Annotated in this window: 28 protein-coding genes and 2 tRNA genes (1 of these 30 cut by a window edge); 12 read left to right on the top strand and 18 right to left on the bottom strand. The window is 71.1% G+C overall.

The genetic code is table 11. The features are described 5' to 3' along the window. Window positions 1–100 precede the first annotated feature (100 nt). Entirely contained in the window at window positions 101–1,891 is a 1,791-nt protein-coding gene (locus tag P3T29_RS09045) for a hypothetical protein (RefSeq protein ID WP_280715774.1), read from the top strand. Between the two features lie 271 nt (window positions 1,892–2,162). Then, complete coding sequence (locus P3T29_RS09040; RefSeq protein ID WP_280715773.1) at window positions 2,163–2,417, top strand: hypothetical protein; 255 nt, start codon at window positions 2,163–2,165, stop codon at window positions 2,415–2,417. A gap of 146 nt (window positions 2,418–2,563) precedes the next feature. On the opposite strand, the gene P3T29_RS09035 is transcribed toward P3T29_RS09040, so the two are convergent. Both P3T29_RS09035 and P3T29_RS09030 read right to left on the bottom strand, forming a co-directional pair. Beyond that, window positions 2,564–3,478, bottom strand: coding sequence for a C1 family peptidase (locus P3T29_RS09035; protein ID WP_280715772.1), 915 nt, complete (start codon window positions 3,476–3,478; stop codon window positions 2,564–2,566). A gap of 424 nt (window positions 3,479–3,902) precedes the next feature. Beyond that, complete coding sequence (locus P3T29_RS09030; protein ID WP_280715771.1) at window positions 3,903–4,286, bottom strand: isochorismatase family protein; 384 nt, start codon at window positions 4,284–4,286, stop codon at window positions 3,903–3,905. A 651-nt stretch (window positions 4,287–4,937) separates the two neighbouring features. Here P3T29_RS09030 and P3T29_RS09025 point away from each other — a divergent pair. Then, window positions 4,938–6,443: a cytosine permease gene (locus tag P3T29_RS09025; protein WP_280715770.1), complete on the top strand. Its 1,506-nt coding sequence runs from the start codon at window positions 4,938–4,940 to the stop codon at window positions 6,441–6,443. Window positions 6,444–6,620: 177 nt separating this feature from the next. Continuing rightward, the gene (locus P3T29_RS09020; RefSeq protein ID WP_280715769.1) at window positions 6,621–8,603 is read left to right on the top strand and encodes a potassium transporter Kup; all 1,983 of its coding nucleotides are present in this window, start codon (window positions 6,621–6,623) and stop codon (window positions 8,601–8,603) included. 279 nt (window positions 8,604–8,882) lie between these two features. Here P3T29_RS09020 and P3T29_RS09015 read toward each other — a convergent pair whose 3' ends face one another. Beyond that, on the bottom strand, window positions 8,883–9,698 hold the full coding sequence (locus tag P3T29_RS09015) for a PIG-L family deacetylase (RefSeq protein ID WP_280715768.1): 816 nt from the start codon (window positions 9,696–9,698) through the stop codon (window positions 8,883–8,885). Between the two features lie 236 nt (window positions 9,699–9,934). On the opposite strand from P3T29_RS09015, the gene P3T29_RS09010 reads away from it, so the two are divergent. The 3 genes from P3T29_RS09010 to P3T29_RS09000 all read left to right on the top strand — a co-directional run bounded on the left by P3T29_RS09010 (window position 9,935) and on the right by P3T29_RS09000 (window position 13,344). Next, window positions 9,935–10,189 (top strand): DUF3311 domain-containing protein, encoded by a 255-nt coding sequence (locus P3T29_RS09010; RefSeq protein ID WP_280715767.1) that lies wholly within the window; start codon window positions 9,935–9,937, stop codon window positions 10,187–10,189. Then, window positions 10,186–11,664 carry a sodium:solute symporter gene (locus P3T29_RS09005; RefSeq protein ID WP_280715766.1) on the top strand — a complete coding sequence of 493 codons (1,479 nt, stop codon included), beginning with the start codon at window positions 10,186–10,188 and terminating at the stop codon, window positions 11,662–11,664. The genes P3T29_RS09010 and P3T29_RS09005 overlap by 4 nt, the downstream gene beginning before the upstream one ends. Window positions 11,665–11,841: 177 nt before the next feature. Then, a complete protein-coding gene (locus P3T29_RS09000; protein ID WP_280715765.1) occupies window positions 11,842–13,344 on the top strand; it encodes an FAD-binding oxidoreductase in 1,503 nt (500 codons plus the stop codon). Between the two features lie 61 nt (window positions 13,345–13,405). Here the strand turns inward: P3T29_RS09000 and P3T29_RS08995 are convergent, their stop codons facing one another. The 4 genes from P3T29_RS08995 to P3T29_RS08980 all read right to left on the bottom strand — a co-directional run bounded on the left by P3T29_RS08995 (window position 13,406) and on the right by P3T29_RS08980 (window position 17,193). Beyond that, a complete protein-coding gene (locus P3T29_RS08995; RefSeq protein WP_280715764.1) occupies window positions 13,406–14,053 on the bottom strand; it encodes a GAP family protein in 648 nt (215 codons plus the stop codon). A 148-nt stretch (window positions 14,054–14,201) separates the two neighbouring features. Beyond that, the gene (locus tag P3T29_RS08990; RefSeq protein WP_280715763.1) at window positions 14,202–15,509 is read right to left on the bottom strand and encodes a chloride channel protein; all 1,308 of its coding nucleotides are present in this window, start codon (window positions 15,507–15,509) and stop codon (window positions 14,202–14,204) included. Continuing rightward, window positions 15,506–15,766 carry a LapA family protein gene (locus tag P3T29_RS08985; protein WP_280715762.1) on the bottom strand — a complete coding sequence of 87 codons (261 nt, stop codon included), beginning with the start codon at window positions 15,764–15,766 and terminating at the stop codon, window positions 15,506–15,508. Before P3T29_RS08985 ends, P3T29_RS08990 begins: the two co-directional genes overlap by 4 nt. Before the next feature lie 95 nt (window positions 15,767–15,861). Further along, a complete protein-coding gene (locus tag P3T29_RS08980) occupies window positions 15,862–17,193 on the bottom strand; it encodes an SUKH-4 family immunity protein (protein ID WP_280715761.1) in 1,332 nt (443 codons plus the stop codon). Window positions 17,194–17,262: 69 nt separating this feature from the next. On the opposite strand from P3T29_RS08980, the gene P3T29_RS08975 reads away from it, so the two are divergent. The 3 genes from P3T29_RS08975 (at window position 17,263) to P3T29_RS08965 (ending at window position 18,830) form a co-directional block, all read left to right on the top strand. Further along, window positions 17,263–17,336, top strand: a tRNA-Ala gene (locus P3T29_RS08975). 8 nt (window positions 17,337–17,344) lie between these two features. Next, window positions 17,345–17,417: transfer RNA gene (locus tag P3T29_RS08970), tRNA-Val, on the top strand. A 27-nt stretch (window positions 17,418–17,444) separates the two neighbouring features. Further along, the gene (locus P3T29_RS08965) at window positions 17,445–18,830 is read left to right on the top strand and encodes an SDR family NAD(P)-dependent oxidoreductase (RefSeq protein WP_280715760.1); all 1,386 of its coding nucleotides are present in this window, start codon (window positions 17,445–17,447) and stop codon (window positions 18,828–18,830) included. Window positions 18,831–18,866: 36 nt separating this feature from the next. Here P3T29_RS08965 and P3T29_RS08960 read toward each other — a convergent pair whose 3' ends face one another. From P3T29_RS08960 to P3T29_RS08945, 4 genes are all read right to left on the bottom strand, one after another. Further along, complete coding sequence (locus P3T29_RS08960; RefSeq protein ID WP_280715759.1) at window positions 18,867–19,862, bottom strand: L,D-transpeptidase family protein; 996 nt, start codon at window positions 19,860–19,862, stop codon at window positions 18,867–18,869. Between the two features lie 79 nt (window positions 19,863–19,941). Further along, window positions 19,942–23,109 (bottom strand): efflux RND transporter permease subunit, encoded by a 3,168-nt coding sequence (locus P3T29_RS08955; protein ID WP_280715758.1) that lies wholly within the window; start codon window positions 23,107–23,109, stop codon window positions 19,942–19,944. Between the two features lie 2 nt (window positions 23,110–23,111). After that, window positions 23,112–23,576 (bottom strand): hypothetical protein, encoded by a 465-nt coding sequence (locus P3T29_RS08950; protein ID WP_280715757.1) that lies wholly within the window; start codon window positions 23,574–23,576, stop codon window positions 23,112–23,114. Between the two features lie 41 nt (window positions 23,577–23,617). Further along, window positions 23,618–26,701 (bottom strand): efflux RND transporter permease subunit, encoded by a 3,084-nt coding sequence (locus tag P3T29_RS08945; protein WP_280715756.1) that lies wholly within the window; start codon window positions 26,699–26,701, stop codon window positions 23,618–23,620. Window positions 26,702–27,087: 386 nt separating this feature from the next. On the opposite strand from P3T29_RS08945, the gene P3T29_RS08940 reads away from it, so the two are divergent. Further along, complete coding sequence (locus P3T29_RS08940; RefSeq protein WP_280715755.1) at window positions 27,088–28,380, top strand: hypothetical protein; 1,293 nt, start codon at window positions 27,088–27,090, stop codon at window positions 28,378–28,380. Continuing rightward, on the top strand, window positions 28,377–29,750 hold the full coding sequence (locus P3T29_RS08935; protein WP_280715754.1) for an ABC transporter substrate-binding protein: 1,374 nt from the start codon (window positions 28,377–28,379) through the stop codon (window positions 29,748–29,750). The genes P3T29_RS08940 and P3T29_RS08935 overlap by 4 nt, the downstream gene beginning before the upstream one ends. Window positions 29,751–29,836: 86 nt before the next feature. Here the strand turns inward: P3T29_RS08935 and P3T29_RS08930 are convergent, their stop codons facing one another. The 7 genes from P3T29_RS08930 to P3T29_RS08900 all read right to left on the bottom strand — a co-directional run. Further along, window positions 29,837–30,205 (bottom strand): hypothetical protein, encoded by a 369-nt coding sequence (locus P3T29_RS08930; RefSeq protein ID WP_280715753.1) that lies wholly within the window; start codon window positions 30,203–30,205, stop codon window positions 29,837–29,839. Window positions 30,206–30,397: 192 nt separating this feature from the next. Beyond that, on the bottom strand, window positions 30,398–32,440 hold the full coding sequence (locus P3T29_RS08925; RefSeq protein ID WP_280715752.1) for a glycosyl hydrolase family 18 protein: 2,043 nt from the start codon (window positions 32,438–32,440) through the stop codon (window positions 30,398–30,400). Window positions 32,441–32,706: 266 nt separating this feature from the next. After that, entirely contained in the window at window positions 32,707–33,258 is a 552-nt protein-coding gene (locus P3T29_RS08920) for a hypothetical protein (RefSeq protein WP_280715751.1), read from the bottom strand. A 44-nt stretch (window positions 33,259–33,302) separates the two neighbouring features. Next, a complete protein-coding gene (locus tag P3T29_RS08915; protein WP_280715780.1) occupies window positions 33,303–35,330 on the bottom strand; it encodes a galactose oxidase-like domain-containing protein in 2,028 nt (675 codons plus the stop codon). Window positions 35,331–35,518: 188 nt separating this feature from the next. Then, window positions 35,519–36,721, bottom strand: coding sequence for a hypothetical protein (locus P3T29_RS08910; protein WP_280715750.1), 1,203 nt, complete (start codon window positions 36,719–36,721; stop codon window positions 35,519–35,521). A gap of 103 nt (window positions 36,722–36,824) precedes the next feature. Next, window positions 36,825–38,183: an FAD-dependent monooxygenase gene (locus P3T29_RS08905; protein ID WP_280715749.1), complete on the bottom strand. Its 1,359-nt coding sequence runs from the start codon at window positions 38,181–38,183 to the stop codon at window positions 36,825–36,827. 78 nt (window positions 38,184–38,261) lie between these two features. Continuing rightward, on the bottom strand, window positions 38,262–40,765 hold the 3' portion of the coding sequence (locus tag P3T29_RS08900; protein ID WP_280715748.1) for an SAV_2336 N-terminal domain-related protein. Its footprint extends 1,036 nt past the window's final position; the window shows 2,504 of its 3,540 coding nt (coding positions 1,037–3,540); the start codon falls outside the window, past its right edge; it ends in the stop codon at window positions 38,262–38,264.

Here is a 40,765-nt window from a genome sequence, read left to right as displayed (position 1 = left end):
GGTACCTCACCCCGCTCGAAACCCGAGCCAGGCTGCAGCACGACTTCACCCCCGCAGCGTAAGCAACCGCTGTCCAGGATCAGGGGGGAACTTCAGCGCGATGAGGCTCGAGGACCCGCGGGGTGAGCCGCTCGACGTGCTGGAGCGCGTGATCGACGCGGTCTCGCCCGGATACGCGGAGGCGATGGCCGACCGCACCCGCTGGGGCATGGCGAAGTTCTGGGCGACCACCGCCGCCGAGCAGGGCGTCGACATCTTCGACCAGCGCGCGATGAACCGGTTCACCGAGCGCGCCCAGCGCGGCCAGATCCCGTACGACGAGGCGGCGTTGGAGGCCATCGTCCGCCGTCACCGCCTCACCGGCCCGGCCACAATGGACCGTGCCGAGTCGCAGCTGCCCGTCACGCTTCCGAGCGAGGACGAGTTGCGGGCCGCCGCCGTGGCCGTCCCGCTCACGGGTCAGCTGGCCGCGCTCGCGCAGTGGGCTGGCAAGGACGGGCGGGAGCTGACGAAGCTCGGGCGGCTCAAGCTCGTCGACGCCCGGGAGCTGGCGGGACTGCTCTCCACCGGCGACCGGCCCGGTTCGCCGCGCAGCAGTACTGATCTGCCGCGCCTCAACGTGGTCTTCGAGTGGGCGAAGAAAGCCCGTGTGGTCCGCGCGGCGAAGGGCCGCCTGTTCGCAGTGGCCAAGGCGCAGCCGCTGCTCAAGGACCCGCTAGCGTTGTGGCTGCGGGCCTTCGAGGCGTTCTTCGAGCTGCGCGAGGCGCTGATCGGCGACCGGGACGGCTACCGGCCCACCTCCATGCTGTTCGCGGTGTACGAGGACCTTCTGCCCGACATCCTCAACACCCTCTACAGCATCCCGCACCCCATGCCCTGGCCCCGGCTGCGTGAATCGACGCACCTGGCCTACGACACCCGCTTCCACCTCACCGGCGAGGAACTGGCACAGGAACAGTTCTGGCTGCGGCAGGCCGACGCCGACCTTCGAGACGTCCTCGACACCCTGGAGCAGTTCGGCCTCATCACCCGCGAACAGGGTACGGCCCATCCGGCCTTCCTCGACCTGCCGGCCACACCGCCCGCACCGGACCTGCCACCGGGCATGCCCCCGGAGCTGGCCGCCCTTCTCGGCACCCCGGCACCCAACCCCGACGCACCACGCCGCTCCCAGGAGCTGCGCGACGAACTCACCACCGGCCCGGTCGAACTGATCCGCCTCACCGACCTCGGCACCCACGCCGTACGGCTACGGCTACTCGCCGAGGGCCGCGACGCACCCCTCATCGGCGAACTCACCAGCGCCCCGGCCGCCGGACTGCTCGGCGTCCTCGCCGAGCACTACGACCCCGCATCCGCGCGCCTCGAACTCGCCGCCTGGACCGACGCACGCGGCGGCAGCGACCCCGCCCTGCGCGAGCTCATCCAGGCCGTACGCGACACACCATGGCACACCCGCGCCCAGGTACTGCTCGACATCTTCACCACCTCACTGCCGGACGGCGAAGGGGAACAGCTCCTGCGCACCCTGCGCGACGACCGGCAACTCGCCCCGACCGCACTCAGCGTCCTCACCCACCACGAAATCCTCGACCCCGACGATCTCACCGAGCCCGAACAGCTGCTGATGCTCACCGAGCAACTGCTCCAGCTCCTCGAACTTGGCGGCCCGGACGCCACCGCACAAGCACTGTTCTCCCAAGGAGGCAGCCAGGCCAGCGAGATCATCACCGCCGCACTCGCCTCCGGCCACCCCGACCAAGCCGGACTCGCCGCACTCCGCACCCTCGCCGACGGCCCACTGCGCCAACGCTCCGCCCAGCTCGGCCGCCTGAAAGCCACCCGCACCCGCCAGCGCAGCACTCGTGGCAAGGGCAAACGGCGACGCTGACCACTGGGCCGATGCGCCGCCGATCCCCAGCAACTCACTCTTCCGGGTGAAATCCTCCCCACAGCCTTTCGCGGCAGCCTGCTCGCGACCAAACTGCTAACAGGAACCGGGCATCACACCCGCCGTTCTCCCAAAGAGACGGAGCAGCGTCAACGCGGTCGCCGCAGATCAGGACCTACCCAGGTCCAACACCGCAGACGCCCACTCCAGGGTGGACGGTGGTTCAAGTCCCCCCTCGGACACCGACTGATACCCCACGGGGATCAGGAAAGTGCTGGTTGAGATTCATCTCAACCAGCACATTTTGCTTTCCGGAATGGTAGGTCAGGTCCAGCCCGAGCTGCTGGTACAGCTCGGTGCGGTCGGCAGTTTCGGCATCAGCGAGGACGGCGACAAGGTCGCTGTTGGCCCGAACGCCGCCGCCCGCAACCTCATCCGACTCCACACCTGGTGGAACGGCATGCCCCTCGACCGCGCCAACGCCACTTCGACGGAATCCAACTCGGCCTCACAGCACAGAAGTTGAAATTAGCCACCAAGATCCCGCAGTGCTTCACTTCTCGGTGCAGTCCTCGGTGCACCGAGAGGTGCAGCCGCCGTGGCGATGGGGCCGCCAGGCTTGCGGCGACCGTCCGCCCGGAACCCGGCCGCGGCCGGGTTCCGGGCGGTGCGTCAGGCGAGCTTGCCCATCGCGTGGGCCTCGTCGACCACGCCCGCGTCGAAGAAGCTCCACGGGAGGTTGGCGAAGCCGCCGTTGCCCCAGTTGCTGGTGCCCCAGCTGTTCTCGATCGTCACGCCTTGGTCGTTGTAGGCCACGATGGTGATCTCGTGGCCGCCGACCACCGGGTCGCTGCTGCTGTCGCCGGGCATGTAGCTGTAGTCCGACGCGGTCTGGGAGTTGAGGTCCATGAAGCTCTGCTGGACCGAGAAGCCGATCGGCACCGGCTCGCCCTGGGAGATCGCTTCCTTGATCGCGGTTTGCGCCGCGGTGCCGCTGGTGGGCAGCTGAACGAAGCCCGAGAGCCTGTAGTTGGCCGCGTTAGCGGTCTCGTCGGCGTCCGGCTGAGTGGTGAAGTCGGTGGTGCCCTGCCAGTAGTCGGACTGGGTGTCGATGCCCTGCTGCTGCTCCATCGGCAGCGCGACGCTCGCGTAGGTGCCCTGGTCGTTGCCCTGAGCGATCTGCGAGTAGATGTACATCGGGGCCATCGGCGCGCCGCTGATGCCCTGCTCGTTCATCAGGACGCCGTAGCCGGTGTAGCCGGTGGCCCAGGTGACGCAGGAGCCGACCTGGCCCTGGTCGCCGGGGGAGAGCGCGTACCGGGTCAGGTCCGCGCTGGCCGGCGCCGCGCCGGAGCGGGCGAACGGCGCGATCGCGCTCAGATCCTGGGCGGTGGCCGCAGCGGGGCGCATCGCGTGCTGGTGGGCCTTGAGCGCGGTCAGGTCGAGGCCGGTGGCGAAGTGCTTGTGGTGCACGTGGTGCCCGGCCGGCCGCGCATCGGAGGTTACCGCGGCGGCAGTGCCGGTCATGGCCAGGCAGGACGACAGCGCCAGGGTACCGGCGATGCCGGCGGCTATGCGGGAACGCATGGATGAGCTCCTTGTGGGGGTCAGCGGCCGCTGGGGGCGGCCGGCACACCGGACCGCACCGCGTGTGGGGGCGGCCCGGTACGGAGAGCGAAAAGTGGGGGTTCGCCCTGATTGACGCAACGTCAGCCAGAGAGATGCTCACCGTAGAGGCCCAGAGCTGTACATGTCATGGTCGAAACATGACAATGGCGGGAAGTTGCCAGTATTCTTCCAGGAATTGACAGCAAACTCACAGGAAGTCAGGTTCCGGTTCTGAGCGGCGACGCCACGGTCAGTGACGGACAGACAGCCCACGACGAGCGGGAGCGGCGCGGTCAGCCCCAGCACCGCCTGTTCCGCGCCGGTCGGGGTGCGCCGGCCTATAGGGTTTCAAAAGTCCCGCATATGCGCTGACCTGTGATTTCGTCAGGTGCGCTGATCTTCGTCAAGCGATGTTGCGGTACTCGTGGATGAGCCCGTCAAGGACGTCGTGGCGCTGGATCCGCTGGGCTGGGAACGGGAGGACGCCGGCGACCGGTCGGCCGGTGGGCCGCCATGCGCGGTGGGCCGCAGACATCCGGCCGACCAGGACGGCGAACGGCATGTCGAGGGCGGCGTGGACGTCACCAGCCTCGGGGGCGGCGTTGTCGGCCAGGGCCTCGACCATGAGGGTGGCGTAGTCGCTGACGATGACGCCCGCCTGCTGCATTCGCAGCAGTCCGGCCTCCCGCTTGGCCTGGCTGAAGGTGCCCGAGGCGTCCACGGCGACGTACGCGTCGTACCCGGCGGCCGTCGCGGAGATCGCGGGCGGTGCCGCGCACACCTCCACCTGTCATCGCATCGGAAACACCCGATTCCCCCGGCCAACCGAATGAACCTGTCACCGACGTTAACTGAGTGTGCGTCAGATATTTCGTGGGCCCCCGGGCAAGGTATCGGAAGGTGTCCGCCGGGCCCCTCGGGCGAGAACCAGTTGCAGCACGTCGCGGTGGACTTCGCCGAAGGTGACTTCCTCGTACTGGACCGCCGGCCTGTCCGCCGCCTTTGCATATCCAGCCGTGCCCCTGGCCGGGCCGATACCGTCCCCGTTGAGGGTCGATTGATCACTCACGGCCGCAGGCTGCCGGCCTGCGATGCTCAACATCACCCCGTCCTATGGCGGAGACGGCCGACGTGCCCGCCCAGCTGCTCGCCTACCCGCCCACCGACTTCGACGGCGGCTACCCGTCCCGCGCCGAGAACGCCACCGGGTACATGCTCACCACCAAGAACATCGCCGACATCCAACACCTCTCTACGCCGGCGACGACCCTACGGTCCGCACCTCACCTCTCCCGGTGCCCCCTGGGGACCAATGGCATCAATCCAGTCACATCTGGAGCAAAGTACGATGGTCCAATCCGCGCGCTACGCGCGAAGAGTTCCATAAATGTTTCACATGTCTGATTTATCCCCGCTTCACACGCCCGGAGCCCACCACATGGACAACCTGTCCACCGCCGACACCGACGGCGCGATAGAGACCCGCGGTATCGAACCCGTCCCGGACCACGAACGGCACGGCAGAGTCCGTGAGCTCTTCCCGACCTGGGTCGCGGCGAACATCAGCGTCCTGCTGCTCACCATGGGTGCGGCCCTGGTGGTGTTCAACCAGCTCAACTTCTGGCAGGTCCTGATCGTCGCGGCGTGCGCTGCGGTCGCCTCGTTCGGCATGGTCGGCCTGCTGTCGGTCTCCGGCAAGTGGGGCGGGGCGCCCGGCGCCACGCTCTCGCGGGCCACCTTCGGTGTGCGCGGCAACCTGTTCCCGGGCGCGATCCTCTGGGTCGCCCGGTTCGGCTGGGAGACGATCAACGCCGTCACCGGTGCCTACGCCGTGCTGACCGTTCTCGACCTGGTCTTCGGTGTCAAGAGCAACACCGCACTGATCGTCATCACGCTCTTCCTCTTCGTCGCCTGTACGTTCCTGGTCTCCGGCCTGGGCCGGAAGGCACTGAACGTCTGCAACACCTGGTCGACGTACCTCTTCGGCGTCTTCAGCGTCCTGGTGCTCGGCTACCTGATCGTGCACATGCACTGGAGCGAGGTCTTCTCAAAGCCCGCAGGCACCACCGCGATGATGATCGCCGGGATCGGGACCATCGCCGCCGGTGGCATCAGCTGGGTCCCCACCGGCCCGGACTTCGCCCGCTACCTGCCGCACGCCGCCTCCGGCAGGAAGATCGTCGGCGTGACGGTCTCCGGCGCCGGCCTGGTCATGGTGCCGATGGTGCTGATGGGTGCCGTGATGGCGGTGGCCTCGCCCGGTCTGGCGCAGGCCGCAGACCCGGTCTCCTTCCTCGGCGATCTGCTGCCCACCTGGCTGGTCGTGCCGTACCTGCTGACCGCCATCGTGGGCATGCTGCTGATCAACAGCCTCTCGATGTACTCGGCCGGCTTCACCGCCCAGACCATGGGCGTCAAGCTGCCGCGCGCGATGGCCGTCAGCATCAACGCCGTGATCTCGCTGGTCGGCGGCCTGCTGCTGATGCTGGTCGCCAAGAGCTTCCTGGGCTCCTTCATCACCTTCCTGATCCTGCTCGCCGTCTCCTTCTCGGCCTGGATCGGCGTCTACGCCGTGGACATGTTCCGGCGCCGGTCACGTGCGGTGCGCTACGACGCCGCCGCGCTGATGGACACCGGCCGGAGCAGCCGGTACTGGTACGTGGGCGGCTTCTGCTGGCAGGCGATGGTGTCCTGGGTGCTCGCGCTGCTGATCGGGCTCGCCTTCACCAAGTGCGACTGGTTCGCCGGCCCGTTCTCCAGCACTCCCATCGGCAAGTACGGGCTCGCCTGGGCGGCGACCATCGTGATCTCCGGCGCGATCATGGCCCTGCTCCCCACGCCCCGGGAGAACACCTCCGCCACCACCGAGGAGACCGCCGGTCCCAGGGCCGAGCACGCTGAGCGCGCCGAGAAGGCAGAGCAGGCCGAGCAGGTCACTGTCTGACGCGAGCGCGCGAGCGGACGAGCGCGCGAACACACGGACGCGCGAACGCCTTGGCGCCGCCCTCCGGCCGCCGGCTCACCCGAGCCGGCGGCCGGGCGGGCGACCGAGGCGCGACCGGTTCGGGTACCGGGGGCACCCCGTCGCCTGTTGGCGCCATGCGTATGATCTCCGTCCATCATGAGTATAGAAACCGCTAAGAGCGCGCCCAACCGACCGACCGCCCCTGAATCCGGCGGCGCGCCCGACAGCAGCAGCTCCGCCCGCCACCGCCCCGCCATGGCGGCCCTGACCCTCGGCGCGCTGGGCGTCGTCTTCGGCGACATCGGTACCAGCCCGCTGTACGCGATCCAGACCGTGTTCACCGCCGACAACAACGCGGTCGGGACGACGCCGGACCAGGTGTACGGGGTCATCTCGCTGGTGTTCTGGGCGATCACCCTGATCGTGTCGGTCAAGTACGTGACCTTCATCCTGCGCGCCGACAACGGCGGTGAGGGCGGGATCATGGCGCTCACGGCCCTGGTCCAGAAGCTCAACTTCAAGTCCGTCGGCACCAAGGTGCTCCTGGTGGCGCTCGGGATCTTCGGGGCCTCGCTCTTCTACGGCGACGGCATGATCACGCCGGCGATCTCGGTGCTGTCGGCCGTCGAGGGGCTGAAGGTCTCGGCTCCGGGCCTGAGCAGTTTCGTGATCCCGGTCACGATCGCGGTGCTGGTGCTGCTCTTCGCGATCCAGCGCTACGGCACCAACCTCGTGGGCAACCTGTTCGGCCCGGTCATGACCGTGTGGTTCCTCATCCTGGGCGCCACCGGCGGGGTCGAGGTGCTGAGCCACCCCGCGATCCTCAAGGCGCTGTCGCCGGTGTACGGCCTGCGCTTCATCGTGGACCACGGGATGATCGGGTTCGTGGCGCTGGCCTCGGTCGTGCTGGCCGTGACCGGTGCCGAGGCGCTCTACGCGGACATGGGCCACTTCGGCCGGTCACCGATCCACCGCGCCTGGTTCTTCCTGGTCTTCCCGACGCTGACGCTCAACTACCTCGGCCAGGGCTCGCTCATCCTGCGCTCGCCGTCGGCGATCTCGAACCCGTTCTTCCTGCTGATGCCCGGCTGGGCGCAGTTCCCGATGGTGATCCTGGCGACCATCGCCACCGTCATCGCCTCGCAGGCGGTCATCTCGGGCGCGTTCAGCGTCACGCGCCAGGCGGTGCAGCTCGGTGTTCTTCCCCACATGACCATCCGGCACACCTCGGAGCACGAGGTCGGCCAGGTCTACGCGCCGGTGATCAACTGGGGTCTGTTCGGCGCGGTCGTTGCCCTGGTGGTGGGCTTCGGCTCGTCCGCCGCGCTCGCCTCCGCGTACGGTGTGGCGGTCACCGCGACCTTCGTACTCAACACCGTCCTCTTCCTGGCCGTGGCCCGCGTCATGATGCGCAAGCCGATCTGGATGGTCGCGCTCGGCGCCGTCGTGTTCCTGACGACCGAGATCGCGTTCTTCGCGGCGAACCTGACCAAGGTCGTCCACGGCGGCTGGCTGCCGCTGCTGGTCGCGTTCTCGATCTTCACGCTCCTGATCACCTGGCAGCGGGGTCGACAGATCGTCACCCCGAACCGGACGGCGCTGGAGGGCCCGCTGCGCGCGTTCGTCGACGAGGTCGACGCGATGGACCCGCCCGTGCACCGGGTCGACGGCACCGCGGTGTTCCTCAACGCCAACATCGAGACCACCCCGCTGGCACTGCGCGCCAACGTCGAGCACAACCACACCCTGCACAAGAACGTGGTCATCCTGTCGGCCGTGGTGGAACGGGTGCCGCACATCCCCGAAGCGGAGCGGTGCGCCTTCGACGACCTCGGCCACAGCGATGACGGCATCACGCACCTCACCGCGCGCTTCGGCTTCATGGACGAGCCGAACATCCCACAGGTCCTGCGGCTCGCCTCGCAGCACCCCGACGCGGGCCAGATCCACGGGCTGCAGGTGGAGGAGGTGTCCTACTTCCTGTCGCGGATGACGATCATCAGGACCGACGCGCCGGGCATGCGCCGGTGGCGCAAGAGGCTGTTCCTGACGCTCGCCAACAACTCGAGCAGCCCCGTCGCGTACTTCGGACTGCCCAGCGACCGGTGCGTCATCATGGGCGCCCAGGTCTCGGTGTGAGCCGATAAGGCCCAGCACTCCCGGCAGTCGGCCTCACGACCCCGGCCGTACCGCGACGCCCGTACTCCGTCGTCGTACAGCCGGGTGAGTGATGCCCGGCGCTCGCCGACTCATGCTGTGCCCATGCATCTTTCGTCGTGCCAGAGTTGGTGGCGCTCCTGGTAGGAGCAGCCACCTCTCGAGCATGACTGGGCCGTTCGAATGAACGGCCCTTTTGCGTCCCCTGGACTGCGGGTCCAGCCGCACGCCGCCCCGGAGTACCCCTCGCCCCCGGCCGGGTCAGCGCAGGCCGGCGAAGAGGTCGTCCTCGTGGTCCGGGGCGGGGACGGTGCTGAACTGCCGGACGAAGGACTCCTGGCCGAACACCCGCCGCTGGCCCTCCTCGGGCAGCCGCAGCATGAAGATGCCGTCGCCCTGGCTGGCATGGGCCTCCAGCGCCCTGCGCTTGTGGTCGACGTAGGTGGACACATCCACGACGGTCGTGATCAGCTCGTCCGGGGTCCCGAAGTCGTCGGGCAGCTCGAAGTCGCCGATGTCGGCGCCGCTCTCACGCAGCGACGAGAAGAGCTCCGCCGTCCGGCTGCGGGGAATGGCCGTGTGGTAGAACTTCGCCGGAACGCCGCTCCTCCTGATCGCCTCCACCGTGATCAGATGCGCCTGGATGTGGTCGGGGTGACCGTAGGCGCCGTTCTCGTCGTAGGTCACGACGACATCCGGCCGGTAACGCTCCATCAGCTCGGCGAGCCGCCCGGCGGACTGCTCCAGCGGAATGTTGGCGAAGGCCTCCGGGCGCTCGTTGGCCGCCCAGCCCACCATGCCGGAGTCGGGGTACCCGAGCAGTTCCACGTCGGTGATGCCCAGCAGCTCCACCGACTCCTTCAGCTCCCGCAGCCGGAGTTCGCGGACCTGCGCCTCGTCGTGGCCGGGCTCGCCGGGCTTGGCCCCACCGGGCCCGTCGCCCTGTTCGCCGTTGGTACAGGTGACCAGGACGGTACGGATGCCCTCGGCCGCCGCGGCCGCCAGTACGCCACCGGTGGACAGCACCTCGTCGTCGGGATGGGCATGTACGGCCATCAGGGTCAGTTGACGGTCCATCGGTTGCAAACCTCCGAGAGAGTCCGAGAGAGGACGGTGTTCGAAACGATCGCTCGGTACCACCGTAAGCGGTCCGCTCCCCCGGACCCGCCCACCCTGGCGACCTGCCGCCCCGCCGACCTGCCGCCCTGTCGACCTTGCCTGGGAGATGGTTGAGCGCGCACAGTCATGGGCAGTACCTCCCGGTCCCGCCGTACCTCGTCACGCACCTCCCCGACCGACCCATGGGATGTCAGATGAGCCCTCTCCCTGCCCGCAGCACAGCGCGGCCGAACCGAGCGCTGCTCCCGTTGCTCGGCGCGGTCCCCTTCGCTGGCATCCTGGGCGGCGTCTTTCTCGCCAACCGGGTGACGCCCTACGTCCTCGGGGTGCCGTTCATCCTGTTCTGGTCCGTCCTCTGGGTGGTCGCCAGCTCGGCCGTCATGGCGGTGGTCTACCGGCTGGACCCCGCCAACCGTGAGCCCGTCGACGGCGAGGAGACCACGTCATGACCGCACTCCTGGTCATCGCGGGCTTCCTGCTCCTCGCGGTCGGCCTCGGGCTGCGCGCCCGGCACGGCAAGGACATGACCCTGGAGCAGTGGTCCGTCGGCGGACGTGGTTTCGGCACGCTCTTCGTCTTCGTGCTGCTCGCGGGCGAGATCTACACCACCTTCACCTTCCTCGGCGCCGCCGGCTGGGCGTACGGCAAGGGCGGACCGGCCCTCTACATCCTCTGCTACGCCTCGCTGGCCTACGTCCTCTCCTACTGGCTACTGCCCGCGATCTGGCGGTTCGGCAAGGAGCACCGGCTGGTCTCGCAACCCGACTTCTTCGTAAAGAAGTTCGACAGCTGGCTGCTCGGGGCACTCGTCGCGCTGGTCGGCGTGGTGGCGATGGTGCCCTACCTGGTGCTTCAGCTGACCGGTCTGGGGATCATCGTCTCCAGCGCCTCCTACGGCCACATCTCCTCCCACGTCGCGGTGGTCATCGGCACGGTCGCCCTGGCCGGGTACGTGATCATCTCCGGCATCCACGGCTCGGCCTGGACGTCGGTGGTCAAGGACGTACTGATCCTGGGGGTGGTGGTCTTCCTCGGGATCTACCTGCCGGTGCACTACTCGGGCGGCATCGGACAGATGTTCCATCAGATCGACGCCACCGACCCCGGCTTCCTGACGCTGCGTCACAGGGGCTACAGCCCGGCCTGGTTCGCCTCGACCGTCCTGCTGTCGGCGCTCGGCTTCTACATGTGGCCACACAGCTTCAGCGCCACGTACAGCGCCAAGAACCCCCGGGTGTTCCGCCGCAACGCCGTCTTCCTGCCGCTGTACCAGCTGATCCTGCTGTTCGTGTTCTTCGCCGGATTCGCCGCGATCATCGCCGTCCCGGGCCTCAAGGGCGCCGACGGAGACCTCTCCCTGCTGCGCATCACGGTCAAGTCCTTCGACCCGTGGTTCGTGGGGGTGGTCGGCGGCGCCGGAGTACTCACCGCGCTGGTACCCGGCTCACTGCTGCTGATGACCTCTGCCACCTGCCTGGCCAAGAACGTCTACCAGCTCGCCCGCCCGGCGGCCACCGACCAGGCCGTCGGCCGGCTCGCCAAGCTACTGGTACCCGTGATCGCGGCGGTGGCCCTGCTGTTCACCTTCAAGGGCGGCAGCAGCCTCGTGAACCTGCTGCTGATGGGCTACGCCCTGGTCACCCAGCTCTTTCCGGCCCTGCTGCTCAGCCTGCCGACCCGGCGGGTGGTCACCAAGCAGGGCGCGGCCTCCGGCATCGTCGCCGGCGTCGCCACCGTCGCCGTCGTCACCCTCACCCACACCACCGTCGGCGACCTGCTCCCCTTCCTGCCGCAGCCGGTGAAAGACCTCAACGTGGGCGTCATCGCCCTCGTGGTCAACACCGCCACACTGTTCGCCGTCTCCGCCCTGACCCGGTCCCCCGCCCGAGTGCCCGCCGAGCCGCTTCCCGGCACGGCCGGCTGATGCGTCACTGCCTCCGGCGGGCGGCCGGCCGGCGGCGCTCCCGCGTCGCCGTGGCCCGGTGGCGTCCACCGATGGGTGTAGCCCCGCGCGCCGTCGGCCGGTTCCCGCATGAGGATGGCCGCGAAGCAGGGCCGCGTGGTCGGAACGCGGTGCGGACGGGTCTCCGGGAGATATGAGATGACGATCGATCGACGGGAGTTTCTGGCCGCGCTGGGGCTGGGCGGTGCGATGGTGGTGTCGGGGGCCTGCGGCGAGGTGGCGCGGGCTGCGACCCGTGGGGTGGCCCGGAGCGCGGCTCCGGTGCCGCCGCCGGACTGGTCGGCGTTGAAGGCGCGGCTCGCGGGGCGGCTGCTGCTGCCCGGGGACCAGGGGTACGGCGTCGCCCGGCTCGGGTACAACGAGCTGTACGACGGCCTGTTGCCGGCGGCGGTGGCCCGGTGCACCTCGGCGGCGGATGTGCGGACGTGCCTGGACGCGGCTCGCGGACACGGGGTGCCGATCGCCGCGCGCAGCGGCGGGCACAGCTACCTCGGGTACAGCGTGCCGAACGGCGGGCTGGTGATGGACCTGCGGGCGATGGCGCAGGTCCAGGTGCGGTCCGACGGGACGGTACAGGTCGGCGCGGGAGCCCGGCTGATCGAGGTGTACGCGGCGCTGGCGCAGGCCGGGCGGCTGCTGCCGGCCGGGTCCTGCCCGACGGTGGGTGTCAGCGGGCTGACCCTGGGCGGCGGGATCGGGGTGCTGACCCGCAAGTACGGGCTGACCTGCGACCGGCTGGTCTCGGCGGAGGTGGTCACCGCCGACTCGCGGGTGCTCACCGCCTCCGAGTGCTCCGAACCGGACCTGTACTGGGCGCTGCGCGGCGGGGGTGGTGGCAACTTCGGCGTGGTCACCCGGTTCACCTTCAGCACCGAGCCGGCGCCCGCGCTCACGGTCTTCGCGCTGCGCTTCCCGGCCGGCTCAGCCGCTTCGGTGGTCGGGGCCTGGCAGCAGTGGGTGGCGGACGCACCGCCGGAGCTGTGGTCGAACTGCGTGGTGTCCAGCGGCACGCCGCCGACCCTGCGGGTGGGCGGGTGCTACGTCGGGGCGGCGGACGCCCTGAACCCGCTGCTGGACCAGCTGATCGCCGCCGCCGCGACGCAGCCGAGCTCGCGCACCGTACAGGGCAAGAACTATCTGGACGCGATGAAGTACATGGCCGGCTGCGCGAACGACACCATCGCGCAGTGCCACCCGACGTTCGAGGGCGGGCGGCTGCCGCGCGAGGCCTTCGTCGCCGTCTCCCGGGTGCTGAACGCTCCGCTGGACGCGCAGCGGGTGGTGCAGCTGATGACCGGGCGGACCGGAGTGGACCTGCTGCTGGACTCGTTGGGCGGCGCGGTCTCGGAGCTCGCCCCCGACGAGACGGCCTTCCCGCACCGCTCGGCGCTCGCCTCGGCGCAGATCTACGCGAGCACCACACCCGCCGGCAAGGCGGCGGCCACGGCTGCGGTGGACGCCGTCCGGGACGGGCTCGCGGCGCTGGGCGCGACGGGGACGTACGTCAACTACATCGACGCGAGCCTGCCGGACTGGGGTACCGCCTACTACGGCGAGAACCTGCCCCGGCTGAAGGCGGTGTCCCGACAGTACGACCCGGACCAGGTGTTCACCTTCCCCCAGTCGGTGGCGAGTGCCTGAGACAGCGGCGCGAGAAGAGCACCGGATCATTCGCCGACGGCCCGCGCCAGGTGGCGGACGTTCAGCTGACGAGTTGGTAGATGCTCCTGCTCACCAGCCACAGACCGGCCAGCAGCGAGATCGCCACCACTGTCTGATCGGTGTGGTCGTCCAACCAGACGCGTAGCGAGTCGAGTCGTCGCCCTGCGGTCTGTGGAGCGAAGGCGGTGTACAGCTCCATCACGACAATGCTCGCCGTGGCCATCAGGCAGAAGGCCATCAGGGCCAGGTAGGACGCGACGCTGGAGAGCTTGAGGTGCACCACCGTCGCGGCGCCTGCGGCCACCAGCCCCCAAGGCTGCAGCAGCACCCCGAAACCGGCTGCCGCCCAGGTGGAGATGTCGTGGAGCCGCGCCGGCAGGGTGGCGGGCTTGTGCGGCCGGCCGGCCGCCCTGCGTCGTCTGTACTCACCGAAGCCGATGAACCCGAGGCCGATGGCCAGTTTGACGGCCTCGGCTGCGGTCGAAGGCGCGGTTGCCGGCCTCGGGGGCGTACCACCGGTGCCCAGGAGGACGGCCGCGATGACCAGGACCAGGCAGGCCAGCCAGGCCAGCACGAAGGCCAGCCCCTTCCGCACGCCCCGATGCGCGGTGAGGATCAGGATGAACGCGGTGTTGTGGAGCGGGCCGACACCGATCGCGATACCGATGACGAAGAGATCCAGCAGCATCGTCGAACCTCTCCTCGCCCAGGGGACGGGATCTGCCCCGCAGGGCATGTGACCCCGGGCGAGCCCCGTACCGTCAGGATGCTTCCGGGACGGCCCGAGCGCACCCGGAGGTGCTCGGGACCGTACCGGCCCACCGGGACCGCGCTGTTCAGTCGGCCGGCTGCGCGGTCGGAGTCGCGGTCGCGGTCGGAGTGAACCTGAGCGCCACGACGTAGGAGACCACGACAGCGACGATCACCAGGGGCATCACGGTCAGTCCCTCGGTTCCCAGCAGCAGGGTGGCCAGCAGCACCGCCGTCATCGGAAGCCTGAGCATCGCCACACACATCGCTCCGATGCCCATCGCGAAGCCTGCCGTCAGCGACAGCCCGGGCAGGTGGGAGAGCGCGATCCCACCTGCCGCACCGATGAACATCGACGGGAAGACCGGGCCGCCTCTGAAGGCGCTCAGCGAGGCGCCGTACGCCAGCCCCTTGCACGCGACCAGCAGCACCAACGCCCCCACCGAGTAGCCGGCCCGGCCGGTGAGGAGCGGGTCCATGGCGCTCTGCCCCGAATACAGGACCTCGGACGCAGCCTTCCCGGTGCCTTCGGCGAAGGCGATCGCCAGCCCCGCGACGACCAGGCCCATCAGCACGGTGGCCGCCACTCGCCGCCGCTCGACCCGGGGCTGCAGCAGGAGGGCGAGCCGGCGGATCCCCGTGGCGACGAGCGCCGCCGCGAGCCCGATGACAACCGCCCAGCCGAACTCGGCGAGATCGGGCTCGGCGGCGTGCGGAACGTTCTGCAGGGCCAGCGAGAAGGAGCCCAGCCCGGTCCAGTCGCCCAGGCCGACGAAGATGAGCGAGCCGATGCCGGCCGCGAGCAGGCCCGGCAGCAGCACGACCCCGAGCATCGGCCCGCCGAGTCCCGCCGCCTCCATCAGGAGGAACGCCCCGAGCAGCGGCGACCCGAGCAGTGCGCTGACGGCGGCGAAGCTGCCCGCCGCACCGACCACCGCGACGGCCTGCGGCGGGAGGTCCCGTTTGGCCAGCCGGGTGGCCCCGACCGCCAGGCCGCCGCCCAGCGCGATGAGCGGCCCCTCGGGCCCCAGCACCGCGCCCAGGCCGAGGGAGGCCACGGCCGCGACCACGATGCCGGGTAGCTCGGCCGCCGGTGGCGCGCCTGTGGTGGACAGGCCTTCGGCCGGCTTGTGCCCGCCGGTACCGGGCAGGTGGCGAATGGTCACACCGACCAGCAGGCCCGCCACGCCTAGCAGCGGCAACGGCCACCAAGCTGGTGTGCCATGGAAGCCCAGTCCTTCGGGCAGGTCCTTGTAGGTCCACGACTGGAGCTCGCTGACAAGGGCGAGGAAGCCGTACGCGACGGCGGAGACCGGTACCCCGAGGACCGCCGCCAAGCACAGCAGCCGCAGATAGCTGCGGCTGCGAACCAGCGTGAGCGGGTCCGGTGTCACTGCTTGGCATTCGTGCGGCGGCGGGCGACGAAGAGCCCGATGACCAGGCCGACCAGCAACGTCACGCTCAGGACCGCCCACAACGGCAGCGTGACCGAGCTGACCCACAGTTCGACGGAGACCGATCCGGTGTTGGCCGCGATGAACCAGACGGCGAGCACCAGCAGGACGGCGATCCCGATCGTGCGGAACCGCACGTCCCGGCCCTTGACGGTGATGCCCGGCGGGCGATGCGGCGGAGATGTCTGCTGCGCCATGCACCCAGTATCGGCGTCCGCAGCTCAGGCCGCATCGTCGCGCGACGGGCTGAACACCTGGGACGGAGAGGTGTGCAGGACCCACGCTCCGCAGGTCAGCCGAGCAGGCCGCCCATGTGGCCGTCGTCGGCGCGGGCGTTCCAGAAGCTCGCCTTGTGCTCGAAGGCCGAGGGGTCGAGCTCGATCAGGAGGTTCAGACCGGCTTCGGCGAGCAGGCGGTCCGGGGTGAAGACCTTCCAGTCGGCCGGTTCCCGCCCGCGCGTCCACCGGGCGGCCTCGTCGCTCAGCCGGGTCACCACCCAGATGGTGACGTAGAAGGCCGACAGGTCGCTGTGCAGATGGGCGGCCGGCCAGCCTTCTTCGCCGTCGCCTTCGGTGATCTCGACCCGGCCGGTCGTGCCGTCGACCACCACCTGGCAGTCGTACACCGTGTCACCCAGGCAGACGTAGTCGAGCTGGTGGGCGCGGGTGTTCTCCTCGTCCTCGGCGTACCACGGGCAGCACTCCCGCAGGGTGGTGAACGGGCGCTCCTCGTCGTCTCTCAGGTAGTCGCTCGCCGGTAGGCCGACGGTGGTGAGCAGTCGGCGGGTCGGCTCGTGGCGGAGGCACTCCGGCAGGTCGTCCGGGTGGAGCGGGACGACCTCACCGAGGTCGGCCACCAGCTCCGGTGTGATCTCGTAGGCGAGCGGCCGCTCGTCCTGCCCGGCGGCCCCGGCGCCGGGGTGTGCCACCCAGCGCAGCCCGTACACCAGCAGTGCGGTACTCCAGTGCGGCGCGAGACCGCTGGGTTCGAACACCGCCGGGTCGACGGCGCGCATCCGCTGCGCGAGGGCGGCGGTCACTTCCGCGACCACGGCCGGCCCCCGGCGGCCGTCGTGGGCCGTCGGATCGGCGGCGCCGGTGCGCAGCGCCTCCAGCTCGTGCAGGAAGAGGAGGACGACCGACAGATCGCTCGCGATGACGTCGAGCAGGACCCTGGCGGGCTCGGCAGGCTCGGTGGCAGCGGCTGTCGCCGTCGCCGTGGCGAGCGCGACCTGGCCGGTCACCCCGTCCAGGACGAGCCAGTCGCGATACCCCGCCTCACCGAGAACCAGCAGGTGGTCCGCCCCGATGGACGGGCCGGCCAGCCGAGTGGCCAGCGGGCTGAGCAGGGTGTCGGGATCGGAGTCGAAGCGGAGCAGGGCGCCGCCTGCCGAGGGCAGGCCGATCACCGTGAGGAGGCGTCTGGTCGGTTCGTGGGCGAGGACCGCCGGCAGGGCCTGCTCGGGCAGGCGGTGAGTACCGTCCGGGCCGAACCAGTCAGCGATCCGTTCACGGTCGATGTCGACCTTCAGCTGCATCTCTACCTCCACGCGGTGTGCCCCCCGGATCTGATCACCGATCATCCAGCAGCCGACCGACAGCTCGGCCACCAGGTCCGCCCTCATTCGACCCGGTCACCCGGGCGGCACCCGCTGTTCCCGGGGCAGGGGCGGCCCGCTAGCATTCCCGGTGCTGCCCGGCGTAGCGCAGAGGCAGACGCGCCGCCACTGCATGGCGGACCACGCCGGTTCGAATCCGGCCCCGGGCAGCTCTGGTGGTCCCGTAGCGCAGGGGCAGGCGCACCGCTACGACATGGCGGAGGACGCCGGTTCGAATCCGGCCGGGACCACCCACACGCACGACAGGGGGAACGGCGGTGCAGAACGCCGAGGTGACGGCCGAGGAGCTCGCCGCCTACTCCCGTACCGTCGGCCGACTGGGTGCGCTGCCGGTCAACCATCCGGTGCGGCTGCGGGCCGAGCGGGTCGCCGAGGCCTTCGTACGGGACGGCCGGCATCGGCGTCGGCAGACCCGGCGCGCGGAGGCCGCCGGGGTGGACGCCGCGCTGGTGGCCGCGACCGCCACCGGGGATCCGGCCCGCCGTGAGGACGCTCCGTTGGCGCTGCCGTCGGCTCCGGAGCCGGTCGGCGAGTACCGCCGGCCGCGCCGGTGCTATGTCTGCAAGTCGACATACCGGCAGGCGGACGGCTTCTACCACCTGCTCTGTCCGTCCTGCGCGGCCGACAACACCGCCCGGCGCGCGCTCTCCACCGACCTGCGCGGACGCCGGGCGCTGCTCACCGGCGGCCGGGTCAAGATCGGCTTCCAGCTGGCCCTGATGATGCTCAGGGACGGCGTCGAACTGATCGTCACCAGCCGTTTCCCGCACGACACCGTCCGCCGCTTCCAGGCCGTCCCGACCAGCTCCGACTGGCTGCACCGGCTCACCGTGGTCGGCATCGACCTGCGCGACCCTCGCCAGGTACTCGGCCTCTGCGAGCGGCTGCGGGCCGACGGGCGACCGCTCGACATCCTGGTGAACAACGCCGCCCAGACCCTGCGCCGCCCGCCCGAGGCGTACGCCCTGCTGGCCGGCGGCGAGCAGGGCGCGCTGCCGCCCGGCGTCGAGGTCACCCGCGCGCCCGGCTTCCGGCCGATGCCCACGCTGACGGCCGCCTGGCCGGCCGCCGAGCTGGCGCCCGCCATGCCGGCGGGCGAGGTTCTGGCGGTGGAGGGGATGGCGGAGGCCGACGAGGCCGGGCTGCTGCCGGACACCGCCGCCGCCAACTCCTGGTCCGCCCGGCTCGGCACGCTCGATCCGTCCGAGGTGCTGGAGACCCAGCTGGTCAACGCCCTCGCCCCCGCCCTGCTCTGCGACCGGCTGCTGCCGCTGCTGCTCGCCTCCGCGCAGCCCAACCGCTACATCGTCAACGTCACGGCCGTCGAGGGGCGGTTCACCGTGCGGAACAAGACCGCCGGGCACCCCCACACCAACATGGCCAAGGCGGCGCTCAACATGCTCACCCGCACCAGCGCGGCCGAACTCGCCGAGCAGGGCGTGCACATGTGCGCCGTCGACACCGGCTGGATCACCGACGAGAACCCGGCCCCGAAGAAGGCCCGGATCGCCGCCCACGGCTTCCGCACCCCGCTGGACATCGTCGACGGCGCCGCGCGCGTCTACGACCCCATCGTGCGCGGCGAGGCGGGCGATCCGGTGGCCGGGGTGTTCCTGAAGGACTACCAGGAAGCGGCGTGGTGAGCGACTTCACCGGGGTGGTGACAGCCGGTCCTGCGCTCAGGCCGCCAGGGCGGCGGCGTCCGCCATCACGATGACCGGGTGGGCCGCCGGGTCCAGGATGCGCAGGAGTTCGATCATGTGGTCCTGGCTGACGGTGACACAGCCGTGGGTCGGCCCGCCGTGGTCGACGTGCAGCCAGATCCCGCCGCCCCGGCGGCTGCCGCGCGGTCTCCGGGCGTCGAGCGGGGAGGTCCCGGTCACCCGGTTGTAGTCGATGGCGATCACGTAGTCGAAGGATCCCTCGAGCTGCTCACCGGCGAAGCCCGTACCGTCCGCCTCGAAGCTGTCGTCCTGGTGGTAGGCCAGCCGGCTCCCCGGGTCGGGCAGCCGCCCGCCCGCGTCGCCCAGCGTGTAGAGCCCGATCGGGCTGCGCAGGTCGCCCTGGGTGTGGTGGGAGGTCCAGCCGTGAAAGCCGTTGTGGGCCGGCCAGCGCGCCAGGCTCTCCCAACGGCCCGTGCTGTCGCGGCTCCAGACCGTCAGGGTGCTGTCGGAGGAGTTCCTCCCCTGCCCGGAGACCAGCACGACCTGGTTGCTGTCCGCAGGGATTCTCGATCCGAGGGCCTGGCCGAGGCCCGGCAGCAGATCCGCCGGCCGTTCGGAACGCTCCGAACGCGCCGAGTCGGCGGCGGCACCGGCCGCACCGGCCTCCGCAGTGGACAGCTGTACGGGGGCCGACGGCGTGGCGACCGGCTGCGGCAGGTCGCCGTGCCTGCTGTGCAGGAGCGCGCCGACCGGGGCGTCCGGCGTCCGGGGCACGCCGGTCCCGAAGGTGAACCAGGCCGTGGCCACCACCACGAGCGCCGCCGTGGCCCCGGCCCCGGCCTTGGCCCTGCCCGTCGCACCCGTACGTGGTGCGCGACGCGGGTCCGCCCGGCGGCCGGAGACGGCCGTCGCACCGGCCCGGGCCGCCAGCACGGTCGGTCTCGCGGTCGGCACCACAGTCGGCATCGCGGCCGGTCGGCCCGGCTCGGGCTCATCAGCGTGATGGGGCATCAGATCCTCCAAAGGGCCCGGACCACCGGGCACCGGCCGGAACTCACGACATTCACGATATCCACGACATTTACGATATTCACGACGCTCGGCGGCCACCCGGGTGACCGAAGCGGAGGTAGAGCGAGGGCACCACGAAGAGGGTGAGCAGCGTCGAGGTCACCAGACCGCCGATGATGACGACGGCGAGCGGGTACTCGATCTCGTGACCCGGGCGGGAGCCGAGGACCACCAGCGGCACCAGGGCCAGTCCGGTGGCGAGCGAGGTCATCAGGATCGGCGAGAGCCGCTCGCGGGCACCCCGGACCGCCAGGGCCGGCCCGAAGGTCTCGCCCTCGTGCCGCTCGAGGTGCTGGCAGTGGTTGATCAGCAGGATGCCGTTGCGGGCGGCGATGCCGAAGACGGTGAAGAAGCCGACCAGGGCGCCGATGGTGATGACCCCGCCGCCGATCCAGATCGCGATCACGCCGCCGACCAGGGCCATCGGGAGGGTCAGGAAGACGAAGGCGGCCAACCTCCAGGACCGGAAGGCCAGTTGGAGCAGCAGCAGGATCGCGGCGGCGGCGATGATCGCGGTGGTGAACAGGCTGCTCTGGGCGGCCTGCCGTTCCTGGTACTCCCCGAGCAGCGTGTAGTGCGAGCCCTGCGGGATCGGGAGGCCCTTCAGCTTGCTCCGGATGTCCTGGACGACGGCCGACAGGTCCCGGCCCTGGACGTTCGCGCCGACGTCAAGGTAGCGGGAGTTCTGGTCACGCGTCACCAGGTAGGGGTCGGAGCGCAGGCTGACGGTGGCCAGGTCGCCGAGGCGTACGGTCGAGCCGGAGGCGGTGTTGAGGGTGAGATCGCTGATCGCGGTGGTGCTGGACCGGGTGGCGGGGGTGCTCCAGACGAAGACGCCGTAGACCTGGTTGTCCTGGAAGACGTTGCCCATCTCCTGGCCGGCCACCATGGCGGCCGTCTGCCGCCGGACGTCGCCGGGCTTGAGCCCGTACTGCGCGGCCTTGGCGAGGTCGACCTCGACCTGGATCTGCGGGGTGTCGACGGACAGGTCGACGTGCTGGTCGACCACTCCGGACACCTCGGAGACCTTGCCGAGTACCGCGTTCGCGGTGTTGCGCATCTCGTTCAGGTCCTGGCCGTAGACCCGGACGACGACCGCCTCCTTCGATCCGGTGAGCACCTCCTCGATGCGTTCGTTGAGGTAGGTCTCGACGTCCCGGTAGAGGCCGGGGTAGCTGTTCACGACGTTGCGGACGGCGTTGACTGTCTTGGCGTAGTCCACCGACGGGGAGGTGCTGATCCAGACCTCGGCGGCGTTGATGCCGACCACCTCCTCACCCTGCCGAGCCCGGCCGATGTGCGCGCCGAAGGTCCGAACGCCGGGGATGGCGAGCAGCTGCTTGCTCAACTGGGTTGTGGTGCGCTGCATTTCGGCGTCGGAGGTGCCGGGGATGGCGTCCCAGTGGATCAGCAGGTCACGCTGTTTGAAGGTCGGGAAGAGGGACTGGCCGAGCTGCGGCACCACCAGGGCGCCCAGCAGGATCACCACGCCGAACGCGGCGTAGGCCGCGCGCGGGCGGGCGACGATCCGGGACAGCAGGGCGGTGTACCACCGCTGGAGACGGCGGACCAGCGGGGACTGGCCGCGCCTGAGCGGCGCGCGCCGCAGGAAGAGCAGCGTCAGCGCGGGGGTGACGGTCAGGGCGACCAGCATCGACGCCACGATGGCCAGGGTGTAGGCGAGCGCGAGCGGGCGGAAGAACGCGGCGGTCAGGCCGTGCAGCAGGAACACCGGGACGGCGGCCGCGACGATGATCAGCGTCGCGTACACGATCGGGCTGCGGACCTCCAGCGAGGCTTCCAGGATGATCTTCGCGGTGGAGACCCGGCTGCCCTCCCGGCGGGCTTCGCGCAGCCGCCGGAGGATGTTCTCCACGTCGATGATCGCGTCGTCCACCACCGCGCCGAGTGCGATGATCAGCCCGGCGAGCACCATGGTGTTGACGGTCGCGCCGATCGCCCGCAGCACCAGCAGCGCGGCGGTCAGCGACAGCGGGATGGTCACCAGGCTGATCAGGGCGACCCGCCACTCGAAGAGGAACAGCACCAGGATGACGACCACCAGCAGGAAGCCCAGCAGCAGCGAGGTCCGCAGACTGTGGATCGAGTCCTCGATGAAGGTCGCCGGGCGGAAGATCGTCGCGTCGAACTGCACTCCGGGCAGCCCTGGTTGGAGCGCCTTGAGGGCGTCCTCCACTCCGCTGGTCACCTTGAGCGTGTTGCCCCAGGGCAGTTTCTCGACGACGAGCAGCAGCCCGGGACGGCCGTTGATGACGGCGTCGCCGATGATCGGCTGGTAGTCCCGCACCACCGAGCCGACCGAACCCAGCGGCACCGACACCCCGTTGGCGGCCTGGTCCTCCAGCGGCACCTTGGCGAGCGCCTCCGGGCTCTGGATGGAGAGCGAGTGTTCGATCTGCAGCCGCTGTCCGCCCGCGTCCAGCGTGCCGCCCGCGCCGACCACCGAGCCGGTGGAGAACTGGAGCGCCCCCGAGTCCAGCGCGTCGGCGGTGGTGCGCTCCACCGCGTCCAGCGTGCTGTGCTGGGCCGCCAGCTTGGCCGGGTCGACCTGCACCTGGAGGGTCGGCTGCCGCTCGTTCCAGATCGACACGTCCGCCACGCCGTCCACCCGCAGCAGCCGGGCCTTGACGTTCCAGTAGGCGAGTCTGGAGAGCTCCATGACGGAGTGCTGGTCCGAGGTCATCCCGATCTGCAGCACCCGGGCGGTGGCCGACACCGGCGGGAGCATGACGGGCGGGCTGGCCCACTTGGGCAGCGTCGGGCGGACGGTGGCCAGGCGCTCCTGGACGAGTTGGCGGGCGTGCAGCAGGTTGGCGCCGGGCTTGAAGATCATGACGATCGAGGAGAGCTGCGGCACCGACGTCGACCGCAGGTGCTCCAGGCCCGGCATGCCGTTCATGGCCAGTTCGAGCGGTACGGTGACCAGCGACTCGACGTCCGAGGTGGACAGGCCCAGGCTCTCGGTCTGGATCTGCACCTGTGGCGGGGCGAACTCGGGGAACACGTCCACCGGGGTGTCCCGGATGGTCGTGATGCCGACCACCATCATCGCGACGGCGGCGGCGACCACCAGCAGCCTGAAGTTCAGGCTCCACGAGACGATGGCGCGCATCGCCGTCCTGCTCGCCCTCCTCGTACCGGGTGCCTCCGTCGTGCTGCCTGCCACGGTCACTCCTCTCCGACGCCGTACTCGGTGCCGAGCAGTTCCGGTACCCCTACGGTCACCACGGGCGTCCCGGCCGGCGGGCCCGCGCGCAGGACCGTGTCGTCCCCGCTGACGTGGTCGACGGTGACCGGGCTGCGGACGAAGGTGAGCGGCGCCGGGGTGAGGTACGTCCAGGACGCGCCCTGCGGGTCGTAGACCAGGGCGGTGGTGGCGATGACCGTAAGGCCCGAGGCGCCGTCGGCGCCGGGCGCCGGACGGACCGGCTGGGTCAGCACGCCCAGCTGCCGGGCCGACTCCTCGGTCAGGATCACCTGGTGCAGCGCGCTACCCGGGATGGCGCGCAGGCCGGCCGGGTGGGCGACGGCGGGGGTGGCCGGGCCGTGCGAGCACCCGGCCAGGCCCGGCGCGCCGGCGCACACGGCGGCGGCGAGCAGCACCCGGACCGCCCGGCGGTGGTGACGCCTCATCGGATCCGCTCCTCGCTCCGCACCGTCACTGCTCCGCACCGTCACGCCGCACCGGCCGCCGGACGTGGGATCAGCCGCAGGTACAGGCCCGGCAGTACGAACCAGGTCACCAGCAGCGAGGTCAGCAGGCCGCCGAGGACGACCAGGGCCAGTGGCCGCACGACCTCCATCCCCGCGATGTCACCGCGCACCACGAACGGCAGGACGGCCAACGCCAGGCCCACCGCCGTCACCAGGGCCGGGACGGCGACCTCCTTGGTGGCCCGCAGGACGAGGTCCAGGCGCGGGCTCTCGGGGTGCAGCTGTTCCAGGCGCCGGATGTTCCGCAGGTGCAGGATGCCGCCGCGCACCGCGAGGCCGAGGACGGCGACGAAGCCGATCAGCGCACCCGCCGTCATGAACCGGCCGGCCGCCAGTGCCGTGAGCGCACCGCCCGCCGCCGACAGCGGCAGCGTGAGGAAGAGCAGGGCCGCCCGGCCCCAGCCGCCCAGTGCGGCCTGCAGCAGCAGGAGGATCCCGGCGGCCGAGGCGAGCACGTACAGCAGCGTGCGCAGGTCGTCGCTCTGCCGCCCAGCGAGGTCGCTGGAGACCTCGGCGTGGTAGCCGAGCGGCAGGCCGAGCGCCTGGACCCCCGTCCGGGCCCGGTCCACTACCGGGCCCAGGTCGGTGCCCTGGACGGCGGCGGTGATGTCCAGGTAGCGGGAGACCTGGTCGTGGTCGACCTGGGTGGCGGTCGGCTGGACGGACACCGTGGCGACGTCCTTGAGTGCGACCTGCTGGCCGTTCGGCGCGTCCAGCAGGAGGTTCTGGATGTCGGAGAGGTTCTGCCGGTTCGCCGGGACGCTCCAGACCGACACGTCGAAGATCTGCTGCTGCTGGTAGTAGCTGCCGACCGGGATCCCGGCGAGCAGTACGGCAGTGGCCCGCCTGATGTCGCCGGGCTTGAGCCCGTGGGCGGCAGCCGCGTCGATGTTCGTCTCGATCTTGATGGACGGCACCATGGTGGGCAGCTGCACCTGCGCGCCGGCGACCCCGGGCAGCGCCGCCAGGGACTGCCGGATCCGCTCGGCCTGGGTGGCCAGCACCTGCTGGTCGGTGCCGTAGAGCCGGACCGAGAGGGCCGGCCCGGTCCGGGTACGCCCCGCGTCGAGGGCGGCCTGCGGGTAGGTGAGCAGGGTGTGGCGCAGCCCCGGCGCCGCGTCCAGCCGCTGCTGGACGGCCGCCCGCGTCGCGCCGTAGTCCGCGTTCGGCGCGAGGGTGATCCAGGTCTGGGACGAGTCCACATCGACCATCTGATCGCCCATCAGCGCCTGGCCCAGGTCGCTGGCGACGCCCGTGACGCCGGGGACGGCGCGCAGCGTGTCGGCGGCGGCCGAGGTGGCCTGTTCCATGGCGGGCAGTGAGGTGCCGGGTGCGGCCTGCCAGCGGACCAGCAGGTTGCGGTCCTGCGTCTGCGGGATCAGCGCCCCGGTGCCCAACTGCGGCAGGACCGCCAGGCCGCAGACGGCCAGCAACGCGACCGAGCCGAACACCCAGCCCCGCCCGCGCACGAAGCGCAGCTGCGCCCGGCCGAGCAGCCGCTCGGCCCGGCGGACCGGGCGGGGAACTTCGCGCCGGGGCGGCGCGGTCCGCAGCAGCAGGTAGGCCAGGGCCGGGGTGACGGTCATCGCGACCAGGGTCGCGGCCAGCACGGCGAGCAGATACGCCGTCACCATCGGCCTGGTCAGGGCGCCGGCCAGGCCACCGAGCAGCAGCAGCGGCACGACGGCCAGTACGATGACGACCAACGCGAAGCCGAGCGGACGGCGTACCGCCGGCACGGCCTCCGCGATCAGCGCCGACCTGGACCGGACGGCGCCGGGCTCGTCCGGCTCCGCGAGGCGGTGCCGGATGGCGGCGACCGTCCGTACCGTGTCGTCGACGACCACGCCCAGGGCGACCACCAGGCCGGCCAGCGTCATCGTGGTGAAGGTGGCGCCGCTCAGATAGAGCACGTCGGCGGCGGCGACCAGCGGGAGCGCGACGCCCACCAGTGCGATCAGGGCGACCCGCCAGGACCGCCAGCAGACGCCCAGCCACCCCACCAGGAGCAGGAGTCCGGCCAGCGCGGCCCAGCCGACATGGCGCAGCGCGGTCTCGATGAAGGTGGCCGGCCGGAAGACGCTGGTGTCGACCGCGACCCCGGACAGGCCGGGCCTGAGATCGGCCATCGCGGCCTCCACGCCCTTCGCCACCGCGAGTGTGTCCGCGCCGGGGAACTTCTCGACCACCAGCAGGAAGCCGGGCCCGCCCGGCAGGACGGCGTCACCGCGCAGCGGCGGGTGGTCCACCACCACCGTCGCCACGTCCCCGAGCAGCACCTTCTTGTCGGCGGTCTCCTCCAGCGGGACGGAGGCGAGGTCCTTGGGGGTGCCGATCGGTTGGATGTGCTGGACGGAGAGCCGCTGGTTCGGGGTGTCGATGAATCCGTCGGCGCCCGGGGACGAGGCCTCCACGAACGAGAGCGGGGAGGTCCACATGGCGTCGCCGGTGGTGTTGATCACCTGGGTCAGGGTCACCCCCTGCTGGTGCATCCGCGCGGGGTCGACCAGCACCTGCAGCTGCTGGTCCCGCTGGCCCCAGATGGTGACGTTGGCGACGCCCGGCACGGCCAGCAGCCGTGGCCTGATCCGCCAGCGGGCCAGGGTGGACAGGTCGATCATCGACACGGACTTGGACGACAGGCCGACCATCATGGCCCGGCTCTGGGCCGACAGCGGCTGGATCATCACCGGCGGCGTGCCCACCGCGACGACGGCGGGCCCCTGCGCCACCCGCTCGGTCACCAGCTGGCGGGCCTGGTAGATGTCGGTGCCCGGTTTGAAGGTGAGGTCGATGGCGGACAGGCCCGGCCGCGACTGCGAGCGGAGGTGGTCGAGGAAGGCCAGGCCGTTGAACTCGTCCTCCAGCGGCACCGTGATCAGCTGCTCGACCTCGTTGGCGGACAGCCCGAGCGCCTCGGTCTGGACCTGGACGTGCGGCGGCAGGAACTCCGGGAGCGTGTCGACGGGCGCGTGGCGCAGCACGGCGGTGCCCAGGAACAGGACGACCAGGGCGGCCGCCGCCATCGCGGCCGCCAGACGCATGCTCGATACAACGATCCACCGCACGGTCGACACCTACCTCGCCTGCTGCTCGGGCGCGCAGCGACGCATTCCCTGGGGACTCAACGTGGCCAATAGTGCACCCAAGGTAGTTTTGTTCGCCTGTGTACGAATCGCGGCCTGCGCGTCGCCCGACCTCTCCGCGAGCCGGCAACCACTCGATCTTCCTTTGCCACAACGGTTACTGACTGGGCATCAGTGAGCTGATTTCATGGTCTGCGCCCACTGCGACGGCTAAGCTGAATGGTGGTCACACCGGTTCGAGGGCGGGGGCGGAGATCTTCGGAATCAGGTGGCATCGTCCGGCCGGAGCACCCCCGGGGCCGCCCAGTACACCAGTACGGCTGCGGCGGCTCGCCCTCGCGCTGGTGCTGTGCACCGCTGCGCTGTGGGGCGCGATGGACCTGACGCTCACCGGGGCGCACGGCGCGGTGTCCGACATCGGCACCCACGCCGCGCCCGCCGCCGTCGACACCGCGCGGGCCGCCTACTACCTCGCCGACGCCGACCGGGTCGCGGCGGAGAGCATGCTGTCCGGGACGGTCCGCCTGGGCGGGCCGGGCCAGCGGTACCAGGACGATCTCAAGACGGCGCACCAGGCGCTGGAGCAGGCGGCCGAGCACGATGCCACGGGGACCGCCGGGAGCGGGCAGCTGCAGGCGGTCGAAGGCCTGCTGGTCGAGTACACCAGCCTGGTCGAGCAGGCCCACGCCAACGCCGGCCAGGGCGTCCTGGGCGCGGCCTACCTGACGTACGCCTCGGGCCTGCTGCACACCCCCGGCGACGGAATCCTCACCCGGATCGAGCAGCTGCGGCAGGCCGAACGGCAGGTGGCGGCGGAGCGGGGGCGCAGCGTCTGGCTCGCGCCCGGCGTGCTGTTCGGGGTGCTCGCACCGGCGGTGGTGGCCCTGGCACTGCTGGTCGGGACGCAGCGCTTCCTGCGCAGGCACTTCAAGCGGCGGCTCAGCCCCGCGCTGCTGGCCGGGTCCGTCCTGCTGGTCGGGCTGGCCGGCTGGGGGCTCGGGCAGAGCCTGCACGCCGACCGGGCGTTCGGATCCGCGACGGCGGCGCTCGACCGGCTCTCCGCCTCCTGGCAGGCCCGGTCGCTCGCCGCGCAGGCCGCCGCGAGCGACTCGCTGGCCCTAGTCCAGGACGATCCCGCAGCGCCTTTCGCCAGTGACTTCACCGGCTACGCCACGAAGCTCGCCGACCCGCTGCCGGACCCGGCCGCACGGCCGGCCGGCCACGCGGGGCCCCCGCAGTTCCACGGGATCCTCGCCGACCTGCTGCGAGCCGGCTCCGCCCCCACGAATCCCGCGACCCCTGCGGAGCAGGACGCCGCCGGGCGAGCCCTCGACTCCTTCCAGCGGTTCACGGCGGCCGACGCCCGCTTGCAGCAGCAGGCCGCTCAGCACAGCCCGGACGCGGCGGTGACGGCGGTCGGCACGGGCAGCACCCAGCTCGGCGGCACCGGAGCCGCCCTGGACGGCGACCTGAGCAGCCTGGCCGCGCTCACCCAGCAGCGGCTGGCCGGGGCGCAGACCGCAGCCCGTGCGGAGCTGGGCCTGGACGTGGGGCTGCCGGTGCTCTGCGCCGGCATCGCGGCACTGTGCCTGGCCGGGCTGTGGCCACGGATCGACGAGTACCGGGCGGCGCGATGAGCCAGCAGATGACGGGCCGACGGGTGACGGGCCGACGGGTGACGGGCCGGCGGGTGACACGCGAGCGGCCGGTGCGGGGCCGGGCGATGGCGACGTCGGCCAGGGCCGGGCTGGCGCTGCTGCTGGTCGCGGTCTGCGGGCTGGCGGGCTGCAGCGGTGGCGGCGGGTCGGCGCAGGTCGTGCACGTACTCGGCCCCTGGACGGACGCCGAACAGGCGTCGTTCCTGGCCGTGGTCGCGCCGTTCGAGCAGCGGACCGGGATCAAGGTGGACTACGAGGGCTCCCGTGACTCGGACACCGCTCTCGCGGACCGGGTCGCGGGCGGCAACCCGCCCGACCTCGCGGATCTCTCCAGCCCCGCGAAGGTCGCCCAGTACGCCAAGGCCGGCCGGCTGACCCCGCTCGACGGCGCGCTCGATCCATCCGGGCTGGCCAAGCAGTACGCTCCGAGCTGGCTCGGGCTCGGCGCGGTCGGCGGCAAGCAGTACGCCGTGGTGGTCAAGGCGGCCGTGAAGAGCCTGCTCTGGTTCTCGCCCAAGGCCCTTGCCGCGCACGGCTGGAAGCCCCCCGGCAGCTGGGCCGAACTCACCGGCCTGGACCAGCGGATCGCCGCCTCCGGCACTCCCCCGTGGTGCGTCGGCCTGGAGTCCAGCTCGGCTTCCGGCTGGCCCGGTACCGACTGGCTGGAGGACATCGTCCTGGCCCAGTCCGGGCCGGACGTCTACGACCGGTGGACAGCCGGTACTCTCGCCTGGACCTCGCCGCAGATCCGGCAGGCGTGGCAGACCTGGGGTGACGTCGTCGGCGCGCCCGGGATGGTGCGCGGCGGCCCGCGCGGCATGCTGCTGTCCGGCTTCGGCACCGCCGGCACCTCACTGTTCGCGAGCTCTCCCGGCTGCTTCTTCGACCACGAGGCGTCGTTCATCACGGACGACTACCAGAAGGACGGCTCTCAGCCGGTGGCGGGCAAGGACTTCGACTTCGTCCCCTTCCCCCGGATCGACCCGGCGTTCGGCGGCACCGAGGAGGTGGCCGGCGATCTGCTCGCGATGTTCCACTCAACTCCGGCCGCCCGCAAGCTCGTCGCCTACCTCACCACCCCCGAGGCGCAGGCGATCTGGGTGCGGCGCGGCGGTGCGCTCAGCCCGAACCGCCTGGTGGGGACCGGAGATTATCCTGATGCACTGTCAGGTCGCTTGGGGCAGCAGCTGACCGAGGCCACCGCCGTACGGTTCGACGCCTCCGACCAGATGCCGGACGCCATGCAGGTCGCGTTCTACGAGGCGGTCCTCTCGTACGTCAACAACCCGTCCCGACTGGACGCCATCCTCGCCGACCTGGACCGGGTACGGGCCAACGCCTACGGCTGAGCGCGTCCACGAGGCCACTGGCCAAACCTGGGAAGGGCGGGCACCACCCGACCGAAGGCCGGGGGCGCCCACCCCTGCCGCCAGGATCAGGAGACGCGGCGGAGCGTCCAGGTGTTCGGGTCGAAGCTGGGGACGGAGGAGTACTGGCAGCCGTTGCTGTAGTAGGAGGCGACCGGGATCCAGCCGGCCGGCGGATAGGTGGACGAACAGGCGTTGACGGTCGTCCCGATCGGCAGCCCGGTGAGCTGCTCGATCTGCTTCGCGTTGGGGCTGAAGTTCGATCCGCAGGAGGCGCTGAACCACCACTGGACATCGACCCAGCCGCCCGGAGTCAGGCTGCTGGCACAGGTGTTGACAGTGCCTCCGGGAGCGGCCTGGGCTGCGGAGACCGGCAGGGCGAGAGTTGCGGTGGCGCTCAAGAGCGCGACACCCATGGCGGTACGCAGGCGTGACATGAAGCTCCCCTTGCTCGATGAGGACGGCTGACTCTGTGCACGGACCTTCTGTAAGGGAACATTAGTGCGACCGGCCGAGGTTCGGCAGTGGATTCCCGGCCAAGGAAACGGCGCGTTCCGGACCGAACGGCACCGGAAGGAGCGGCGGCACCGGGATCGGTGCCGCCGCCCGTCGGGTCAGCTGTCGGGGGCTCAGCTCACGTTGATGTCGTCGGCGTAGTAGTTGCCCTGGGCGTACCAGCCGTGGACCCAGATGCTCACCGAGGTCACGGACGCACCGGTGGTGAACTTCGTGGACAGCTGCGACCAGCCGCTGCCCGAGGTCCAGGTGGAGGTGTCCGCGCCGGAGCCGGTCACGCCGAGGTAGGTGTAGTCGCCCTGGACCCAGCCCGACAGCGTGTACGTCGTGTTGGGCTTCACCGTGACGGTCTGCGAGCACTGGGCGTCGTCGGAGCCGCTGGGCACGCCCTGGAGGGCGTGCGAGCCGGAGTGGACCGGGCTGCTCACCACCGAGCCGAGGTTGCCCGTGCAGGTCCACGGGGACAGGCTGCCCGACTCGAAGCCACCGTTGACCACGATGCCGCCGGAACCGGACGGCGAGGGGGACGGCGACGGGCTGGACGAGGGCGAGGAACTCGGGGAGGCGGACGGGGAAGAGGAGGGCGAGGGGCTCGGCGAGGGGCTGGCCGAGGAGCTCGGGGACGGGCTGGGCGAGGGGCTCGGCGAGGGCGAGGGCGCCGGGCAGGAGGAGGCCGAACCGTTGGTGTCGGTCACCGCCGCGTTGAAGAGCGTCGCCGCCGGGTCCAGGTCGTACAGCGAGAACATCATCGTCCCGCCGAGGCCGTTGCAGTGCAGGTAGTCGACCTTGGCCTGGATCGACCGGATGCTCTCGCCCGACCAGAAGTTGGTCCCGTCGTAGAAGTACGACGCCTGGGCCGCCGGGTCCCAGAAGGTGTCGGCCGGGTTGTCGACGATCCCGGAGAGTTCCTTGTACATCCGGACCCCGGCGACGTTCCCGGAGTCGGCCGCCCCGGTCGCCGGGCCACTGGCGGGCTGGTAGAGGCCGTGGTTGCCGCCGGCCGCCACTCCCGTCCAGCCCCGGTAGTAGAACGGGACACCGATGTTGAGCTTGCCGGCCGGGAACCCACCGGGGATCGAGTACTGCGGATCACCGACCGTGTACGCCTTGATCGCCTCGTCCGCCGAGTACTTGGCCGTCCCGGGCGGGATCGGGTTGGAGGGGTCGGCCGGGTTCTGGTAGATCGGGGTCTGGTGGTTGGTCGGCCCGGTCGGCTCCCAGCCGCCGTGCATGTCGTACGTCATCGGGTCGCCGAAGGTCAGGTACTGCCCGATCTTGTCGGTCTCGACGTACTGCATCTTGTCCTGGCCCGCCGGGAGCGCCGCCGAGAGGGAGTACGTCCTGCCGTCCGCGAGGCCCTGGGCATTCAACTCGGTGCGGAACTCGGCCAGCAGCGCCGTGAAGTTCTGCTTGTCGGCCGCGCTCGCGTGGTTGCCGACGTGCCCGCCACCGCCCGGGTACTCCCAGTCGATGTCGAAGCCGTCGAAGATGCCCTTCCCGGTGCCGGCGCCGCCGTAGCCGCCCTGCGAGGGCAGGTTGCCCTTGATGAACATGTCGATGCAGGAGCTGACCAGCTTCTTGCGCGAGGCGTCGGTGGCCGCCGCGTCGGAGAAGAACTTGGAGTACGTCCAACCACCCAGGGAGAGAACAACCTTGAGGTTCGGGTTCTTCTTCTTGAGCTCCTGGAGCTGGTGGAAGTTGCCGACGATCGGCATGTTCCAGGCGTCGGCGGTGCCGTCGACGCTGAGGTCGGAGCCGTAGCTCTTCCCGTAGTCGGCGAACGAATCGCCCGCGCCGTCACCGGCGTTGGGGTTGTTCTCGTCCTGCGAGGCTGCCGAGTTGACCTCGAAGCAGGTCAGGTTGGTGGGGTCGATGTTCTCGAAGTCGTAGATCAGGTAGTCGAGTTTGCTCGCCATCCCCGACGTGTCGACGTTCTTCGGGTAGAACGCGTTGGCGTACACCGACCACTGGTCGTAGTACGCCACCTTGAGCCCGCCCGAAGTCGCGGGCGCTCCGGTGGTGTTGGTCGGTGCGGTCACCGTGGGCGTCTGCTGGGAGGCCTGGACGTTGCTCACTCCCAGGAGCGACATGGCGGCGCCCAGCAGCACTGCCGCCGCCGAAGTCACCGCCAGTGCCGACCGGTTGGATCTGCGCATGCTGAGCTCTCCTGTCACGTGGGGGCATACAGGACCCCGTCCGCCAACCGGAGATCGTCGGGGAGGCGGCAGACGGGAGCAGAGGAGCAGGGAGGTGCGCGCCGACGGGTGGGGCCGTGCGGCAGGGCTTCCGGCACACAGGGTGGACTAGACCAAATGGGCTGTCAAGACACCTCACTCCGGCGGGCCTTGACGCGGAACGCACGAAGTGGCTGGTCGGTGTGCCGACCAGCCACTTCGTCATCCGGGACTCCTGCGCGACAGTGCTACGCGGGGACTCCCTCGTCGCCCTTGTCGCAGGCCACCCCGTCGTGGTTGGTGTCCAACCCGAGGTCGTCCTTGGCGTGCAGGACGAGGGCGTGGAAGCCGCGCGCGAGCAGCCAGCCGCACCGCGCGCCCGCCGTGGCCGGCACCTCGGCCGGGAACAGGCGCGGGACGCACTGGTTGACCTCACCGTAGGCATGGCCACAGCCGTCCGCGTCGGCCGGGACCGGTGCCTTGGTCGCGGTCGGCGCCAACTGCTCGGCCGGACCCTGCACGTCCTGGGCGAAGTTGAGGACGTGCGGAGCCGGCGCCTGCGACACCTCGGGCTGGTCGGGTTGGTCGGGTTGGTCGGACCGGGAGCCGGCACCACCGGTGGTGGGTGGCGTGACCGCGACGGCCGCAGGCGACCGCACCGCGTCGAGCGGGAGCGGCCGGGGCACGGCGTCGCCGCCGGTGGACAGCATGACCGCGACGGCCACCGCCACACCGGTGCCCAGCACGACTGCCGCCAGGCGCCGCAGACCCCGGCGTCGGGTCGGATCGGAAGCCATCATCGGGGAGAACTCCTCTCGGGGAACGGAAGATCGGTGCCGGGCGGTCACATCAGGTGGACCCACTGCGCCACGGACGGCACGCCGTTCGCGTTGACCGTGAAGAGCATGTAGTAGCCGGGCGGCGCCAGGTTGGGGTTGCTGGGCACGTTGAGGTTCACGCTGCCACCGCCGTTCACGGTGAGCGGCAGGTCCACGAAGCGCTGGTTCGGGTCCGAGGAGTGGGTGACGGCGGCCGGGCGGATCAGCTCGGCGCGCACGATCGGCGAGTCCGTGGTGATGCGCTGGCTGGAGCCGTACGACCACATGGTGTTGGCGACAGCAGTGATCTTCGGCCGGGCGCCGTGGTAGAGGTACGGCGGGGTGTAGATCGAGACGTGCATGTTGAAGCTGCCGTCGCCCGGGTTGTCACCGACGGACATCACGCGGCCGTCCGGCAGCAGGAAGGACGCCGAGTGGTAGGCGCGCGGGATCGGGTCGGTGGCCATCGAGGTGAAGGTGTTGGCGGTCGGGTCGTACATCGACGCCTCGAACACCGGATCCTGCCGGTTGTGCAGGCCACCGCCGGTCTCGAAGACCTGGCCGTTGGGCAGCAGCACGGTGGAGACGTACATCTTGCCCTGGTTGCCGGTCTCCTTGGCGCCGTTGCTCATGGTGCCCTGCGGGAGCAGCGGACCCGGCTGGTAGGCGGGGCTGGCGGCCTTGAGGTCGATCAGGTCGGTCTGCCGGCCGGCGTCCACGTTGCTGTAGATGTTGCCGCCGCCCATGATCATGACCCGCTGGTCCTGGGCCGGGGGCAGCATGACGCTCATGGACTGGTCCCGGGTGTCCTTGCTCTGCAGCCCGGGGACGTCCTTGATGGTGTTGGCGTTGTAGTCGTAGATCGACGCGCCGGTGCCGGAGGTGCCGTTGCCGAAGACGTGGCTGCCGGTGTAGAAGAGGCGGCCGTCCTGCATCAGCACCATCGACGGGTAGAGGCCGAAGTACGACCAGGTCTGGTTGACCTGGTTCCTCGGCAGCCACTGCTGCTTGGCGGTGGAGAAGCGCTCGGCGGTCACGCTGCCGGATGAGTCGGTCTTCAGACCGCCGAAGGTCATGACGTCGCCGTCACCCATCTCGGTGGCCGACGGGTACCAGTGACCGTCGTTCATGTCGTTGACCCGGGTGTAGATCTGGGTGGCCGGGTCGAAGATGTACGAGCTGATCAGGCCCTCGTAGCCGTGGCTGCCGTCGGCGGCGGGGTACGACTTCGTGCCGCTCATGATCAGCACCCGGCCGTCCGGCAGCTGCACGTGCCCGGAGCAGAACATGTCCGTGGGCGTGGCGATCTGGGTGAACGTGCTGGTGGCCGGGTCGTAGACGGCCGAGCTGAAGGTACCGGCGGCGAGCTTCATCGGGTCGTTGCCCGAGCCCGCCATCAACAGCACCTTGCCGTTGTGCAGCACGATGGCGTGCATGCTGCGCACCGGGTTCAGGAAGGGCAGCACCTGCCAGGAGCCGGTGGTGCAGGCCGCGCCGGCCGTACACCCACCGCCGGTGCTGGGGACGGTGACGTCCGCCATCGTGTAGTCGTCGGTGACCAGCGTGCCGGTGCCGTAGACGGTGACGCCCCAGGTGATCCGGTCCGTGTTCGGCGGGATCGCCGGCGTGCGCACGGTGGTGTGCTGGTACGCCTTGGCCGGCGGCAGGGTCTCCAGGTCGGTCCAGTACACCCAGCCGGCGGTTATGTCGTGGCGGAAGGCGGTGACCACGGTGTTGGGCGTGGTGCTCGTGTACCAGACACCGAGGTCGTACTGGTGCTTCGGCGTCACGGCGGGCGCACAGGTGGCGTTCTCCGTCATCAGCACCTTGTCGTCACCGGTGGTGACCCCGGTGACCTTGACCGACATGGCGTACTTGCCGCTGTGCGCGGCGGTGGTCCGGCTGTAGGCGACGGTGCCGTTCCCCCAGCCGGACTTCTCCCAGCAGGTCGGGAAGCCGGTCGAGTCGGCCGACTCGAAGCCCGGGTTCACGACCAGGTTGGTGCCGGCCCACGCGGGGTTCGTGCCCAGCATCAGCGTGAGCAGCGAGAACATTGCCAGATAGGCCAGACCGGCCTTGTGACGGGATGTTCGTGGCACGGGGAGTTCCTCCAAGCGGTTGGGTCGGCGTGATCCTAGTACGTCCGGGGCCGGAGGAATGTCGCGGAATGTCGCGGATCGGGTACGGCTCGGGAGCGGATCGGCAGCGGTTCGGCGGAACTGCGGGGACGGCCCGGTCGGCCTCAGCGGAAGGTGACGGCGACGGCTTCCCACTGTGCGGTGGTGCTGCCGGTGGCGGCGCACTTCTCGGCCCGGGTGACGAACCGGTAGGCCGTGGTCAGCCGGTACGAGGACAGCTTCAGGACGGGCAGGGTCTGCCAGCCCGCCACGAAGTCCGGGGCCGGTCCGCTGTTGGTCCCCACCGCGCTGACGAGCAGTTCGCCCGCCTCGCAGGCCAGCGGGTGCGCACTGGTGCTGAACGCGCTGTTGTTACGGTCGTAGGGCACCGACGCCCCCGCCTGCGGACCGGCGGTGGTGATGCCCTGGAACTCGTCCACGGCGATGTGGTACTTGCTGGACTTCGGGTAGCTGGCGCTGATCCGGTCGGCGGTGTTCAGCGGCTTGGCGTGGAAGGCTGCGAAGATCATCGTGCGGTGCCAGTAGGCGTCCACGACGTCGCCGACCACGGCGTAGCCGTTGCCGGCGGTGTCGGTCACCGTGACCGTGCCCGCACTGGTACTGGTGAGCATCACGGAGACGATCAGCGCGTCGTCGGCCGCGACGGGGTGCAGGACCGGCAGGTCCACGCTGCTGGTGCTGAGGATCTGCTCGTCGCTGGTGGTCCGGGCGACGTATCCGATCCGGCCGTCGGCCGAAGTCGTCACCGCCACGGGCGAACTGGCGCTGTCGGTAGCGTTGGCCGCCACCAGCAGGACTGCGACGACGACGGCCGCCAACGCGGCCAGCAGTGCGGGGCGGCGCGGGACACGGAACCGGCGCCCGCCTGCTGACGGGTCGGGATCGGGCTCGGACTCGCCCTGGAACTCGGGCCCGGACGGCGTGGACTCCGACGGCGTGAACTCCGACTGCGTGAACTCCGAAGGCGCGACCGGGGACACCGACTCCGCCGGCCGGCTCTGCCGCATCTGGATCCGCTTCCAGGCGGTCTCCCACTCCTCGGCCGCACCCGCCGGGACGCCGCACGCCAGCACGATGGTCAGCACCCGGTTCAGCGGCGGCAGCCTGGTCCGGCGTGGGTCCAGCGCGTCGGCGATCGTGCTGCGCGGCAGACCGGTCAGCCGCTGGAGCTCCCGCAGCGAGGGGTCACCGGACCAGCTCTTCAGCGCACGCAGTCGGAGCACGAACTCCTGCGCGGTGGCCGCGTCCGTCGGCTCCGGCGCCTGCTCCGCCCGTGCACCGGGAACCTGACCATCGTCGACAGACACTCGGCTTCCCCTCGTACGCCACACGTACCCCAACCATTGCCATGGACAGTACAGTCGTGGGCCGGTCGGCGGAAGGTCGCCGGTCCCCTGCCGGCGGACGCTCCTACGCGACTGCGCCACCGCTGCCGCCGCGCAGGACCGGGACGAGGACGGAGGGGTGGAAGAGCGCGGTCGGCTGGGCGATCAGGGACATCACGTCCTGGAAGGCCGCGCAGACGTGCGGGTTGGTGGTCGCCCGGGCCAGGACCCGGTCCAGGTAACGGTGCTGGGCGCGGACGAGGGCGCCGGACGGGCCGCCGGTGGTGCTCGGGAAGCGTACGTCCTCGCTGGAGGACATCACCCAGGCGTCCTTGGCCACGGCCGCGATGCCCTTGCGCGCGGCGGCCGCCGCCGTGGCGCCGATGCCGCCCTGCCGGGCGACGGCGGCGCGCAACGCCCGGGCACCGAAGGCGGCGACCGTGATGCCCTGGCCGTAGACGGGGTTGAAGGTGCACGCGGCGTCGCCGGTCACCACCAGGCCCTCGGGCGAGCGGCGGTCGTAGCGCCGCCGGACGCCGGGACCGGGACGGAAACCCCGGATGTCACTCGCAGGTTCGGCCGAGGCGAGCAGCTCGCGCATGCTCGGATCGCGCAGCAGGCCGAGGTGCCGCTCGAACCCGGCTTCGCCCGGCTCCGGTTCGGCGCCACGCATGCTGCCCAGGCTGACGATCCAGCGGTCGCCCTCCACGGGCAGCAGGACACCCAGGCGCGGCGAGTCGGGGCCCTTGGTCTGGAGGTAGAGCGCGGTGAAGCCGAGGTCCAGCCCGGCCGGGCGGTGGTAGAGCCGGCTCGAGTAGGCGACGCCCGCGTCGACCCGCTCCTCGGGGACGGGCGGGCAGCCCAGTTCGGCCAGCCAGGACGGCAGCGCGGACGACCGCCCGGACGCGTCCACCACCAACTCGGCGGGCAGCTCCCGTACTTCGCCCGAACTCTGCCCGCGCTCGCGGATCCGGACACCCGTGACGGTCCGTGCCGAACCGAGCAGCCCGACGACGTCCGTACCCTCCAGGAACTCCACCGAGGACTCGCCGCGCACCCGCTCCAGCACCGCGTGGTCCAGCACCGGCCGGGTGCAGGACAGGAAGGCGACCTCACTCTCGAACTCCGCCATCCACCCTGCCGAGCTGAGCCAGCGCAGCTCACTCGCAATCGGGACCCGGACCGCTCCGGCCGCCAGCAGCTCCGCCCGCACCCCGGGCATCAGCTCCTCCAGGACCCGGTGCCCGGCCTCCAGCAGCAGGTGCGCGTGCCGGCCCTGCGGCAGCCCGGCCCGGAAGTCGGGCTGCTCCGGGTAACGGTCACGCTCCACCACGACGATCCGCTCGGCGTGCCCGCGCAGCGCCCATGCCGCCAGCGTCCCGGCGAGCCCGCCACCGATCACTACCGCCGTGCCGCGCCCACGTGCCCCGCCCTCAACTGTCATGCTACGGAGCGTAACCGACGTGACCGTGAGCTGTCACCCTCCCGGGGGCTCCGCGCAGCAACACGGCCTGACGGTCCGTCAGTCTCCGGAGACCAGGTCCGCCAGGTGGCGGAAGGTCTGCCAGGTCTCCGGGGCGAGCTCCTCGAGGCCGACGAAGTCGCCCCAGTTCAGGCCCTCGTCGTACGGGATGGTGACGACCTCCCGGCAGAGCCGCTCGACCATCGACAGGCCACGGGCACGCCTCGGCCGGTCGTACGAGAGCGCGACGACGCTGGACCGCACCAGGTCGCGGTAGCCCTCCTCCTGGATCAGCCCGAGCAGGCTCGCGGCCTCCCGGACGAAGCCGGACTGCGGCCCGGTGACGATCACCAGTTGGTCCGTCCGCCGCAGGACGTCGCGTACGTGCCCGTCGAGCGTGGGTGCACGGACCGAGGTGACCAGGGTCGCGAAGTACCGTTCGAGCTGGACGAGTACCTCGCCGTACTCATCTCCCGTCAGGCCCCACGGCCGGAGTTCGCCACGCTCGCCCGCGAGCAGGTGCACCCCGCCCGGCCCGGCCGCGAAGGAGTCGCGTTCCAGGTGCCAGTCGATCGAGCTGCCGTAACGCCTGAGCCGGGAAACGGAGTCGACCAACTCCCAGAGGCCGCCCGGGACTTTGCGCTGCCCCCAGGCCGCCAGGGCATCCGCGCCACGGCCCGAGTCCAGCACCACCACCTCCCGGTTGGCCGCTCCGTTCCGCTCCACCAGGGCCGCGCCGAGCATGGCCGCCGTGGTGGCCAGCCCGACACCGACGGCGGGGCAGAGGACGGTGACGTGCCGGTTCCTGGCCGGCCTGGGCGGCGCATCCACCCGTACCCGGGCGGCTCGCAGCCTCGGGGGGCCGTCGGCGGGCTCGGGGTCGACGGGTCCGGGCGTCCTGCCGGGCCTGGTGGTGTACTGCCCGGCGGTGGTTCGCAGCAGGTCCCGGCCCCGGTGCGACATCCAGGCGGTCAGCGGAGCGTCCTCGGAACCGGGGGCCAGGGTGCGGCCGAACACCTCCACCAGGGTCTCGATCCCGGGGCGGCGGGCCGGGTCGGCGCTGAGGCAGTCCACCAGGATCATCCGCCAGGCCGGCTGCGGGTACCGGCCGTCGGCCGGCCCTTCGAGGGTCAGCGAGTCCGAGGCCCGGTGGTCCGGCTCGTGTCCGGACCAGGCGTAGTACAGCACCGCCGCAATCGAGAATACGTCGGCCGGCTGCGACAACTGCCCTGATTCGGGCGCGCGATAGGCCGCCGAGGCGGCGTCGGGGGACGGCAGGGAGGCCCATCTGCCGGGCCGGTGCTGCCACCCGGTGAGGACGGGGGCGTGCTCGGTGATCAGGATGCGGTCCGGGCTCAGGCCACCGTGGAGCAGGCCCTCTCCGGTGGAGTCCCGGAGGGCGACCGCGAGATGCAGCGCCAGGTGGTGCAGGAACCTGGTCGGCCGGAGCGGTCCGCAGACCTCGACGAACTCCCGCAGGGTGGGGGCCGGGGTGCCGCCGGAGGTGAGCGGCACGGCGGTGGCCAGCCAGCCCGCGCTGTCCCGGGTGTCCCAGGTGATCAGCGGGGTGCTGTACCGGGGGGCGAGGTTGTTGAGGTTCTCGACCTCGTCCGCGAGGAGGCCCCAGGCGCGCTGGCTGCGGGGGCGCGGTCCGGCCGTCCGGACCGCCACCAGCTCGCCCCCGGTCTTCCGGGCGGCGTAGAGCCAGTTCTCGGTGGCCGGCGCCAGCCGGCCGAGCACCCGGTACGGGCCGACCTCGGACGGATCGTCGGACTCCAGCGGACGCAGCCTGCCACGCTCCGCGAGTACCGAGGCCGCCGGCGGCCAGGCCTGCGAGCGGCCCGCTGCCCGCCACCAGGGCTCGGCCGGCTCCTCCCTCGCTTCCTCTGCCGCTTCCTCCGTCGGCGCAATCCCCAGGCGGCGGAGCAGCGGGCCGGCCGCCCAGGCGAACGGCAGTCCGTCCGCGTGTGCGGCGGCCCCCGGGCCGGTGGCCGGGCCGAGCAGCCAGGCCGGGAAGTCCGGTGACCGCCCGGCCAGGCTTTCGAGTTGACGGCTCACCTGGTGCCCGACCTCGACCAGCTCGGCCGTCGGGACCTCGTCGAGCAGGCGGTCCTTCACCACCTCGGGGAAGTCGAACAGCCGGTGGTGGGCGGCCGGTGCCGACTGCCGGCCGGACCCGGACCCGGCCCCGGACCCGAGCACGGGCCGGACCAGGCCGCCGAGGAAGACCTCGGCCAGCGGCACCGGGTCACCCGCGTCCGGGGTGGTGGCCTGGACCAGGCGCATGACCGGGACGGTGACGGGCGCGACGGCGGCCAGCTGCCCGGCCAGCCGGTACGCCTCCGGCGAGGCGGCGGCCCGGAAGCGGTCCAGCCTGGCGAGCGCGGCCCGGTCCGGGTCGGCGGGCGGGCGGCGGCGGGCGGCCTGCCGTGGGAGCGCCGGCCGTGGCTCCCAGAGCGCCAGCCGGGCCTGCCCCCCGGAGGAAGCCAGCAGGCCGGACCAGTCGCGCAGCGCGGCCGGAGTCAGTTCGAGGACCGGCACCGGCACGCCCGGCCGGTCCGGCG

It is taken from the genome of Kitasatospora sp. MAP5-34, assembly GCF_029894335.1.
Classification (GTDB): Bacteria; Actinomycetota; Actinomycetes; order Streptomycetales; family Streptomycetaceae; genus Kitasatospora.
The sequence above is the reverse complement of the archived record's forward strand: the minus strand, read 5'-3'. Positions and strand labels throughout refer to the sequence as shown.

Bases quoted from the DNA above. Each gene is read 5' to 3' on its own strand.
- P3T29_RS09015 (WP_280715768.1), bottom strand. From the start codon at position 9,698: ATGGACCGTCAACTGACCCTGATGGCCGTACATGCCCATCCCGACGAC.
- P3T29_RS08980 (WP_280715761.1), bottom strand. From the start codon at position 17,193: ATGAGGGCGGACCTGGTGGCCGAGCTGTCGGTCGGCTGCTGGATGATC.
- P3T29_RS08905 (WP_280715749.1), bottom strand. From the start codon at position 38,183: ATGACAGTTGAGGGCGGGGCACGTGGGCGCGGCACGGCGGTAGTGATC.
- P3T29_RS08950 (WP_280715757.1), bottom strand. From the start codon at position 23,576: ATGAGGCGTCACCACCGCCGGGCGGTCCGGGTGCTGCTCGCCGCCGCC.
- P3T29_RS09010 (WP_280715767.1), top strand. From the start codon at position 9,935: ATGAGCCCTCTCCCTGCCCGCAGCACAGCGCGGCCGAACCGAGCGCTG.
- P3T29_RS08960 (WP_280715759.1), bottom strand. From the start codon at position 19,862: ATGCCCCATCACGCTGATGAGCCCGAGCCGGGCCGACCGGCCGCGATG.
- P3T29_RS08915 (WP_280715780.1), bottom strand. From the start codon at position 35,330: ATGTTCTCGCTGCTCACGCTGATGCTGGGCACGAACCCCGCGTGGGCC.
- P3T29_RS08930 (WP_280715753.1), bottom strand. From the start codon at position 30,205: ATGTCACGCCTGCGTACCGCCATGGGTGTCGCGCTCTTGAGCGCCACC.
- P3T29_RS08935 (WP_280715754.1), top strand. From the start codon at position 28,377: ATGAGCCAGCAGATGACGGGCCGACGGGTGACGGGCCGACGGGTGACG.
- P3T29_RS08925 (WP_280715752.1), bottom strand. From the start codon at position 32,440: ATGCGCAGATCCAACCGGTCGGCACTGGCGGTGACTTCGGCGGCGGCA.
- P3T29_RS09025 (WP_280715770.1), top strand. From the start codon at position 4,938: ATGGACAACCTGTCCACCGCCGACACCGACGGCGCGATAGAGACCCGC.
- P3T29_RS09020 (WP_280715769.1), top strand. From the start codon at position 6,621: ATGAGTATAGAAACCGCTAAGAGCGCGCCCAACCGACCGACCGCCCCT.
- P3T29_RS09035 (WP_280715772.1), bottom strand. From the start codon at position 3,478: ATGCGTTCCCGCATAGCCGCCGGCATCGCCGGTACCCTGGCGCTGTCG.
- P3T29_RS08920 (WP_280715751.1), bottom strand. From the start codon at position 33,258: ATGATGGCTTCCGATCCGACCCGACGCCGGGGTCTGCGGCGCCTGGCG.
- P3T29_RS09045 (WP_280715774.1), top strand. From the start codon at position 101: ATGAGGCTCGAGGACCCGCGGGGTGAGCCGCTCGACGTGCTGGAGCGC.
- P3T29_RS08985 (WP_280715762.1), bottom strand. From the start codon at position 15,766: ATGGCGCAGCAGACATCTCCGCCGCATCGCCCGCCGGGCATCACCGTC.
- P3T29_RS09000 (WP_280715765.1), top strand. From the start codon at position 11,842: ATGACGATCGATCGACGGGAGTTTCTGGCCGCGCTGGGGCTGGGCGGT.
- P3T29_RS08995 (WP_280715764.1), bottom strand. From the start codon at position 14,053: ATGCTGCTGGATCTCTTCGTCATCGGTATCGCGATCGGTGTCGGCCCG.
- P3T29_RS08945 (WP_280715756.1), bottom strand. From the start codon at position 26,701: ATGCGTCTGGCGGCCGCGATGGCGGCGGCCGCCCTGGTCGTCCTGTTC.
- P3T29_RS09005 (WP_280715766.1), top strand. From the start codon at position 10,186: ATGACCGCACTCCTGGTCATCGCGGGCTTCCTGCTCCTCGCGGTCGGC.